This window comes from Acinetobacter sp. YH12219 (assembly GCF_013417875.1).
Classification (GTDB): Bacteria; Pseudomonadota; Gammaproteobacteria; order Pseudomonadales; family Moraxellaceae; genus Acinetobacter; species Acinetobacter amyesii.
The window spans coordinates 115,343-173,013 of sequence record NZ_VPDC01000002.1; the positions used below are offsets into that span (position 1 = coordinate 115,343).

A 57,671-nucleotide genomic window follows, 5' to 3' on the forward strand; every position below is an offset into this window, starting at 1 on the left:
CATTCAGACGTATTTGTGGCGCGTGTTTTTTTAGATATTGGCTGATTTTGGGTAATAAAACCAAATGCGAAACATCGGTCATAGCCAAAGTAAATTGTTGATCTGAAATAGCTTGATCAAAATTAATCGTAAAATTATTAATGGCTTCGACTTTACTCAAGGCTTCGCTGACTAAAGGAAATAATTGACGCGATAACTCCGTAGGCACCATTTCATTACCGATACGTAAAAATAAGGGGTCGTTATAATGCTGTCGTATTTTATTTAAAATATTACTGACTGTAGGCTGACTCATCTGCAAGTGTTCAGCAGCTTGTGACACATTTTTGTACTTATAAACATGAAAAAAAATGCTAAGAAGTTTACAGTCCAATTCAAACACGAAAGATTTAATCCCTAATTAAATATTGCAAGTTATGCTGTGCATCATCTGCTGAATTATACAAAAAGCCAATAACGAAATATTACTTTTATTGCAGATGAAACGCCAGTTTAGCCTGCTCAGTTGCATTTGGCTTTTCAACACTCCAATCAGTCCGCATAATAGACCCAGCACGAATTTGGATATCAACATGCTTCAAGGAAAAAAACTGGTTTGTTTTGATTTAGATGGCACACTTATCGACTCTGTTGGCGTGTGGAATCAGGTCGACGCAGATTTGATTCAACAGTTAACTGGACAAACCATCCAACTGGGTTTAATTCAACGTGAACGTGACATTCAGCTGCAATTATTTAAAAATACACCAGACCCTTACTTAATGTACTGTAACCATCTAAAAGATACTTATAAGATTGAACAACACACAGCAGATCAAATCAAACAGCAACGATATGCCATTTCACAGCATTTTTTAGAACATATCATCTTGCTTAAACCACATGCAGCATTATTTGTTCAACAGCTCATTCAGCAAGGCATTCAGGTGGCAATTACCACCACGACCAGCCTGCAAAATATTTATCGATATCAAAAAAATATTAACATCTATCCAATGCTGCATTTTGAAAATAGCTTTGATCTGATCCTCACCCGTGAAAGTGTCAAAAATATTAAGCCGCATCCTGAAGTCTATTTACAGGCGATTGAACATTTTGCAGTTCGACCTGAAGAATGTTTAATTTTTGAAGATTCACTCATTGGTGTAGAAGCTGCAAATGCAGCAGGCATTGAAGTGGTTGCCATGTATGATGCATATTCAGAGCACGAAATTGAGCAAATCAAAAATAAAGCGGATTATTTTATCCATGATTTCTCTTCGGTTCTGAACTAAGTTAAAGTAAATAAGCGTTCGCTTAAAAGTTAAAAAGCAGCCCAACTTAGAGGCTGCTTTTGATATTTTTGCATCTATAGATAATTGATCTATTTTACTTTTTTATAAATGGATCCAGACCCAACTAAATTTCCAGTTTTTTCGTCAATCGCAAATTCAACAGCACCTGTCCCAGAGTTTACAGCCAGTAAACCAGATTCAGCGACAGATGCAGGTACAGGATTTTTCTTTTCAGATTTACCACTTTGTTTATCTTTTAAAGTATTGGTAATGAAATAGTTTTCACCATTTTTACTAATAATCAGCGCATTTTCAAGTTGCGGATCTACTGCGGTATTTTGCCATGTTCCAGCATAATCAGGCGCTGGACTTTGTTTACATGCAGTGAGGAGAACTGCGAACAACATCGCAGAAAATAATTGAATCTTTTTCAAAATACTGACCTTCTTTGTCAATGAGTTTTGCATTATAGAAAGCCTTGAAGAGAACTTAAGACCGTTCATGTTGTGCAAAAGTTGCAAACCAAGTCCTACTGTTTTTCTTTTGTCATGTTTTGAAACATTTGTAGTCTTTCATAATAAATAAGCCCACTTGATCGTGGGCTTATTTAAATATTATCAATCTTTAGATTTATACGATTTGACGCATTGAACCGGTTTCTTCAAAAGTGGCATGCCAAGACAAAGCCTCTTTTAAAATATGCGGCGTTTGACCACCACGCTCACATGCGCGTTCAAAGTAGCTCAACAATGCTGCGCGATAATCTGGATGTGCACAGATTTCAATGACTTTACGTGCACGCTCACGTGGTGAAAGACCACGTAAATCTGCCAAGCCCTGCTCTGTAACCACGATGTCAACGTCGTGGTCAGTATGGTCGGTATGACTCACCATTGGCACGACAGATGAAATCGCACCACCTTTTGCAATCGACTTGGTTACGAAAATGGCAATGTGCGCATGACGAGTAAAGTCTCCTGAACCGCCAATACCGTTCATCATTTTCGTACCCGTCACATGGGTCGAATTTACGTTTCCGTAAATGTCAAACTCAAGCGCCGTATTAATCGCAATAATGCCTAAACGTCGAATGATTTCAGGGTTATTGGATAGCTCTTGTGGACGTAACACAATTTTGTCTTTGTACTGATCAAAATTGTTCATCACGTGCTGTGCACAAGGCTCAGATAACGTCATTGAACAGCCTGAGGCAAATTTCATTTTTCCAGAATCAATTAGCTGGAAAGTACAGTCTTGTAGTACTTCTGAATACATTTCCAAATCATGAAAATTCGAATGCTCAAAACCGGCAAATACAGCGTTGGCAATCGAACCCACACCTGACTGTAGCGGGCCTAAATTTTCAGGCAAACGCCCTGCTGCGACTTCACCTTCAAAGAAATCAATCAGATGCTGAGCAATCGCTAGGGTTTCAGCATCAGGTTCATCCATTTTAAACTGGGTATCTGGCAGATCATTCAACACAATAGCTGAAATCTTATCGGGGCTGACATTGATCCCAATCGTACCGATACGTTCACCGACCTGAGTCAGTGGAATTGGCCCACGGTTTGGTCGCACTTTCGGCACATAAATATCATGTACACCTTCTAGCACTGGGTTAATCGTATTATCAATTTCAATAATCACATGATCTGCCATTTCAATGAAATTGGCTGAGTTACCACATGAACCTGTCGGAATAACTTGACCATCTTCTGTAATTGCAGTCGCTGCAATAACGGCCACATTAATGCGCGGTAAATTATGATGACGAATATTATCGGCCATTTCAGACAAGTGTTGGTCAATATACATGACCTCGCCAGCGTTAATGGCTTTACGTAAACCAGGATCTGCCTGATACGGATAACGACGTTCTATCGCATGCGCCGCATTGAGGCGACCATCGATACTATTTCCTAAACTAGCACCCGTTGCCAACGTGATACGAAGAGGATGTGAAACTGCATGATCTGCAAGTGCCAACGGAACCGTCTTTGCCTCACCTGCACCACCAAAACCACTTAAACCAACCACTGAACCATCTTGAATTAACTCAATCGCTTTTTCAGCAGACATTACTTTGTCGCGAAGGGAGAGTAAGCGAATGCGATCTAAACCATTCATAATTAAATCTCAAAAAATAAATATCTCAAAATAAACATCTTTTTTCGCCATCCCAGCGAACTGAGATAGCGTTTGTTATTGCTTATCTAAAAACGTACTTATCTAAAAGCTTACTTATATAAATTGAGGCAAATTAAATCAGTTCAACCGCAATTGCAGTTGCTTCACCGCCACCAATACACAGTGCTGCGACACCTTTTTTACCACCAGTGCGTTTTAAGGCATGAATCAGCGTCACAATAATACGTGAACCTGATGAACCTAGTGGGTGACCAAGTGAGCAAGCACCACCATGAATGTTCACTTTTGCTTCATCTAAGTTAAATCCATCAATCGCCAGCATTGTAACCATAGCAAATGCTTCATTGACTTCCCACAGGTCAACCTCTTGTGCATCCCAACCCGCTTGTGCAAGCACTTTCTCAATAGCACCGACTGGAGCAATCGTGAACTCTGACGGATGCTGTGAATTTGTGGCATAAGCAACGACTTTTGCTAGTGGTTTTAAACCACGTGCTTGAGCCGTTTCTTCTGATGTAACCACCAAAGCAGATGCACCGTCAGAAATTGAGCTGGCATTGGCAGCTGTGATCGTGCCGTCTTTTTTGAATGCAGGACGCAGTGTTGGGATTTTTTCAGGCTTAGCACTTAATGGCTGTTCATCTGTGTCAACAACGACGTCACCTTTACGGCTTTTAACAGTAACTGGCACGATTTCATTTTTGAAGAAACCGCCTTGAATCGCGGCAACGGCTTTATTGAGTGAGTTGATGGCAAAAGCATCTTGCTGTTCACGGGTATAGCCTTTTTTATCTGCCATATCTTGTGCCAGAATACCCATCGATAAACCTGTCTCAGCATCTTCTAAGCCTTCTTGGAACATGTGATCTGTGGTTTTACCATGACCCATACGATAGCCTGAACGCGCTTTTTCAAGTAAATATGGCGCATTTGACATCGACTCCATACCACCAGCAACCACAATATTAGCAGAACCGGCTTTAATCGCATCAGCTGCTTGCATCACCGCCTTCATGCCTGAACCACAAATTTTATTAATCGTGGTGGCACCCGTTGTATCTGGTAAGCCTGCTTGACGCATCGCTTGGCGTGCAGGACCTTGTTTAAGACCAGCCGGTAATACACAGCCAAAAATAACTTCGTCAATATCTGTAGGTTCTAAACCTGCACGTGCAACAACAGCCTGAATCGCTGCAGCACCTAAGTCTGGGGCTGTACAAGATGAAAGTGAACCCTGAAAACCACCCATCGCTGTACGTACGCCATCTACAATTACAATCATTTCTTATTTCATCCTGTTTTAAATCTTTTAACCCCAAGGAACCATGACTGGTTCCTCAGATTTTCCATCTTAATGTTTTTCACAGTGGTTTCGATGAAACCTTAAGATTGAGCGGTGAAGTATTCTTCAGATAGCTGCATGATAAGTTCAGAACCTGCTTTAATGCGTTGAGCACGGGCAGCAAGGTCAGGTAGAACTTTCTCAACATAGAAATCTGCGAGTACCAGTTTGTTTTGGAAGAAGCTCTCTGGTTTTGCAGCAGCAGCTTTGCTAATACGCGCAAACATATACACAAAGCTGAGTAAACCAACAGCGTGCAGGTAATCGACTGCCACCGAACTGCTAAAGTCTGGGGTGGTCTTAGATTGTTCAATAATGAATTGCGTTAATGCTTCAACTTCGTCAGAAACTTGCAATGCTGCAGATTTAACTTTTGAATCAGCCATGGTTGCAGCAAAGTCACGAATTTCAGCAATGTATTCGGCAATAAATGCACCATTACATTTCGTGGTTTTGCGTCCAATTAAATCAATCGCTTGTACGCCATTTGTGCCTTCGTAAATCTGTGAAATACGTAAGTCACGAATGCATTGCTCCATACCCCATTCACGGATATAGCCATGACCACCAAAGCACATTTGCGCTTCTAAAGTAGCTTGTAGGGCTGTATCTGTTAGGTAGGCTTTTGCAATAGGTGTCAATAAAGCCACGCGGTCATTGGCTTTTTTCACAGCAGCTTCATCAGTTGAATATTTTGTAATATCCAGTTGCTGACCAACATACACAGCAAATGCACGAGATGCTTCGTTGTTGGCGCGTACATTCAACAACATACGACGTACATCACCATGTACCAAAATAGAGTCTGCTGGTTTTTCAGGAGATTTCACACCTGTCGCAGAACGACCTTGTAGACGATCAGTCGCATACTGTGCAGCATTTTGGTAAGCAAATTCTGCAGCACCAATCCCTTGGATACCCATCGATAAACGTTCATAGTTCATCATGACAAACATCGCCGCAAGACCTTCGTTTTCTTTACCAACGATATAACCTTTGGCGCCATCAAAGTTCATGACACACGTTGCAGAACCTTTAATACCCATCTTGTGTTCAATTGAACCCGCTGAAACAGCATTGCGTTCACCGACTGAGCCATCGGCATTGACATGGAATTTTGGAACGATAAACAATGAAATACCACGTGAACCCGCAGGTGCATTTGGCGTTTTTGCTAACACAAGATGGATGATGTTTTCACACAGATCATGTTCACCACTGGTGATGAAAATTTTCGTGCCTGTAATGTTAAATGAACCATCTTCATTCGGCTCTGCTTTGGTTTTAATGATCCCCAAATCAGTCCCTGAATGTGGTTCAGTTAAACACATAGTGCCTGACCATTCACCCGTATAAAATTTTGGAAGATAGGTTTCTTTTTGCTCTTGCGAAGCACGGTCATTAATCGCCATACCTGCACCCACAGTCAGTAGTGGATACAACATAAATGATGGATTGGTACTCCAAATCATTTCGTCAGCAAGTACCGTCAACATTTTCGGCATGTTTTGGCCGCCCCATTCTTCAGAAGCGCCTAAACCAACCCAACCACCTTCGGCGAATTGTTTAAAAGCGTCTTTAAACCCTGTAGGCGTAGTAACAACACCATTACTAAACTGCGCACCACCTTCTTCATCGGCTGTACGGTTCAAGTCTAGAATAACGTTTTTAGAAAACTTAGCCATTTCTTCTAAAATAGCATTTGCAGTCGCCATATCAATATGAGCTAAGTTTTCATTTGACTGCCAGAACTCATCTGCATTGAATACATCATTTAAGATGAAGTCCATGTCCTTTAACGGCGCATTGTATATTGGCATTGTACTTTCCTTTTCTACAGGCTTTGTCAGCGTCTTTGACAAAGTACTTTTTTAAAGTTGCACGCTCCCGCACAAAATCATCAAATCAATTTTGTGTGGATTTTTTTAAAGATCTGTTTTTTCAGATAGATATCTAAAAAGAATATAGATAATGTGTTTTTACCGACAAGTGAAAAATAACCACCTGATATTTTGAGCAGCATTATTTTATTACACTTAAATAAATTTATTGAGTTGACTAAATTTATAATTGGTAATTGATTAAAACCAAACATAATAGTACCCATAATCATGTTTAATTTAGGTTGTATTAATAACATAACAACCAAGACCGTTTTGTTAAATGCTGCTTTTGTTGTAAAAGCGAAAAGACAATAAATTAAAAAAAATAAAAATGGAATTTTATTTCAAAAAAATGACCTCAAGGGTTCAGTTTTATTGACATTAATTTTATGCTATGAATTCTATATGCTTTACGCACTCTACTAATGTGTTTATTTTTAAACCAATTTATGTAATATTTGAGACCATAGTGGAATGTAAGATTCACAAGATTTAGCTTAAGCTAGGCTTGTTCACCCTCAAGCTGTTTATGGAACAGGTATCATGAGTTCAGTACGCCAACAAAATTTTATCCTTCGCAAGGAAAAAATTTTAGCCATGGCAGAAACCCTGCTATTAGATAATAATCAAGACATCACCTTAAGTGAGTTAGCTTGTGAACTAGATATTGCCAAAGGCACGATTTATAAACATTTTAAAAGTAAAAACCAATTATATTTAGAACTGATTATCTTAAATGAAAAACGATTATTAGAAATTTCAAAAAAATATAATCATGATATTAAAACTTATGTTTCACAATATATGCTTTATAATATGTTGAATTCTAATCGAACTATATTATTACATGTCATTGAAGAACGTCTAACCAATAATGAACGTAAATTAAAAGAGTTATTTGAAGAGCTCTATCGTGTCCGTGAAGAACGTATTATTGAAATTAAGGACATGACCAGTGATTATTTAAAATCACTTGAAAGCGCAATGTCGATACGTGATTATTTATCCTATATTTGGACGGTCACTTATGGTGCATCCCTACTCCTTAATTCGACGCATTATCAAAAATCAATCGGTTCACGTGAACGTTTAATCAAGCTATATATTAATCAGGCGCTGATGACGCCAGATAAAATTTCAGCCGTATAAAATTGATTGAGAAATAAAAAAGCCGAACAACTTTTCGGCTTTTTTATATATTGCACAATATCTAAGTTATGCAATCACAGGTGGGAAACCATCTTCGGTTAAAGCGCTAATCAATTGCTCTGCACTAGCACTGGATTCAACCTCAACTAATTTAGTGGCTACATCAATAGTGACCGTTGCATTTTCATCTAAGTCTTTAATCGTTGCTGTCACGCTACGTGCGCAACCACCACATGTCATATTATCAATACGAAATTTCATGCTGTTCATCCTTCTTTTCTAATAACAACACTATAAACCTTGCCACGATTGTAAGGTCAAGCGGGTTTAAATCTTTGCTGTATGGCAGCACTCAGCCATGCCCGTTTCGATTTGATTTAAAATCGTACAATCGGCTTGATCATTACCGGCACAGCCATCGACGGACTGTTGCAAGATCTCAACCATGGCCTGTAAGTCTGCGATTTTTTGATTTAAGGTCTGGATGTGTTTTAACGCCAATGCTTTAACTTCTACACTTTGCCGACTTTGATTTTTCCAAAGCCCAAGTAAATCTTTCATTTGTTCAGAAGAAAAACCTAAATCACGCGCATGTCTTAAGAAACTCAAGGTTTTAATATCGGCTTCCGAGTAAATTCGATAGCCTGCATCAGTGCGCTGCGCATTATTTAACAGCCCAATCGATTCATAATAGCGGATCATTTTTGCAGAAATGCCCGATGCTTTCGCTGCTTGTCCAATATTCATCTCAAGACTCCTGAAAAACTGGCCCTTTAAATGCTTTTAAACGCAAGGCATTCGACACAACAAACACCGATGAAAGTGCCATTGCACCTGCTGCGAACATAGGTGAAAGCAGTATGCCAAAGAATGGATATAACACACCTGCAGCGACAGGAATCAATGCTGCATTGTAAATAAATGCCCAAAATAGGTTTTGGCGAATATTATTCATCGTCGCTGTGCTCAGTGCGATTGCTGTCGGTACCATTTGTAAATTACCCGACATGAGCACCACGTCCGCAGCCTCTATCGCCACATCTGTCCCTGTACCAATCGCCATGCCCACATCTGCTTGCGCAAGTGCAGGCGCATCATTAATACCATCGCCCACAAAACAAACAACACCATGTTCTTTTTGCAATTGTTGTACAGATTGCACTTTTTGGTCTGGCATTACTTCAGCGATCACATGATCAATCTTCAACTGTCGTGCTATCGCAGTGGCAGTATGTCGGTTATCGCCTGTAATCATGGCCACTTTCAGCCCTAAATCATGCAAAGCTTGAATGGCTGTAAAGGTTGTAGCTTTGATCGGGTCGGCAACAGCAACAATGGCAGCAAGCTGTTGATCGATCGATACATAGAGCGGGGTTTTCCCTTCATTGCCCATGCGTTCCGCCAGTGATGAAAAGATTTGTGTATCTAAACCAAGTTTATGCATCAAATGATCTGCACCGATATAAATGCTTTGTCCTTCAACAACGGCCTGAATCCCAGCACCAGTCACGGAATCAAACTGTTCAACCTCTAAAAGTTGCACTTGCATCTCTTTCGCAGCTTGTACGATGGCATAGGCAATTGGATGTTCAGATTTCTGCTCTACGGAGGCCAATAACTGAAATACACGATCTTTATCAAATGCTTCAGTGACTTCAAAATCTGTCAGTTTCGGTTTACCTTCCGTCAATGTCCCAGTTTTATCGACCGCAACCACTTGCGTATTTTTGAGTTGTTGTAAGGCTTCACCTTTACGGAACAATACTCCAAGCTCTGCACCTCGCCCTGTACCGACCATAATAGACGTTGGCGTTGCCAAACCCATTGCACATGGACATGCGATGATCAGAACTGCTACAGCATTGACTAATGCATAGGTTAAACTCGGTTCAGGTCCTACAACATACCAAACTAAAAAGGTGATCAACGCCAACGCCATCACCACCGGTACAAACCATAAAGTGACTTTATCCACCAAAGCTTGAATTGGTAATTTTGAACCCTGAGCCTGTTCGACCATATGGATAATTTGTGCCAAAACAGAATCTTGACCCACCGCAGTGGCTTGTATTTTCAATGCCCCATTTTGGTTAATCGTTCCACCGACAACTTGATCACCGGCTTTTTTCTCGACCGGAATCGGCTCTCCACTGATCATGGATTCATCAATATAACTATTCCCAGACACCACTGAACCATCGACTGGGCAACGTTCACCAGGCCGTATTTCAATCAACATACCTGTTTCAACATCACTAATCGGTAAATCTATATAGCTACCAGATTGCTCTACACGTGCTGTTTTGGGTTGCATGCCAACTAAGTATTGAATAGCTTGCGATGTTTTACCTTTGGCCTTCGCCTCCATAAAACGACCCAACAGAATCAACGCCACAATCACTGCAGCTGCTTCAAAGTACACATGAACCGTACCTTGTGGTAATAATTGCGGAGCAAATGTTGCAACGCAAGAAAAACTATAAGCAGATAAAGTCCCGACTGCGACCAAGGAATTCATATCCGGGGCAAGTCGAGCAAGTGCAGGTATGCCGTGCTGGTAAAAGCGTCTTCCGGGTAGGATTAAGACCAAAGTGGTTAATATAAACTGAATATACCAACTATTTTGTGTGCCTAAATTATGCGCAATAAAATGATGAAAAGCTGGAATCATGTGTGATCCCATCTCCAAGATAAAAACAGGAACAGCAAGTACCAATGCGATGATTAAATCACGCTTGAGTAACCGAGCTTCGTCGGCTTTTTTTTCTGCCATTGTCGGTTGTTGCTGCGTAGCAATGCTAGCACTGTATCCCGCTTTTTTAACTGCCGCGATCAATTCTTGTGTTTTTGAAGCGGGAGCCTGAACAAAGGCTTTTTCACTGGCTAAATTTACCGTTGCTTTATTGACACCGTCTACAGCGTTTAAGGCTTTTTCAACCCGTGCCACACATGAAGCACAGGTCATTCCATCAATATTTAATTCAATATTGGGCTGTGCAATATGAAAACCTGCTTTTTCTACAGACTTCGCCAATGCAGAATTTTCAACAGATGCCAATGCCGTAATCGTGGCTTTTTCAGTTGCTAAATTCACTTTTGCATCGATGACTTCTGGAACTACCTTTAAGGCTTTTTCAACACGTGCAACACACGATGCGCAAGTCATTCCTTCAATTTCAAGTTCAATCTGCTTTTGTGCAACGCCAAAACCTGCCTTTTCAACGGCCTGAATTACAGCAGGATAATCCACATTTTTATCACTCTGAACATGTGCTGTTTCAGTGGCTAAATTCACTTGAGCCTCGGTGATGCCATCGACTTTTTTTAAGGCTTTTTCCACCCGTGCCACACAAGAAGCACAGGTCATCCCTTCAATAGCAAGTGTGCCGTCAAAAAGTTTGCGTTCTGTCGAATCTGTCATGGCAACATCCCAATCATATGTGCTTGTTTTAGGCTATAGCTTAAACTTTACCACAATGGGAAGGTCAAGTTTTTCTGACTCACAGCAAGGCTTTTCTTTAAGGTATAAAATTGCGAAGATTTAAAAACATAATCAATAATATTGAATAATGATTATTCAATTAGTTTATTTTTCTGATATTAAAACTACACCTTTCCTCATTATTCAGTAAGATAGAGATTCGTGACCACCAAACGAATTACTCTCTTTCGCATGTACAAACTGTCGAACATTTGCTTTAACTGCGCATATTTGTGTGCTTTTTTATTTTTAATTTTAAGTTGGAGTCTAGATCATATTGATGTTTGGCTCACTCAAGTGGTTATCCCTGCTGTCACGATATGCATACTCTTAGGCTTCCTGTTTAAATATATCGCTCGAAAGTTAGGATATGAACCGCCTAAACGAAAAATAAAACAACAAAATGCCAAAAACGATGATCAAGACGCGGCTTAAGATACTTATAAATAACGAAATCATCAATAAAAAAGCCCATTCAATTGAACGGGCTTTTTTTCATGTCAGAATTATTAGTCAGCACTAATATCTTCAAATAAAACTGAAGAAAGGTAACGTTCACCACCATCCGGTAAAATGACCACAATGGTTTTGCCTGCATTCTCAGGACGTGCAGCAAGTTTTGCCGCAGCTGCCATTGCCGCGCCACTAGAGATACCCACTAAAATACCGTCATGAGTAGCCGTTTTACGCGCCCACTCAATTGCTTCAGCACTTTCAATACCGATCACTTCATCAACAAGGTTTAGATCTAAGTTACCCGGAATAAAGTTAGCGCCAATCCCCTGAATTTTATGTGGCCCAGGAGTCAGTGTTTCGCCTTTTTTCGCTTGGGCGATAATCGGAGATTCAGCCGGTTCTACCGCAACAGAATAAAGCGGCTGATTTTTCACTTTTTCAAAATAGCTTGAAATGCCTGAAATCGTACCGCCTGTACCTACACCCGATACTAAAATATCCACTTTACCACCAGTTGCTTCCCAAATTTCTGGGCCAGTGGTCAATTCATGAATTTTAGGGTTTGCAGGGTTTTCAAACTGTTGTGGTAAATAATACGTTTCAGGATGTTCGGCAACGAGGCGCTGTGCTTCTTCGACTGCACCTTTCATGCCTTTAGCAGGTTCAGTCAATACGAGATTTGCACCAAAAGATTTCAACACCTTACGGCGTTCGATACTCATACTTGCTGGCATGGTTAAAGTAATCTCATAACCTTTCGCTGCTGCAACAAATGCCAAAGCAATGCCTGTATTGCCACTTGTAGGTTCTACAATATGCATACCCGGTTTTAATAAACTTTTTTCTTCTGCATCTGCAATGAGAGCTGCACCTACACGACATTTCACTGAAAATGCTGGGTTACGGCTTTCAACTTTAGCCAAGACCGTTGCATCTGACTGAATCGCACGATTAATACGAACTAAAGGTGTATTACCAATCGCTTCAGCGTTATTACTATATACCGCGATACCTAAATTACTCGTTGCTGGAAAAGCTGAATCTGTTGTCATGACTATTTATCCCTTATGTATTTATTGAATACGATCTTTAGATGATACAATTATTTTCAAAGTGTGCATGATTTTTTAAGCTAATGTCTTATATTTATGTGCATTTTGTGAAAGCTTGCACTAAAATCAAGCAATAAATTTAACTGATTAACTAAATTTAAACTTATAAAAATTAATGATATTTGATTTCATAAAAAACCATAGAAATTGTCTTATTTATTCAATGTATTAAGCCGTGATATCCGTATACTTGAGCTGTTGTTAATCGTATGGACATATCCAATGAATACCGATCTGGAAATCACTACTATGCGTGATTCTGCCGAATTAGTCGTGGGCGTTTTAAAGTCGCTGGCAAATACGGATCGTCTACTAATTTTATGTCATCTAGCACAGCAAGAATTGAATGTGTCTCAGATTGAAGAAATCACTGATATTAAACAGCCAACCCTCTCACAACAACTGATGATGTTACGCAAAAGTGATGTTGTGACCACGCGTCGTGATGGAAAGCAAATTTATTATTCAATTAAAGATGCAAATTTAGTTCAAGTTCTCAATACTCTTTACCAATTGTATTGCAACCAATCTTATAAATAACACTCAGTTATTTTAAAATTTCAAGCCAGACATGCTGTTCTTGCACCACTATAGATGAATTATCGCAATGGACAGCAATTCAATATCTCAATTTACCCTCCAAACTTCTTCAAAATATCTATATTTATATCGAATATCCAAAGCTTTAAATCAGCTCATACTTTTCATTAATTCATTTAAAATGATGGTTTCTTACATATCCCGTAAATAAGCAGCGATATTGTACGGTCAAAATTTATTGCACAAGACTTCTTAGCATTTTTTATGCATAATATATATGAAATTGTGATTTAGATAAGTTTATGTCAGATTTAAAACCCCATTTCTTACAGAAATTTCCTGCTTGGCAGTGGTTACAGCACTACAGCCCAGTGAAATTTAAATCTGATGTACTTGCTTCGCTGATCGTGATTGCCATGTTAGTCCCTCAAGGTATGGCCTATTCCATGCTGGCAGGTTTACCTCCAATCATGGGTTTATATGCCAGTATTTTACCGATGATTGTCTACGCCCTCATTGGTGGAAGCTCAACCTTATCGATAGGCCCTGTGGCAATCATTTCGATGATGACTTTCGCCACGCTCAATCCGCTATTTGAAGTTGGTTCGCCTGTTTATATTGAAGCCGCTACACTTTTGGCCTTAATGGTCGGCCTGATTTCTCTGCTGCTAGGTGTACTACGTTTTGGTTTTTTAATTCAGCTGATCAGTCATCCTGTCATTAAAAGCTTCATTATTGCTTCGGCTCTGCTCATTGCACTGGGTCAGTTTAAGTTTCTCGTCGATGTCCCGCTAAAAGCCAACAACATCCCTGAGTTTGTTTTAAGTTTGTGGGAATATCTGAGTTTGACTCACTTTGCTTCACTCATCTTTGGTGTGCTGGCCATACTGTTTTTAATCTATGTACCAAAAATGTTGGCCACTCAATCAATTCAATCTCGATTCGGCTCTACGGCCTTTCTAAGTAAAGCACTGCCATTGATACTAGTGGTGATCTCAATTGCATCGGTGATGTTATTTGACCTGCAAAATGTCGGCATTAAAACCGTCGGTGAAATTCCTTCAGGATTTCCACCCTTAAGCTTTCCACATTGGAACTGGGAACTGGTACAAACCTTACTGCCCGGTGCAACAATGATTGCCATGATCAGTTTTGTTGAGTCACTGTCTATTGCCCAAGCCACTGCCTTACAACAACGAAGCCAACTCAACAGTAACCAAGAGTTGGTCGCTCTAGGTTTAGCCAATCTAAGCGCTGGGGTTAGCTCTGCCTTTCCAGTGACGGGTAGCTTATCTCGTACAGTGGTTAATGCAGATGCAGGTGCAAAAACCCCGATTGCAGGTGTGTTGTCGTCATTGCTGATTATCGTTGTCAGTCTCTACTTCACTGGTTTTTTCCAAGACTTACCTTTAGTGATCTTGGCGGCCACAATTATTGTTTCCATTTGGAAATTAGTCGACTTTAAACCTTTTGTGGATACATGGCGTTATTCAAAAGCTGACGGGATTGCGATGTGGGTGACCTTTTTCGGTGTGGTGTGTATCGATATTTCTACAGGTCTCATTATTGGCATCATTTCTACCTTTATTCTGTTGTTATGGCGCATCAGTCGTCCACATATTGCGGTGATCGGTTTAGTCGAGGGCACACAGCACTTCCGCAATGTACAGCGCCATCATGTCTATACCGCACCACATATTCTCTCGCTCCGTATAGATGAAAATATCTCGTTTTTAAATGCCAATACGCTTAAAGGTTTCCTGATCAATGAAGTCAGTGAAAATATTGATCTAGAGCATGTTGTTATCAACTGCTCAAGCGTCAGTTCAATTGACCTCAGTGCCTTAGAAATGTTGGAAGATTTAAATGCTGAATTATCAAAATTAGATATTCGACTGCATTTTTCCGAGGTCAAAGGCCCTGTCATGGACAAATTGCAGCACTCAAAATTACTCACGCATTTGAGTGGTCAAATTTTTCTCACCCACTATCAAGCCGTTACAGAGCTTGCGACAGCCAGTTCTGAGTACCAAATTTAAAGGCCTATTAGCTCACTGTTTAATCAATGCGAATTTTATAAACAGTGAGTTTTGAAGGGTTTACATTTTAATACACAAAAATAGATTATAAAAAACAAAGGTTTATTTTTAAATTAAATTATTTTTTAAGCATTCCATATTTTCGTATAAAATACAGCACTAATTTTCATCATTTTGTCATTGTAATTCTGACAAGGCTCTCCTATGTTTTCAGCATTTACACGCTTGAGTTTAGTAACCCGAATTATTATCGCCATTATTTTAGGTGTATTGGTTGCTGTTGTGGCTCCGGGCGTTGCACCCTATTTAAGTTTGCTTGGTGATTTATTCATTAAGGCATTGAAATCCGTAGCACCGATACTGGTCTTTGTACTTGTACTGTCATCCATTGCAAATTTCAAAGTGGGTAGCAGTAATTCTTACATTAAACCGATTATGTTGATGTACGCTATTGGTATGTTCCTTGCTGCTTTAAGTTCAGTAGTAGCAAGCCTTTTATTCCCTAGTACATTAATTCTTGATGTTGCTGCAGAAAACCTTGTGCCGCCAGGCAGTCTTGCTGAAATATTGAAAAACTTATTATTAAGTTTTGTCGCAAACCCTGTTACAGCAATTTCTGAAGCAAATTTCATTGGTATTTTGGCTTGGGCTGTTGCCTTAGGTATTGCATTTCGTCATGCATCAGAGAACACCAAAGTCTTTTTATCTGACGCTGCTGATGCGGTGAATAAAGTAATCCGTTTAGTGATTAACTTTGCACCTGTAGGTATCTTTGGTTTGGTTGCTGTTACATTTGCCGATTCAGGTTTGAAAACACTGATTAGCTATGCACACTTACTTGCGGTCTTAATTGGTACCATGTTGTTTGTTGCCTTGGCCATCAATCCACTAATGGTGGCATTTATTACCCGCTCAAATCCGTTCCCATTGGTTTTCCAATGTTTACGTGAAAGTGGTATCACTGCATTCTTTACACGTAGTTCAGCTGCAAACATTCCTGTAAACCTTGACCTTGCAAAGCGTCTTGGTGTCCCCGAATCAACTGCAAGTGTAGCAATTCCTTTAGGTGCAACTGTCAATATGGCAGGTGCATCAGTCACAATTACAGTCCTCACTCTAGCAGCAGTTCATACTTTGGGCATTTCTGTTGATTTCAGCACCATGTTGATTTTATCAGTCGTTGCTACCGTTTCTGCATGTGGTGCTTCAGGTGTTGCTGGTGGTTCATTGCTGCTTATTCCAGTGGCTTGTGGCCTGTTTGGTATTTCAAGCGATATCGCGATGCAAGTTGTTGCCATTGGTATGGTCATTAGTGTACTTCAAGATTCAACTGAAACAGCTTTAAACTCTTCGACTGACGTATTATTTACAGCTGCAGTAGACCGTGGTTTAAGATAATATCCTGATATTGGATACTTTTTAAGGCGAGGCCATGCCTTTTCAGACTTTACCGCTTTGGATACAACTGGGTGCTTTTTTCCTCGCAGTGAATGCAGGAATGATTAATGTACTTGGACTGGTGACCATCTTGCACCAGTCGGTATCTCACATGACGGGTAATGTCAGTATGTTAGCCATGGCCTTCATTGCATGGCAGCCAGCTACGATTATTTATTTGATTTTAGTCTTGCTCTGTTATGTGATTGGCTCATTTTATAGTGGGCTTATTCTTGGAAATAGTCACTTTAGCTTAACGCGACGTTATGGCGTCCCATTAAGCTTGGTGGCTTTTTTTATTGTCCTATGTTGGCTACTATTGCCCTATTTTCCACGTTACGCTTTGCTTTGGGCATGTGTGGCTATGGGTGTACAAAATGCAATGGTTAGCCACTATAAAGGTACCATTATTCGTACCACACACCTTTCTGGTGTTTTGACGGACTTAGGTTTGGCTTTGGGTTATAAAGCCCGTGGACTTCCGGTTGAGTCGAAACGTGTGGTCTTACATGTATTAATTTTGGCGGGATTTATCGTTGGTGGCATACTTGCCAGTTGGCTTTATCCTTATTTAAAATTAAACGCATTCTTGATTCCTGCCGTACTCAGTTTAATCATGAGCGCGGTATATTGGATCATCTATTTTCATTATCGACATATACACGATTAGTTGGAACGTACTATGGTTAAAAATGCATTACAGGCGCAACTGCTTAAAGCAGGTCTGGTCGATAATAAAAAGGCAAAAAAATTGTCTAAACAAGCCGTACATGAAAAACGTACTGGTGAAAGTAAAGATGCTGAAATCAAGGTGAAAATTGAGCAAGATCAGCAGCAGAAAATGGCCAAAGATCATGCTTTAGAGCAAGATCGTAAAGCAGTTTTGCAAGAAAAAGAATTAAAAGCTGCCATCATGCAAATGATTAATCAGCATAAAATTCGTGATACCGATGGCGAATCGACCTATCAATTTATCGATGATGCCAAGATCAAAAAGCTTTATATCAATCAGCAAATTTATAATGCCCTTGTTGCGGGTAGTCTTGTTATTGCACGGGAAAATAGCAACTATGCTTTTTTACCAAAAGAATTAGCCGACCGTATTAATGCGAAAATGGAAGGCTTTATTATTGTGAATAATTCTGAAGTGAATGAACAAACCACGGATGAAGAAGATCCGTATGCAGCTTATGTAATTCCTGATGATTTAATGTGGTAAGCACTTCAAATCGCCAATGAAGCTCCCGATTCGGGGGCTTTTTTTTATCAACATTAATCTTTTTCAGTCCATAAATATCGGTTATACCTTCAAAAAATCATTCCTTAGCACCCAATAAGTAACATTATGGACTATACATGTCGTAACTCCGTAAATTTTACGAGTATAAAATTGCTTATATAATCACCACAATTACAATAGTTTGATCATTAACCCTTTCATTTACTTCAATAAGAGTAGGATAATTTTGGAAAAATTTCAGTTCATTAAAAATATTCAAGATTGGTCAGATCAATACCCTTGGTTAGAAATGCTGACATCGCTCAGTTTCATTATTATTTTTGCCATCATTGCAAATTTTATCGCCAAGCAAATTGTGGTACGTGGTATTCGTAAGCTCGTGTCTAAAATGGCCTTTAGCCACAGTCAAATTTTGTCAGAACATAGTGTGATTAAACGCTTTGCCAACATTGTTCCAGCAATTGTAATCTTAAATGGCATAACCACAGTCCCACATTTATCTGTGAAGTTCATCTCAATCGTGCAAATGGCTTGTCAGGCTTTTATCTTCTTGACCATTGCTTTGGCAATTTCTGAATTACTGAATATTTTTAATCTGATTTACCAACGTAATCCAAAATCTAGAAACAAACCGATTAAAGGCTATTTGCAGTTGGTCAAATTGATTATTTTTTTGGTGTGTGGCCTGATGATTTTAGGTACTTTCTTGAAAAAAGATGTATTTACATTACTCGCAGGCTTTGGTGCTATGGCGGCCGTGCTCATGTTGGTTTTTCAGAACACCATTTTGTCACTGGTGGCTTCGGTACAAATTTCTTCTTATGATATGGTGCGAATTGGTGACTGGATTGAAATGCCCTCGCTCAATGCGGATGGCGATGTCATTGATATGTCATTACATACCATTACCGTGCAGAACTTTGATAAGACCTTTACCACGATTCCAACCAATAAACTGGTGACTGACACCTTTAAAAACTGGCGTGGTATGGCACAGTCTGGTGTGCGCCGTATCAAACGCTCGCTTTATATCGATCAAAGCTCTATTCATTTCATGACTCAGGATGAGCAAAATAAACTCAAAGAATTTTTATTATTAGATCAATATCTTGATCATAAGCATGAAGAGCTTGCTCAGTTTAATCAGCAACTTTCCAATCAGTCGCAATATAATCAGCGCCGTTTAACCAATCTTGGGACCTTTCGTGCCTATGTAGAATTTTATTTACAACAGCATTCAGGCATTGCCCAACACCAAACGATTTTGGTGCGTCAGTTACAACCCACGAGTGAAGGCATTCCTTTAGAGATTTATGCTTTTAGTAAAACTATTGCATGGAAAGATTATGAAGCGATTCAATCGGATATCTTTGACCATCTGATCGCAATCACACCTGAGTTTGGACTTAAAATCTATCAAGCCCCTTCTAGTGCCGATTTTAAAGCCCTCGTTCAACCAAATGTCGATAAAAGCTAAGACTTAATTGCGCATCTCCCCATGTATATTTGAAGAAGAAATTCTTTAGGTTAAAGAATTCACAATGTCGATTGAATATATATTGGGGGCGTTTTCTTTAAAAGCTATTCGACATCTGCTAGTGCTTTTTTATCGCGCAATGCAAGGATTTAGAGCAGGCTAGATAAATGCGCTGATCGTATAATTTCCTAAAAATATAATGCATCTGAAACAACTAAAAATAATTAACTGATGTTACGCACATAACAGTAATTTCACATTTTAAAAATGATTTTTAATTCTATTCGACGGAGTCTTACATCTAGGGGGTGAATAAAGGGATTAGCCTTCGGCTGGAGGTACTTTTGTTTTGGCAAAAGCACCCAAAACCATTGTCATCCGCAAAACTCGTTCACTAGCGTCAAATTATTCAAAGTATCGCAAAAACATTTTTGATTAGAAGAAGTGCTGTCTCAAACACTTGCGGATGACGTTACCGCGTATCATACTTTTATTTAAATCAAATTACGCTTCTGGTGTTACTGCGTAACATCAGTAATTAAAAAAACCCAAACAAATACTATACAAATGTAGACAATTTTAGATACTATTTGTTAACAGTTGCATAAAAACGCTTCTAAAATAGGAGCTTGGTCATGGAAGGCCCCAAGAAACCTTCTCAGAAATCAGTTAAAAACGAATCACAATTACTCATAGAATCGATGAATCGCACTTCTGCCAAACATACGCTCATACAGGCAGAAGCATGTGATTTAGAGAATCGTGTCCGTATTGAGCGTGCTTTATCCGACCCGATTGCACGTATTCCGGCACAGTTTAAAAATGCTTATTACAAATTTTTGTACTACAACCAGAAAGACTATTTAAAGCAGGTCAACTATTTCGCTCAATTGGCATTTTTAATCTATTTTTGGGCAGATCGCTATGTGCTGCCAGACGTAGAAATGCTTTCAGGTGTGATTCGTATTATTGCCATTATAGGTGCATTTAGCCTGAACTATGTTCTGTTTAAATATATCAAACAGATTAAATTGCTCGATTTGATTTTGCCACTCGCCACTTGCCTTTCAGCGATTCTCTGGTTTGAGATATTACTTCAGTCGCAAAATGAACTGGTGCATAGCTATCAATATGCCGCCATTATTTTGATTGTATTGGGTAATTTAAGTATTCATGTGCATTTTCGCCCTTCGATCATGACCTCTGCCATGATCTCGGCAGCGATACTTTTTGGCGCATGGCGCACTAATGATTTTGGTGATTTTACGATTTTTTTATTGGTGTATATTCCTGTGCTGCTATTCAGTATGTATATCTGCTGGAACTCAACGCTGAACTCTCGTAAAACCTTTCTAAGAGCGCTGCTAGATGACTGGAACTTTCATACCCTTCGCAAAATTGCCCATACGGATGAATTAACCCAGTTAAGTAATCGTCGCCAATTTGTACATGCCGCCAATAAAAAAATCCAAGAAACCCCGATGACGGTCTGCACCAGTCTATTGATTTTTGATGTCGATCATTTTAAAGCGATTAATGATCAATACGGACATGATGTCGGCGATCAAGTGCTATGCCAAATTGCTGAAATTGCACGTAAAGAAATGCGGTTTTACGATATGTTGGCACGTTTTGGAGGTGAAGAATTTATTGTACTTTTGCCTTATACCGTCCCAGAAGATGCATTAAAAATTGCTGAACGGTTAAGACATAAAATGGAACAATACCAGTTTTATATAGATGGTCAATTGGTGAAATTTTCGATCTCCATTGGTGTTTCCAAAATTGACCCTAACCACGCCAAACTTGATCAGTTAATTAAACAAGCCGATATTGCTCTATACGAAGCAAAACGCCAAGGTCGTAATCGGGTTGTACATTTTAATTCTATGAACTTTTGCAGCCAAGCTTTTAAGTAAATAAACAAATCAAAATGGAGAAAAACCAGCGAATCCATTACACTCAGAGCTGAAGAAAGAAAGATTAATTACAGCAAAATTCTCAGGTTATCTGCATGCTTAAATGGTTTGAAAATTTAGTTGACGCTTATCCTGAACAGGACTTGAATAAACCATTGCCGACAAAATTTTTCCCCTTTGTATGGCAAGCTGCGACGGGTGTAAAAAAATACCTATTGTTATTGGTACTCTGTACAGCAGGTGTAGCGAGTTTTGAAGCACTGCTTTATTCCAAAATTGGCGAATTAGTCAATTGGATCAGTAAGTCTCAACCTGAAACCTTTTTACAGCAGCACCAGACGAATCTGACCATTTTAAGCTTTATTTTATTGGCAAATATCTTCTTTTCTTGCCTTCAAACCATTATTAAACATCAGATTCTATATAGCACCTTTCCAATGCGCCTACGTTGGAGATTTCATAACTTATTACTGAAACAAAGTTTAGATTTCTTCCACAACGACTTTGCAGGTCGTTTATCTGCCAAAGTCATGCAAACTTCACTGGCTGTACGTGAGTTTTGGATTATTCTTGGTGACATGTTGGCCTATGTCTTCATTTACCTGATTTCGATCACCGTGATTTTAGGTGCTATATCGCCACTGTTGATTGTTCCATTATTACTTTGGCTGGCTTTATTTATTGGTTCTGCATGCTATTTCATCCCAAAATTAAGCAAAATTTCAAATGAACAAGCCAATGCACGCGCAGTAATGACTGGTCGTGTCACCGATGCCTACACCAATATTCAAACAGTGAAATTATTTGCCCATGCGGGCCGTGAAAGCCAATATGCCAAAGCCTCAATGAAAGAATTTATGGTGACGGTGTATAAGCAAATGCGACTTGCTGCAAAATACAACATCGCGACGAATTTGCTGATCATTGTTTTATATGGTGGCGTACTTGGAACAGCCGTTTGGCTCTGGATGGATGGTCAAGCTGAGCTTGGGGTCATTGCAGCAGCGACCGCCATGATTTTAAAACTCAGTAGTATTTCCGAGTTTATGATGTGGCAAACATCTGCCCTATTTGAAAATGTCGGGACCATTCAAGATGGGATGAAAACCATGGGCCGCCCAATTCATATTCAAGATAAAGCTGATGCAACCGACTTAAAAGTACAGCAAGGCGAAATTAAATTTGAAGATGTCAGTTTTGCTTATAATGATAAAAAGGTCATCAATCAATTTAATTTAACCATTCGACCAGGTGAAAAAATCGGTATAGTCGGGCGTTCAGGTGCCGGAAAATCGACATTAATTCAACTTTTACTCCACTTTTATGATATCAATCATGGTCGTATTTCGATTGATGGCCAAAATATAGAAGATATTACTCAAGATAGCTTGAGAAAAAATATTGCTTTGGTGACCCAAGACACCTCGTTATTGCATCGCACGGTTGAAGAAAATATTAAATATGGCCGTCCGAATGCGACTGATGAAGAAATGTATGATGCAGTACGCAAAGCGAAAGCTGATGAATTCATTCCTCAATTGATCGATTTACGTGGTCAACGTGGCTATGACGCATTTGTTGGTGAACGTGGTGTTAAATTATCTGGCGGTCAGCGTCAACGTATTGCAATTGCTCGAGTATTTTTAAAAGACGCACCAATTTTAATTTTAGATGAAGCCACAAGTGCGCTCGATTCAGAAGTCGAAGCTGCGATTCAATCGAGTTTAGATGATTTGATGCAAGGCAAAACTGTGATTGCCATTGCGCATCGACTGTCAACAATTGCGCAAATGGATCGATTGATTGTCTTGGATCAAGGACGTATTGCTGAGCAAGGCACCCATGAAGAGCTTGTCGCTTTGAATGGTATTTATGCACACTTGTGGCAGCGTCAAACCGGTGGATTTTTAATAGAACAACATAAAGTAGAATCAAAGGAAGATGAAAATGCTGTATCTGGAAGACCTTAAAGTTGGTGATCACTTTAGCAGTCGTGAATATGAAATGACTGTTGAAGAAATCAAGCAATTTGCCAACGCTTTTGATCCTCAGGAATTTCATACAGATGAAGTCAAAGCCCAACAGCACCCGATCTTTCAAGGGCTAGCGGCAAGTGGTTGGCATACTGCTGCTGTAACAATGCGCTTATGGACTGAATGTTTCCTTGTGGCTTATGGCTTAATTGGCTCTGAATCAAGTCTGCGTTGGCCGCGCCCAACACGTCCGGGGGATAAAATTCGTGTAGAAGTTGAAATATCTGCAATTACTCCGTCGAAAAGTAAGACAGACCGCGGCATTGTGACCTATGTTACGCAAGCGCTCAATCAGCACAATGACGTTCTTTATATGTCTACGACCAAAATTGTGGTCTTTTCCAAAGATTTTAAACCGAATTAATCCTTAACGGCCTACTTTACAACGCTAAGGTAGGCCGCTATAAATAGTTGAGCCTAGTCAGTTTGTCCAACAATTTTTGTGGGATACAACACGGAATCATGCCAATATAACCTTGAACAGAAGAAAAACCCGCATTGCAACGGAACGCTATGAAAACAATTAATTCCCGTCAGGATCAGGGTATTCCCGGAGTGTATGGATTGCTCCTTTTAGATGTGGTCTCTCGATGGGGCTACACTGCAGAAACATTATTTAGTCCATTCGGATTAAACAGCGAACAATTGGCTGAACCAGATTTCCGTATTCCAACACCCATCGCCAATCAATTGGTAGAGCACGCACTACGATTAACTGGTGAGCCAACTCTAGGTTTTCATTTGGGCAACCAAATGCGCATCTCAATTCATGGTTTTATTGGCTATGCCATCATGACGGCGAAGGACATAACTGATGCCTTAGTCTTGGCAAACCGTTTTATTCAGTTACGCATGCCCTTTTTACAGCTTTTTTTCTCAACTTTTGGAACCAAAGCTACTGTTCAACTACAAACCGACGTTACGATTGAGCCTTTACGTACTGAGATTTCTATTGCCTTAATTTTTGGCATGATCAGCATGGGCAAAGCAATTACTGGTGTGGATTATTCTGCGGGAGAAATTGATTTTGATTTCCCTCAACCTGAAGGTTTTGAGCGGTTTATTGCCAAATATCCACGACACCAATTTAGATTTGATCAGCCACATCTCCTACTTAGTTTTGATAAGCAATATTTAACCAATAAATTGGTCCATGCAGACCCGATTGCCAGTCAAATCGCCATTAATCAATGTGAAGCTGAACTTTCTGCTTTGGGCGAACGCCACCGTATTGCCATGCGCGTTCGTGACATTTTAACCAACTCTGAGCAGCACTATTTAAGTATTGAAAGTGTTGCTGAATGGCTACACATGTCCGATCGAACCCTTAAACGCCAACTTGCTGCCGAAGGGACTTCATTTTCAACATTGGTTGACGAAGTTCGCTACCGTCATGCTACTTCGCTTCTATCACGGACTGATTTTACCTTAGAGCAAATTGCTGATGAATTGGGCTATAGCGATGTCGCCAATTTTAGCCGTGCTTTTAAGCGTTGGAGTGGTCGTAGCCCAAGCAATTGGCGTAAAGATCCGTACTTATAAGTCTTTTGTTTTACCTAAAAAGCATGTATAACTCATGCCAAAAATGAATTTAATGGATTTAAGGAGTTATCAATGAATCATCCTTCAGATTTAAAGTACGCAAGTACACATGAATGGGTGCGAATTGAAGGTGACCTTGTTGTTACAGGCATTTCTGATCATGCACAAGACGCATTGGGTGATTTAGTTTATGTTGAAGCACCAGATGTGGGTCAATATATCACTGCTGGTGAACAAGCGGGTGTGGTCGAGTCGGTAAAAACCGCTTCTGATATTCATGCACCGATTTCTGGTGTGGTTGTTGAAGTCAATCCAGACCTTGAAGATGATCCTGATTTTGTAAACGATGCACCTTATAGCAAAGGTTGGATTTATAAAATTAAACCAGACAATATGGCTGATGTAGATGCTTTATTGACCAGCGAACAATACGAAGCTGATCTGTAAATATTTCTAATATCTAAAAAATCAGCCCTCAGGCTGATTTTTTTATTTCAATTTGATAGCTAAATTGGCTTATATACCATTTGCATGAATATGCAGCTTATATTTCTTCCGAAGCTTCGGTGCTTTCAGGTTCTTCTTTCTTTTCTTCAACCATACTAAACGATTGCGCAGCCGCTGAAGTACCATTTGCACGTGAACTTTTTAGTTTAATTTGCAAACGTAATTCATTGGTTGAATCGGCATTTCTTAAAGCTTCTTCATAAGAAATTGCGCCATCATTATATAAATCAAATAAAGCTTGGTCGAAAGTTTGCATCCCAATTTCACGAGATTTTGCCATGATCGCTTTTAGTTCATGAAACTCACCTTTCAAAATCAAATCTGAAATGAGCGGCGTATTTAACATGATTTCAACGGCTGCACGGCGTCCTTTACCATCTTCAGTCCGGATTAAACGCTGCGAAACAATCGCTTTCATATTGCTCGATAAATCCATAAGCAATTGATTTCTTCGCTCTTCTGGGAAGAAGTTAATGATTCGATCTAGGGTTTGATTGGCGTTATTTGAATGTAGCGTACCTAAACATAAATGTCCTGTTTCAGCAAAGGCAATTGCATGTTCCATAGTCTCGGTGTCACGAATTTCACCAATTAAAATCACGTCTGGTGCTTGTCGCAAGGTATTTTTTAAAGCGTTATGCCACGAATGACTGTCTACACCGACTTCACGATGCGTAATCATTGATTTTTTATGCTTATGCACATATTCCACTGGGTCTTCAACAGTGATGATATGCCCTGCACTATTTTCATTTCGATAATCAATCAGCGCCGCTAAAGAGGTTGATTTTCCTGAACCTGTACCTCCAACCACTAAAACTAAACCACGTTTTTCCATAATCACGTGCTTAAGCGAAGCCGGTAATTTAAGCTTTTCAAAATTTGGAATTTCTGCCGTAATGGTACGAATGACCATACCCACATGTAACTGTTGCTGAAATACATTGACACGAAAACGCGAAACGTTTGGCACACTAATCGCAAAGTTACATTCTAGTTCTGTTTCAAACTCTTTGCGCTGCTTCTCATTCATCAAACTATAGGCGAAAAGCTTTGTTTTCTCAGCATCAAGTTCTTGCTGCCCAAAGGGTTTCATCATGCCTTGATGTTTAATACTTGGTGGAAAATCTGCCGTAATAAATAAATCAGAACCCCCATATTCAACCACTTTGGTTAACATGTGGAACATAAAACGGCGTGCTTCTTCCAGCAATTCAGCAGTGTACATCAACTTCCCCAATATAAAATTTCAAACACCCAAGCACAGATTGTCATTATTTCTGGCGCTGTATTGAGCTTAGACATTATTGTGCATAAAAAATTTGATTCACTCAAACATAAAACACTGAATTATCAGTATATATTTTAAAATATAGGCCATATTTCAATTTTTATATTGAAGTAAGCAACAAAGGATTTTTCAAAATAAAAGCCTTAGAACAATCAATGTTCTAAGGCTTTGGGGTAAATCAATTCAGACTGAGTATGCTCTGGATTGTTAAGCACTACGTTTAATTTGTGATGCATGAAGTTCATTCGTAACCTGTTGAATCAAAGCAATGGTCTTATCCCAACCTAAGCATCCATCTGTTATAGATTGACCATAAGTCATGTCACAACTAATTTTTTGATTACCATCCACTAAATGACTTTCCAACATCACGCCACGCACTTGGGTATGCTCACGCTCCGCTACAATAGTGCGTAATACTTCAGGTTGCTTCATTGGGTCTTTATGGCTATTACCATGACTACAATCGATCACTAAAGCCGGTAAATCGCCTTTTACTTTACTACGAATTTTGTCTATTTCAGCCAAACTATAATTTGGACCTGTATTGGAGCCACGTAAAATCAAATGTGCTTGTGGGTTGCCAACAGATTCTAAAATACACGGTAAGCCGGCTTGACTCATACCTAAGAACTGGTGTGGATGGGACGCAGATTGAATGGCATCTAGAGCAATTTGGATTGAGCCATCTGTTCCGTTTTTGAAACCAATACTGTATGGCATATGACTCGAGATTTCACGATGAATTTGTGATTCGCTGGTACGCGCACCGATTGCACCCCAAGCCAAAAGGTCATCAAAATAACCCGTCGCCATTGGGCTTAAAATTTCAGAGGCAATTGGCAAACCCATTTCAATAATTTGTAAGTACAGCTCACGTGATTTTTCTAAGCCCAACTGCATATTAGATGAACCATCTAAACTTGGGTCATACATATAGCCTTTCCAGCCCACTGTAGTACGTGGTTTCTCAATGTATGCGCGCATCACAAGAAAAATTTGATCTGAAACCTGTGCCTGTAATTGTTTTAATTTTTCAGCATATTCCAACGCAGCAATTGGATCATGGATTGAACATGGGCCGCTAATAATCATTAGACGCGGGTCTTGACCCGTCAAAATATTTTGAATCGTTGCACGATGTGCAGCAATTTGCTCTGCAGCATGAACTGATAAAGGTAATTGTTGTTTCAATTGATGTGGCAAGCTCAAAAGTGTTTCTTTTGGCTGTGTAGATTTCTGAATTTCTGAATTTTGAGTTTGTTGTAAAGCTGTATTTAGCGCATTCATTGGTTCTATTCCTTTGGACTGTATACATTAACAGTCCGATCTTTTATCTGAGCGTTATGGGACTTTGGGACTTCAGGGCTTTAGACATAGACCGACTAAAGTAAAACCAATAACCGTTGCTAAAATATGAATTATTTACTGTAAACATGAGATTTCTCCAAAAATATTATAAAAATCAAGACATAAAAAAACCTGATCAGGGTTGCCGATCAGGTATAAACTTGGTGGGCAACCTTTTTCATGCCCGAACGCGTTCAGGCAATTATCTAAACTGCCAAAAGTAATAATATGCGTTTAAGATTAAAGGTTGCTTTAACATCTTGATTTCATCAAAAAGTATCTGTCTGAAAATTAAAATACGCTGTATTCATCGGTTTGACAATAGTTTTTTGCTATTTTGTTGTATTAAATAACTCTACTGTCAATTACTGCGACCTATTTTTAAAATTTGATGTATTGATTAATAAATAAACATTTATTAGACTGCACAACATTAGGCTGTTTAAAGCTTTTTTCCACTTATTTTTAATTCGAGTATTTGCCAATGAAGTAAGCCCTGTTTTTTTCATCATCAAATCCATTTTTTTGATGTGCAAACACATGGCTAATGACTTCGACTGCATTTTCTCAAATATTGTCTTTTTTATAGAATAAAATTAGTTATTTGTATTGCGCATCTTTGCTATCGCAAGGTGCATCTATGACTCAAACAACTTGTACAATTTCCAAACTAAGCTTGGAATTTCCTTCTAAAACACTTTTTAAAAACCTGAAATTTAACCTCAATCAACAACAGCTTTCGGCATGTATTGGTCGCAATGGTTTAGGAAAGTCCTGCATCCTTAAAATTTTACATCAGCAAAATCTGAAAGATCTCCCATACGAAGGGGAAATTTCATGGAATGTACCACATGCCTATTTATCACAATTTACTCGACTAGAAGCTGACACGATTGCTTCTGCACTCGGTGTGGAAAATTTATATGACGCATTTCAACGTATCGAAATAGGCAATGCCAGTTTTGAAGACTTTGAGCTGACTGAAAACCAGTGGCACCTTCCTACACTTTGGCAGCAACAACTTAAGCAGGCGTCACTTCCAACAGATTTAAATTTTCCAGTCGCTCAGCTGAGTGAAGGTCAAAAAACCAAATTGGCTTTGTGTGCATTATTTTTAAAAACTGACCATTATTTACTTTTGGATGAACCTAGTAACCATTTAGATGTATCTTCACGTTTATGGCTCATCGATCGTTTAAAAAACCATCCTGCGGGTGCATTCGTCGTCAGTCATGATCGAGAGTTGCTGCAACATGTAGAGCATATCTACGCTTTAAATGAGTTTGGAGTCACGCATGTTACTTGTAACTATGAAGAATACATTCAAAAAAATGATCTGCAAAATAAAGCCTTACAGCGTAATGCTATGCAGCATCAGCGTGAGTTAAAACAACTCAAATTACAACAACACGAAACACAAATGAAAGCACAAAAACGAGAACAACAAGGTCATGCACTACGCAAGTCAGACTCCCAAGCTAAAGTTTTACTCGATTTTAAAAAAGAGCAAGCCGGTCAAAGCCTCGCGACAGTTCAAACGCAACAGCAGAAGCAATTGGAAGAAAAGAGAACCCAACTGCTTCAATCACAGCAACAACTTGAGCATATCAAAGAGCAGCAATTTGTTTTTCAACATCGCACTGAAAAAACAGGAGAAATCTTAAGAGTTAAAGATTTTCATAGCAAAACATCTCAGCACCTACCTTTCGACTTGGCCTTACAAGCAGGTGACAAAATTCATTTAAAAGGAAAAAATGGTATTGGTAAATCTACATTTCTAAAGTATCTGAGTCAGACCACATCACAGTCTAGCCATGAAATATTTTTGTCTGTGAATACCCTGTATTTAGACCAAAACTTGAGTGATTTATCACCTGAACTGAGTGTTTTGGACAATCTAGCAAAGTTTAATCGTGATGTTTCCTCAACGGAATGGCGTAATCAACTTGGTCAACTTAGAATCCGTGGTCAAAAAGCGGAACTGCCATTTCACTGTTTAAGTGGTGGTGAACGTTTAAAAGTGACCTTGTTAGGCTTAAATTATTTAACGCCAAATATAGAGCTTTTATTGTTAGATGAACCTGAAAATCACTTAGATATAGAATCTAGAGCGTTATTGGCTCAAGCCATTCAGCATTATACAGGTGCGGTGATCCTCGTTTCACATGATGCTTATTTTGTAGAATCTTGTGGCATTCAGAGTAGCGTCCAATTAGTTGAATAGCTCTTACTCTTTAGAAAGACCTAAAAAAGCCAAAGTAGATGAACGCTACTTTGGCGAATTTACTGCTTTAGAAATCGTTCTTATTTAACTGATATTACGCACGTAAAAGTAATTTCGCATTTTTAAAATGCTTTTTCAGTCTATTCGACGGAGTCTTACATCTAGGGTTTAGATAAAGAGATTAGCCTTCGGCTGGAGGTACTCTTACGAAACGATGTTTCTCATTAGGCAAAATGAGAAGCAAAGCTTCGCAAGGAAACCATCTTGCGGTGCAATGCACCTCACCGACTAAACTCGTTCACTAGCGTCAAATTATTCAAAGTATCGCAAAAACATTTTTGATGAGAAGTAGTCCTGTCTCAAACAGTTGCGGATGACATTACCGTGTATCGTTCTTTTATTTGAATCAAATTACGTTTCTGATGTTAATACGTAGCTTCAGCTTCTAATTTAAGATCTCTTAGGACAATATTGCTAAACAATACTGTGTTTTAACGCCCGATTTTCTTCATGATTTTTTGTTTAACATGCTGTTGAAGTGATGCTGAACGTTCCTTGATTTCGGCTCTCCAGTCATTCGGCACTGAGCATTTCGCGAGGCGAACCCAAACGCTTGCAAATTGTTTGATAAAACTGGCTTCGTTATAGTGAATACCATATTCGTCACAAAGTGCTTTAATTTTAGGTGCGGCTTCTGCATAGCGATTCGCAGGCATATCTGGAAATAAATGGTGTTCAATTTGGTGACTCAAATTACCACTGAGTATATGCAACCATTGTGTTCCACTAAAATTACTTGAGCCACGAATTTGACGGAGATACCACTCTGCTCGAGTTTCGTTTTCGGTATTATCCATCTCAAAGTTTTCCGCATCTTCTGTAAAATGGCCATTAAAGATGACAGCGGAAGCCCATAAGCTACGAATCACGTTGGCTACAGCATTTCCTGCAAATACCGGAATCGCATTGGGACCTGCAATAAGCGGGAAAAACACATAATCTTTAATCACTTGGCGCTTAATTTTCTGACGTACATCGGCCGCTTCATGCCATACATCTTTCCAAGTTTTGGTTTTATACGCAATAACATCTTCTAAATGTAAACGTTGAATGCCGACATACCACTCAAAGAAAACCATGAGTTGGGCAGCCAGTGGAATATTAAAAAGGAAACGTGGCTCCCACTTTTGCGATTCACTCACACGAATTAAACCATAGCCGACATCATGGTCCATCCCCACAATATTGGTATAGGTATGATGCACATAGTTATGGGTATATTTCCAGTCTTGGCCCGTGGCAATGGTATCCCAATCATAATTAGCACCATTTAAACTCGGGTCATTTAACCAATCAAACTGACCATGCATCAGATTATGACCGAGTTCCATGTTCTCTACGATTTTAGAAATACCCAATAAACCAGTACCCAGTAACCACACCGGTGGAATCCAGCCTGCAAACATCAACATGCCACGAGATGCGATCTCGCTATAACGGACAAAATTGCGAATTTTGTAAATGTACGCTGCATCTTTTTCACCCACACTCTGCATGATTTCACGACGAATTTGCTCAACTTTTTCGCCAAATTCAGCAGTTTGTTCGGGTGATAAATAACGTGACTTACTATTCGGACTAATATATATCGATTGATTCATGATGATGCCCCTGATTTGTTTTTATGCGGCTTGGATTAGAGTTGAATACGTACAGGTGAAATTGCCTGAGAGACACATAATTTGATTTGTGTGTTATTCACATGATCAATTTCGCCAGTGAGTAGGTTTTTCACTGAACCCTGTAATTTGGTACACGAACAGGTATTACAAATACCCATCCGACAGCCATGCGCAGGTTTTAAACCAGCTTTTTCAGCACTTTCCAGTAAATTACCCTCTGCCAAAAAATCTTGCTGGGCTAAACTAAAAGTGACAGGTTGAGCAGGCACTGAATCATCAGCAATCATCTGAAAATATTCAGTATTTAAATATTCTGAAAGCTTAAACTCACGATACAGTTGCTCAATGCTTTGCATCATTGGCGCTGCACCACAGGCATAGCAATCTCGCTGCTTAAAATCGGGGACCATGTGGTTTAGCACCTCTGGTGAGATATGTAATTTAGTTTTCAGCGTATTAATCGCATGTAAATGTGCATGGTTTGATTGCTTCGCCAGTTGAATCAATTCATCCAAATACGCATCATCTCGATTGAAATAAATCAGGTCAACCGTACGCCCAAGCTTAATCGCTTGTTTAAACAAAGTCATGATTGAGGTAATGCCACTACCAGAAGCAAGCAGTAAAATTGGTCGATCCGAATTTAGCTTTAGGCCAAACTCACCTTGCGGTTGCGATAATTCAACAACATCACCTGTTTTTAATTGCGTCAGGCAATTGGACACTTTGCCTTGCTGTTTAACTGCAATCACCACATGACCAGATGTATTAATTTCGACGACGCTATAGCTACGTTGATGACGTACACCATCTTTGACAACTGTCACCAGAACACATTGGCCTGGTCGATAATTTACAACTTTAAAATTGTGATTCGCTAAAAAACTCAGTTCATAAAACCCGATCCCCACACAACGTGATTTGACCAATTGTGCTTTTATACGTTTGTAGGCCCAAATTGCATCAAATTTTTCTGAAATAAAATCAATAAAATCTTCCCGAATCCACTCAGGCTTGTAACTTGTAGTTGTCATTTTTTGCCTCGGATAATGCATTAATATACATTTGTTTTTAAATTATGCTTACCTTATGTTTAGTGCTAATTTCCCACCATGTGAATTCGGGACAAAATTTATCATTTGGCATTTTTTATCATTTTATGTCTAACAATCTGTCACTTTTTGCAAATCCTAATTTGAAGTTTTGATTTGTTATAACGACACAAATAAAAAAAACTAGGCCAAAGCCTAGTTTTTAAAAAAGTGAAAATTAACGCATTAATATTTAAATGATTAGTCGTTTAATCAAAAATATTTAAATCAATGTTTAATCTTCAAAATGTACAACAGAGCGAATTGATTGACCTTCATGCATTAAATCAAAGGCTTCATTGATTTTATCCAGCCCCATGGTATGGGTCACGAATGGTTCAAGTTTGATCTCGCCTGACATGGCTTCTTCTACCATACCCGGTAATTGTGAACGACCTTTAACACCACCAAAAGCAGTGCCTTTCCAAGTACGACCAGTAACCAATTGGAATGGACGGGTTGAAATTTCTTGACCTGCACCTGCCACACCAATAATCACAGATTGACCCCAACCACGGTGAGCACATTCCAAAGCAGAGCGCATCACATTGGTATTGCCAATACATTCAAATGAATGGTCGACACCCCAGCCGGTCATTTCTACAATCACTTCCTGTACAGGACGATCATAATCTTTTGGATTAACAAAATCCGTCGCGCCAAATTCTTCAGCCAGTTTGAATTTGTCAGGATTGGTATCTACCGCAATGATACGACCTGCTTTGGCTTTTTTAGCACCTTGTACCACAGCCAAACCAATACCACCTAAACCAAAGACTGCAACTGAGTCACCTTCCTGAACTTTAGCGGTATTTTTGACTGCACCAAGGCCTGTTGTTACGCCGCAACCCAACAAACACACATGTTCATGATTCGCTTCAGGGTTAATTTTTGCCAAAGACACTTCTGCTACCACTGTATATTCAGAGAATGTTGAACAGCCCATATAGTGATAAATCGGCTGACCATTATAAGAAAAACGTGTTGTGCCATCCGGCATTAAACCTTTCCCTTGTGTTGCTCGTACCGATACACAAAGATTTGTTTTACCCGATTTACAGAATAAACATTCACCACATTCTGCAGTATAAAGTGGAATTACATGATCACCCGGTTGCACTGAAGTCACACCTTCACCGACTTCAACCACAACACCTGCACCTTCATGCCCTAAAATTGCTGGAAATACGCCTTCAGGATCATCACCCGACAATGTAAATGCATCTGTATGACACACACCTGTATGGCTAATTTTGACTAAAACCTCACCTGCTTTAGGTGGTGCCACATCAATTTCAACAATTTCTAAAGGCTGACCCGGTCCAAAAGCAACGGCTGCACGTGATTTCATGTCTAAAAACATCCTGTATGGCTTATATTAACAGATGAGTTACAGTAACCTCTTTTTAAGCCTAGATACAACCTTAAAACATGATGTTATGATGAATTTTTCAAGGAATGATTAATGCTATTCGAATGATACAATTACGTGAAATAAGTTGTACTGTCGGTTTAACTGTTTCGATCAACCTATTAACTGGATGCAGCTTACCTAGCAATCAGTCAAAAAAAGATGTCCCTATACAATCACATGCAGAAAAATGGATTACGTCTGCTACGGATTTAGAAAAATTACAACAAAAACAAACGGCTTATTTAGCCTTAGATGATGCCTTCTTAAGTATTGCATCTCGCCTGCATTTGATTCGAAACGCAAAATACACCATCGATTTGCAATATTATATTTGGGAAAATGATGCTATTGGGCATCTGATGTTTCAAGAATTACTGCATGCCGCTGACCGTGGGGTAAAAGTAAGGCTACTAATTGATGATCAAAACGGGACGAAACTCGATCCGACCTTACAATCCCTTTCAGCTCATCCCAACATTTCAATCAAACTGTTTAATCCCTATAAATTCAGAAAATTACGTGTCATTGATTATGCATTTCGCTTAAAGCATATTAACCATCGTATGCATAATAAATTAATTGTTGCCGATGGTTTTATAGGCGTAACTGGTGGTCGTAACATCAGTAATGAATATTTTGATGCCAGTGAAAGTTTTCAATTTACAGATTTGGATATCCTTTTCTATGGGGAAGCCATTCAACAAGCCAATCAAGTGTTTTTGAACTTTTGGAATGATGATTTAAGTTATTCTGTTCAGCAATGGATTAGTGCAGGTACAAAAGAAGACTTAAATCAATTAAGACAAACGTACCAAGAAAACTCTACAACGTTGACTAAAGATCAACAGCGCATTAACTATGCACAGCAACAACTGGCGGCTCAGCTTAAACTTAGACCGGTGAACTGGGCCGAAGCACATTTCATTGCGGATAGTCCGAATAAAATTCGTGGTGAGGCTAAAGAGCAAGAATTAATTTATAACCAATTTTCGACCTTAATGGGACAGCCCAAGGAACGCATGGAATTGGTTTCAGCTTATTTTGTTCCCACGCAACAAGGAACTGACTTTCTAACGGGTCTTGCAGGTAAAAATGTAGAAGTCCGTGTGTTAACCAATTCATTTTTAGCCAATGACGTCGCTGTCGTTCATGCGTTTTATCAAAAATATCGCAAAGACTTACTCAAAAATGGCGTGAAACTTTATGAATTTAAACCTTATATAGAGCGTTCAAAACGCACATGGTATGAGGTCATGACCGGAAATATCATCCCTGCGAAAGGCAAAAATGCCTCTAGTTTGCATGCAAAATTTTTCGATATTGACGGTATGGTGTTTATTGGATCGTTTAACTTTGATCCACGTTCCGCAAATTTAAATTCGGAAGTTGGCCTTGTCGTTAAATCTGATCGATTACAAAACGATATTTCGGCGGCATTAAACCAGTATTTACCGCAAATTGCATATGAATTAAAACTAGATGAAAAAGGCGAAATCATTTGGTTAGAGCAACAAAAAAATGGAAAAATCAAAACCTATACTCATGAACCTGAAACAACTCGATTCCAACGATTTAGTATAAAAGCAGTGTCATATCTTCCTATTGAATGGATGATGTAATGACAATGTACTGCTAATTGGTTAAGTTTTTCTCATCGATAAGATCTAATAGGAACGATTTAAGCAGTTTCAAGCAACTCAATAATGCTCTTGTTCAATCTCGTTCATATGAGTGCTGGCTTTTGAAAAGAACCAAACCATTGACTTCACCCAGACATTCCACTTGGCCATAATTGGCTGCTTTCAGCGCATCTAAATGCTCCTTAACAGACATATACAACTCATGATTTTGCTGAGCATTTGGTGCATATAGATGATCACACACAATATACACGCCTTGTGTATTTAACAACGTTTTTACAGTCCGATGAAACTCTGCTGCATACGCCTTATGCCTCAACTCATGTAAAGCTTGATGAATAACAATCACATCAAAGGTGCTTTTCTCATTGAAATGAAGAGGTTCTTCCCAATTAGATTGTTTGAAATCCCCTGTTGTAAAATTACATTTTAAGCGTTGCGATGCACTTAGTTTTCCTTTTGCCAAGTCATGCATAGCTTCGGAAAAATCAAATGCTGTGTAATCTATATTTGGACAATGATTGATTAAAAACTCAGCCAAATAGCCTGGGCCTGAACCGAGTTCAAGCACGTGCGCATTCGTGTTGAAAGCCAAAATAGAGTCGACATACATTTGAAAGATGTCATAACGCCACGGACGTTTAAGATTGACTTCAGCAGCCCATTGTTTAGCTTGGATTGGATCTTTTAAGTCTATGGGGCTTGGTACATCGTTTGTGTGTATATTATTTTCGCAATTCATTTTTCTTAGACTTAATTTAGATAGATTGAATGCTATTTATACATAAAATATCTCAATAAAAGCAAAGGTTTTACTCAAACTTGATGATGCTTTAACATCCACCTCTTATTTTGTTTTATCTCCTCCTAAAGTTTTCTAATGCAATTTTTTGATTTAAGCCGCCAATTTAATTTAAGTGATATTTTAACGCCTTTTACGACACTTCCTGAACTTGGTCATCAAGAATGGTTTTTGTCGAAAGTTCGGGTTGAGCATGACTGCTTATCTGACAATGACATGATTGAAGGCCAAGCTGTGCTTAAATCTAATCACAATATCTAAATTGAGTTGGAATGGTTAATCCAAGATACAGGTCATGAATTACAGCTTTTATTTAAAGGCATTGAAACTGCAGCTAGCGAAGAAACTTTGGTGATCGTGAAAGGCGCACAAATTTTAAATGATGCAAACAAAAAAGTTTCATCTCAGACACTGAGTTTATGGATCGATGGTACTTTACTACCTATGCTGCCGAATATTCGCAAAGAAATTAAAGCGCGTTTAAACCTTTGGGATTATGTTGAATATGATGGCTAATGCCTCGCCTGAAAAACTGTTTGGCCTTAAAAAAGGTAATCAATCACAGACCTGAAATCTGCATCATTTTTTAGTTAAGCTGTATCTTGCAATTTCAGCTCATTCAGACACTGCTGCAAAACATCAAATACTTTTTTGTCGATGCACTGCGCGACATTAAAACGCATGTATTGCCCTGCGTTCTGTGCTGAGCTGAATGAATTGCCTGGTGCAAGAATGATACCTTGCGTCAAACAGCTTTTTGATAGCTGTGCTGCATCAATATTTGCAGGTAATTGACACCATAAAAAAATGCCAGCTTTGGGCATAACGACTGGATGAATGTCTAGATCTGCAAGTTTCTTTATGGTATCCATCATGTGTTTTTGTAGCTGTTTTTTGACCCATTCAATATGCCTTATATAACTACTGTCCATAAGGGCTTGATAAATAATCTCTGCATTTAAATGACTGGTATTAAAATGGGTTGCAATATTCAAATCAATCAGCTGATCAATTATTGATTCGTGAGCAATGATATAACCACAGCGCACAGCAGCAGAAAGCGTTTTGGTAAAACTGCCAATTTGAATTACTTGCTTTAAACCCAGTAAAGTTAAATAACGTGGCGCATATAGATACTCAAATTCGGCAAAAATATCATCTTCAACGATTATTAATCCACTTTGCTCTGCCAATTTAGCAATTTCAAATGCCGTTTGCATAGAAAGTGCTGCACCAGTTGGGTTGTGTATGCCTGAGTTGGTTAAATAGATTTTGGGCTGAAACTGCAGCACTTGCTTAAATACTTCTACATCTGGACCATTTTTGCCATACGGTACTGTAATGTAATTCAGCCCATGTGCCTTAATCAGTGCACTAAAATTAAAGTAACATGGATCATCGATCAGAACCGTATCACCAGTTTTAAGTAAATGCCGAAAAATCAGATCAATAGAATGTGTTGCAGAATCACTAATGAAAATCTGCTTCAAATTAAGCATTACATCATAAACCTCACCTTTACGAGCAATATAGCGGCGTAAATTTGTATGACCGTGTGGCGCCGAATAATCTATTAAGAAACTGCTATCAGATTTAGCAGCCGTTTTTAAGGCTTTACGTAAAGTCTGCTCTGGCATCCATTCTTTTGGCAGCCAGCCGCAACCGGGAATCAGCATACCTTCATGAGCATCTAGCGATTGGCGTGAAATCCACAACGGATCGACCTCTCGGTTATATTCAATAGCATGCTCACTTAATAAAACATTTGCAGTAGAACGTTTGCAGACATAATATCCAGCTCCAATTCTTGACTCCAATACACCACTACTGACCAACCGTGCATAGGCTTCTACAACAGTTGAAACCGAACAGCCCAACTGTTGGGAAAATTGACGTACCGAAGGAATGCGGCAGCCTTCAGAAAGCTGTTTCTGATCGATCAGTGTTTGGACTTCCTGCATGACCCATTCGATTTTTGTCATCTTTTCATTTCCTTATTCATGCAGCTTTAGTGAAATATTACGACACACTTTGAACTTATTAATTGACAGTTCAGTCTATTAATCGTTCTAAATCTTGGCTTTACAGCTTATTCAAAGATGGCTATAGATGCAAATTGTATGGGTATTTTATCCATAACAGTTCTTTTTAATTGTATTTGACTGTATCTATTTCAGTCATACAGTACGGTATAAATTTTATTACATATCTTTAGACCAAAAATATGGAATGAACATGCAATTTGACCTCAAAGAAGTTCATCAGGGCTGGCTCAACGGTTTTATTGGCGTTGTTATTTTTGCAGGTTCTATGCCTGCAACCCGTGTTGCCGTTCAAGGCTTTAGCCCCGAATTTCTGACAGGCGCTCGCGCCTGTATTGCAGCTATTTTAGCATTGATACTTTTATTCGTTTTAAAGCAGCCTAAGCCATCTATGCTGCAAATTAAATCCTTATGTATTGTTTCAACAGGTGTTGTCATTGGTTTTCCATTATTTACGGCACTGACTTTACAAACAGAAACTGCGGCTCACTCTTTAATTTTTGTAGCTTTACTACCATTGGTCACGGCTTTTTTTGCAGTGCTACGTGCCAAAGAAATGCCTAAAAATGCCTTTTGGCTGTTTGCAGGTGCAGGCAGTGCTTTAGTCATCTTTTTCATGCTACATCAATCTGGTGTTAAAGGAATTTCTCTCGGTGACATCTATATGATTATTGCTGTTCTGCTCTGCGGATTGGGCTATGCCGAAGGTGGCGTACTGTCTAGAGCTTTAGGTGGATGGCAGGTCATTTGCTGGGCTTTAATCATTGCTTTGCCACTGATGCTGCCACTCTGCTGGCTCTATTTCCCAAACGATTTTCAACATATTCCTCTCAGCGCATATATTGGCTTAGCGTATGTGTCATTGTTCAGCATGTTAATCGGCTTCTTTTTTTGGTACAAAGGCTTAGCTTTGGGTGGAATTGCCAAAGTCGGTCAAATCCAGCTAGTACAGCCCTTTATTGGCCTTATGCTGTGCGCCGTATTATTAAATGAACAGATTAGCCTACTGATGATTGCGGTATCTTTAGCTGTAGTGAGCTGTGTTGTTCTAGCTAAAAAGTACGCTTAAATATTTTTTAAATTGCCTAATTTTAAAGCAAATACAGTGGCATGAATGACCAGTTCATTGCCATTGTTTAGCACAAAAATAGTGAAAAACTCTGATAGAGTGATATGCATAGACAATAATAAAAAAGGCAAAATCATGAATCATCAGAATTGGACTCAAATTCGTAAAGTCGTTGCAAATGCCCAACGTGCGTCTATGCATTGCTCGATTGCTACGGTTGATCAAAATTACCAACCAACAATCACCCCAATTGGCACTTTATTTTTACATGAATCAACCTTTTCAGGTTTCTTCTTTGATACTTATTCAGCGTCACTGCGGGATAATTTAACAATGAATCCAAAAGCCTGCATACAAGCGATAAATAGCAGCAAAGTCTTTTGGCTAAAATCATTAATCAATGGTCAATTTCAAGAATATCCAGGGATACGCCTATATGCTGAAATTGGTGAGTTACGGCCAGCAAGTGAAACAGAATTCGCTTTGGTTCAACAAAGAATTAAGGCATTAAAATGGACTAAAGGTAGCCGCCTAATTTGGAATAATTTTCATCAAGTGCGTGATTTTTCTGTACATGACTTCAAATGGGTACAATATCCTGCAATGATGCCTAAATCATCTTTCTAAGGAAAGCAACCATTGATAAAAGATTACACCAAAGCTTTCTTATAGTAAGTCAATTTCTTTAAATAATTTACTATACGCTTCTGCTTTTTTTTCCAGTGCTAGTGGATAAGCTCTAGATGATGATGGCATACGGTATAAAGTCAAATCTCTGCCTGCAAATTCGGTATGAACAGCATGCCCAATGTGTGGTTTTTCCGTATTTTCTGGCATAGAGAGCATTAAAGTATCAGTCGCTTTGTCTCCCGTCGTCATAATACTGTGACAATTCGGCATTTTTTGAAGTAGCTTCGTAATATCGGTTAGCTGATGGAGCTGTAAAAACTTGTCTGATGCATTGCCTTTCAAACGAATCACTTTATAGGCCGTATCAAAAATGCCTATACCTTTTTCATTTAAAAAATCTCGAATGAGCTGTTCTTTAAAAGTCTTGCTATCAAGATTGAGAAAATGATTTTTATCCTGAAAAAAACATAAGCCAAAGATTTTCCACATGTCATTTTGGAAATTTGGATAGTAAAAATCCATCTTCCAGCGTGTTTTGGGTGGAGGAAAACTCCCTAGCATCAAGAGTTTCCCATTTGATGGCAAAAATGGCGCTAAAGGATGCGTTTCGATTTGCGGATTCACGTCTGAAATATCTTTACTCATATAGATGTAACTTCACCAAGTGATTGAATCATATATTATCTATGAAAATTGTTCAGTGATATGTTTCGCTATTTTTTCAGCCCATAACTGATAAATTTCTTTACTCGGGTGAAAGCCGTCTTTTGCCATTTGTAAATTTTTTTCACGATATTCTTGTAAATCGTATTCAATTAGCCTCGTATTAGGCTTTGTTTTAATAAAATTTTTTAACAGCGCATTCATCTTCTGAGAATATTGTCCAAACAGCCATGACAATGGAAACGGTAAAGCTGGAAACTCATCCATTGGTGGCACACCTGAAATGATCAATAGCTGTGGTTGAAACTTTTCCTCGACAGCTTGATATAAGCGCTGCTGGAGCTTCAACCACTGGTCTGGTTGTTTTAATGCTGTGACATCATTGACACCAACAGAGCTGATCACGACATCAAAGTTCTGCGTTGTGACATTGTCCAAAGCATTGATGATTTGCTGGCTGTTACGCCCCGTTGTGGCTTCAAGGCAAAAGTGAACTTGATAATCAGGCGATAAAATTTTAAGCAATTGTCCCAATAACGCATCCGACTGATGCTCGACGCCGACACCTGCTGCCGCTGAGTCACCAAGGATCAATACCGATAATGGCCGATTACCCTGACCAATCATTCCACAGCGCTCTCCCACCGGTTCTGCTAAACGTGGGGTATTTTTTTTCACACGGTAACCTTGGATCAATAATGCAGGTAACAGCAGCAGTGTTGATACTTTGAGTAGCATAATATTTAGCAATGATTGAGAGCTTGTCGACTGCATTATTTTAATTATTTTAAAAAACAAAGCATTGACTCTATTGTTATTTTTCTACATTTTCTTTTTTTAAAAGCACCATTCTGCGGCATATTGCTAGTTTTTTATATTAATAATGATTATCATTTATCTGATTTCATTCTACCTATTTTATTATTTCAATGAAAAAACTTTCCCTACTTTTTTTGGCTTGTTCTATGAGCTTTGCTGTTTCTTCTGCTTTTGCCCAAACTCAAAACTTACCCGCTTTAACCGATACAACAGAAAAAAAACATTTCCCTTATGCTGCTGCATGTGAAGATGTCAAAGCGCAAAGCCAAATATTATTAAACCTACAACATCAGTTAAATCAAAATCCAAAACAACATGCTCAAATTCTTGAAGATTTTTGGAAGCGTGTAGAGCTTATAGGTACACCAATCATTGAAAACTATGATGAACAACATAGCCGCATAGTTTTCTTATGGAAAGGTGCGCAGCATAATGTTCGCCTTATTGGTGGCCCAAGTAATGACCATGAATGGTTAACACGCCTACCAAATACCGATATTTGGTTTAAAGAATCGATTATTGATCATCGTTATATTGGCAGTTATAGCTTTGCTGTCGACTTACCGAACTTAGAAGGCTATCTGTCAAATTATTGTCCGCATCTGAATCCTAAACTTAAAGAATCAAGAACGCAGCGTCGTGCTGTGATACAAGTACAACGCATCGATCCTTTCAACAAAAACACTTATCTCGCAAGTGATGACACATCAGGCTTACGTAATGAAAATTTTGTGGCGCTTAAAGATGCCCCGCCATTTATTGATCCAAAACAATATCCAAATGTAAAACAACCCCAATTACAAGAGTTTGTTCTACACAGCAAAATTTTGAATAACTCACGTAAAATCCAAATTTACCAATCTAAAGCCAAGAAAAAACAAAGCTATATTACTGCTATATTTTTTGATGGTCAGCAATATAACGAATTGCTGAATGTTCCAAAAGCATTAGACATTTTAGTTGAACAAGGTCAGTTACCGCCAATTCAAGCCATATTTGTTTCTCCACCGAACGATCAGGAACGACCTAAAGAATTAACACCAAATGCAAAATTTTCAGCATTTTTTAGTGATGAACTGATGCCTTGGATTCAAAAAAATGCACCTGCAAAAGTCGATTCGAAGAAAACGGTACTACTTGGGTCAAGTCTTGGCGGTTTAAGTTCAGCTTATTTAGCCTTAGAAAATCCAAATCAAATTAGTCATGTCGTACCGTTATCTGGATCATTTTGGTGGCAAAATGAAGCGACAGACCTCCCAAATGGCATGAGTAAAATCATTCGTGATAAAACCTCGCAACCTAAACAGCATTGGTTTATTACTGCTAATAGTTATGAAAGCTCACGCAATAATAATGAACTGAGTATTTTAGAGACTTCGCCTATTGTTGCAGCCGACTTAAAAAATAAAGGTCATGATGTACATTACAAATCGTATATAGGCGGACATTCCTACGCGGTATGGCAAGTTGCCTTGCAAGATGCACTCAAACATTTTTTTGCGCAAAAGTAGTTTATAAACGTTTAGATCATAAAAAAGCCCTCAATTGAGGGCTTTTTTTGAAGCTAGTACTGATTTAATTCCAGCGATTTATGCGTTTAAAGGTTCCAAAATCATTGAAACGTACACCAACCTCACGCATGACTTGGTGTGCAGTTTTTGCGGTTAGATGACGAATATAAAACGGCTCTTTGACCACAAAATGGTGGATGGCATGGGTCGAACCAAAGTTAAAGCAAAATAATTGCATTGGGAACAACCACCACGGATTTAACACCTGAGTTTGTTTAATGACATCGCGTGGGTCAATATCACCATAATAATGCATATTTGAGCTGATAAATTGTAAGCAGAAAGAGCGTATAAAGTTCGGAATAATCCAAACCACAGCTAGAAAATTAATCGTTGGAATTAACTTCACTAAATTGACTGACCAACTAATACTTTGTCCTAACATTGGAGCAATACCATTCACCAAATGATAAATGACAAATACATACCAGATGCCGTAATAAACAAAACTTAAAGGGAAAAATCCAGTCAGTTGAGAGAACAATGCAGTTTTACGTTCTTTTTCAGGTTGTTTTTCAATGAATTTCCCAATCATTTTAAACATTTGAAATGGGCGCAAATACACCGTCATCAATTGATCGCTCATGACCAATATACGGCGTAATCCCCAAGGCATGCCATTACTGATGCCCCGTTCTTCCAAGTCATATTCTGAACCTGAATACTTGTGATGATTGAGGTGCAAACGACGACGTGCCCAAGGACTGATGGTATTGGGACGTGCTAACCAAACCAAAGCCAACATGAGATGGTGAGCCCATGGCATCTTTTTAAAATACATATAATGAATCAGGTCATGTTCTAATTCATGTGTCAGTGAAGCAAACATCGCCACCAAAATCACACAAGCCCATGCCGGTAAAATGCCAACAACAAACGCCCAAGCTGAACCCAACATTCCCATTAGCGCAAAAATAAGGATGGCTGCGCCTATAAAGTTTTGATGCTTTAAAATGGGATATTGCTGACGTAAGTCTTCACCAGCTTTCGTTACGACAGTTCTGACTTTGTTAATTCGCTGTTGATCTGTCATATCGGAAGACATAGACATAGTACAAACCTAAAAATTAATGAACAGTTGTACATTAAAGCAAATTAAAAAAAAGGAAATCGCTATTTTGAGAACAAATCATCGTCTGTTCAAATATTCAACATTTTATTTATTTTCAATATCTTATTTATAAATAATCTGAGTAATTACTCCAATTTTTCTTTGCAAAATCGGCTGCTTTTAATGTCTTTTGATCACAGGTTTTATGTATTCCTTTTTAACCTACAGAGGAAGGTGAAGATCATTTGAGAATAAAAAAGCCCCAAAATTGGAGCTTTATTATTGAATAAAGGTTTAACCCAATTTATTCACAATTTTCAACGGCAATACTTTCATTGCAAGACCTAAAGGCAACCAGGGCCATTGTGGTACATAAGCTTTAACCGGTGCTTTCTCAATGGCTTTTGCTAAAAGATGTGAACCAGTTTTTTCATCGACTTCAAATGGCAGTTTTTTCGCACCTTCATTGATCTCTGTACGAATATAACCAGGGAAAATAGTCGTCACTTTAATTGGGGTATCAATCAGTTCTGCACGAATACCTTCAGCTAGAGCAGCAACACCTGCTTTACTTGCACCATAAGCCGTTAAATGTTTAGGCATACCACGCATAGCACTCATCGACGAAATCACCACCAAATGCCCTGCATTTTGGCTACGGAAAATTTCAACCGCAGCTTCGCATTGCGCCAAAGCAGAGATAAAGTTAGTTTCAACTGTGGCGCGGTTAATTTCAAAATTACCTTTACCAATACGACGACCTTCACCGACACCTGCGTTGACAATAACACGGTCAATACTGCCAAAATCTGCTTTAAAGGCACGGAACACTTCAAACACTTGATCGTAATTTGTGACATCGAGGGTTTTCGCAATCACTTTGATGCCATATTGGCTTTCCAGTTCATTTTTTAGCGTTTCTAGACGCTCTAAACGACGTGCGCAAATGGCTAAGTTGTAGCCTTTTTGTGCAAACTCGCGTGCCATTCCTGCACCAATCCCTGAGCTTGCACCTGTAATTAAAATTGTTTTAGCCATGATAATTCCTTTGTTTATCTTAGATCCAAGTTAATAAATTTGGATCAACTGCTTTTATAAAATGATGTTCATTTAAACTGAGTAATTGCGGTTCATTTCCGACTAAACGCAGTGTTGTCATACTGGTATTGGCAATGGCCCAATTGAGTGCAAATGTTTTTTCTGGACTCAGCCCTAAAATTTTGCCCGCTGCAACAGAGATAACACCACCTGAACTAAACACAACAGCATAGCGCGGTTTGGTTTCAGCCAGTTGATTGCATAACTTTTCTAGAGCAGTTTCGACTCGACTTTTAAAATGTGGCCAAGATTCATCATATTCATGATGAAATTCTCCACCTGTCCAACGCTCAATGGCGCCTTCAAAAATTTTCGATAAATAAGCACGTGGGTTTTCATGCTTAGATACATCTTCTTTTAATAAATGCGGTTGGTTAAATCGAGGTTCATATTGAGCAAAAACTTGCTGATGATTAAATTCATTCCACGCGTTATCTGTATCAACTTGTGCTTCTGGAAAGCATTCAGCCAATGCAAGATTGGCTGTTTGTTGATGACGTTGCATGGAGCCTGCAACCACATAAGGACTTTCTTTTAAAATACGGTCGAAATACTGTCCCAGCACCTTAGCCTGTAGCTCACCATTGGGAGAAAGCTTGTCATAGCTTTCTGCACCAAAAGAAGCCTGACCGTGCCGAATTAAATATATCGTGGTCATTTCCCTAAAATATCCTTCATTTTTTCAATATATTTTTGTGCCACGTCATTGGCTTCAAGTTTTTGCAAACCGATGAGTTTCAAGGCACGAATATGTAAAGCATGGATCACAATCCAAAAATCTTTGAATGCCGGATTATTGGTTTGCTTGTGGTAAAAGCGGTAATAAATTTGCTGTGCAATTACAGCTAAACGGAAAATGCCGAACACTTCATAAAAGGTCCAATTGTCCGTTTGAAGACCAGTTTTATCCAAATAATATTCAACGACTTCTTTACGGCTAAACATGCCTTTTAGGTTGGTCGGCTGACGGCGTGTCGCTTTAAAAATTGCGTTATCGCCACTTTCAACCCAATACGCCAAAGCAGAACCTAAGTCCATCAATGGATCACCCAGTGTTGCCATTTCCCAATCCAATACGCCAATCACTTGGGTTGGGTCATTTGGATCTAATATCACGTTATCAAAACGCCAATCGTTATGAATTACACAGGTTTTAGAGTCAGCAGGAATATTGTCTTTGAGCCAATTACGGACATATTTAAACGAAGGAACATTTAAGGTTTTGGCTTTTTCATAGCGTGCGTCCCAACCTTCCACTTGACGACGACAGTACCCGTCGCCCTTGCCTATTTTTTCTAAAGCTGTGCCTTCATAAGGCACTTGATGCAGTTCAATTAACTTATCGATGACGTTGGTACACAACGCTCGAACTTGAGTTTCATCAAAATTGATTTCTTTGGGTAAGTTTGCACGTGGAATGATACCTTCTACGCGCTTCATCACGTAGAAATCACAGCCAATCACTGATTCATCCTGACATAGCGCCACCATTTCAGGGAGCACAGGATAAAATTCAGATAATGCCTTCTGTACATTATATTCACGTGCCATATCATGTGCAGACTTGGCTTTGGTGCCTTTCGGTGGACGACGTAAAATTAAATCAGCATTGTCGTATTTTAAGCGATAAGTCCAATTTGATGCACCGCCTGAATATTGAGTGACTTCTACAGGCCCTTCTATTTCAACGCCATGTTCAATCAACCAATTTCCTACAGCACGTACATCCAGTTCTTCACCCTCACGAACTGAACCGCCTACATCGATCACTGACATGCTTTTCTTCCTAAATTTGAATCTATCATGATGATAAAAATATAATTTTCTATAGTTTTATAGCATGGACAACTCGGGGTTGCCATGCCAAATATGTGACTACAACTTGTTTATTTTTTACGACGCCTGCTATAACCGCGCTTCGCCAATTCTAATTTTGCAATCATGCCTTTATGCACTTCATCAGGGCCATCAGCTAGACGCAGTGAACGTGCTTGCGCAAAGAAACCTGTGAGCGGTGTATCTCTAGAAACCCCAGCACCGCCGTGGATTTGAATCGCCATATCGACAACTTTTTCTAAGACACTTGGCGCAACCACTTTAATTGCCGAAATCTCGGTTAATGCAGCCATATTCCCTAGAGTATCCATTTTATATGCTGCATATAGGGTCAGTAAACGTGCTTGATCGATCGCAACACGTGCTTCTGCTACGCGTTCTAAATTGCCACCGAGTTTTAAAATTTCTTTACCAAACGCAGTTCGGCTCATACCGCGGTCAATCATCAGTTCTAGTGATTTCTCAGCAGCACCAATACAACGCATACAGTGATGAATACGGCCTGGGCCTAAACGACCTTGTGCAATTTCAAAACCTTGACCTGCTCCGCCAATGAAATTTGCAACAGGAACACGAACATTTGTGAAGCTAATTTCACCATGTCCATGTGGTGCATCGTAGTCACCAAATACTGGAAGCATACGTTCGATTTTTACACCCGCCGTATCGACAGGAACTAAAACCATTGAATGCTGATGGTGACGGTCTTTGCTTTCATCAGGTGTATGCGCCATAAAGATAATGATTTTGGCATTTGGATCACCTAAACCTGAAGACCACCATTTACGGCCATTCAACACAATTTCGTCGCCTTCAACGACAGCCGTAGCTTCCATATTGGTGGCATCACTTGAAGCAACTGCAGGTTCCGTCATACAAAACACCGAACGGATTTTTCCGTCTAGTAATGGTGTTAACCACTGCTGCTTTTGTTGTTCCGTGCCATAGCGCCAAATCACTTCCATATTGCCGCTGTCAGGTGCATTGCAATTGAATACCGTAGGTGCAAGTAAGCTACGGCCTGAAAGTTCTGCGATGTGTGCATATTCTTGTACAGATAAGCCTTGCCCAAGTTCAGGACAAGGTAAAAACATATTCCATAAGCCCTCAGCTTTGGCTTTATCCTTTAAAACCTCTAACTGTGCCGGCCATTGCCATTTGGTCCAATCACCACCTTGGTTCAACTCATGAACTTCTGCCCAAAACTCAGTTTCTACAGGCTCAATTTCATCTTTAATAAATTTTTTTGTTCTTTCAATATAATCTTGTGCACGTGCTGAAAGTTCAAACATGACAACATCCTTTAAATATTATGTTCTTTACGCTTTACAACACCATAACCTGAAATCTAATATGAACAAAATGATTTAATTCAATAGATGAACATGAATAGTATTCATAAAAATACCGTCATCGATATGGGTGTGTTTCACCGTATGGATATCAATTTATATCCACTGTATATCGCAATTTATGAACAAAAAAGCATTTCAAAAGCTGCGCAAATTTTGTGTATCACTCAGTCTGCAGCGAGTCATGCACTTCAACGTTTAAGACAACATTTACAAGATGACTTATTTGTACGTGCTGGGGCAAAAATGCTCCCGACTCCATTTGCTGAACAGATTTATCCCGTAATTAAAAATGCGCTTATTGCGATTCAAAGTATTTCTATCCAAAAACAACAATTTACTCCTTCAATGGTACAGAGCTTAAAAATTGCGGTACATGATGAAATTGAACCGATTATTTTTCCCAAGTTAGTTGAACACTTTCAACAGCAACAGTTTCAAATCCAATTTTCCAGTATTAAATTAGACCGCAAAACCATTGTGGCTGACCTTGCTGCACAGCAAATTGATTTTGCGATTGACCTAGAGCAAAACTTTGGTGAAAAGATTAATTTTCAAACCTTGGTTGAAGACCAATTCGTGGTTTGTAGTCAACATCCTAAGATGGATGAGTCTATTTATCTTTCTGCACCACACATTGGGGTTTCTTCACGACGTGCAGGTGTATTAGTTGAAGATATTTATTTAAATCGTAAAAAACACTCTAGAGAGATTTTTTTACGCTGTCAGCATTACTCTACAGCGTTACAAATTTTGGCACAGCAACCTAAGGCAATATTGACGATTCCACAAAATATTTTGACGCACTTACAGGTTGCTCCCGAACTGAATATTTTTGATGTACCTGTAGACTTGCCGAAAATTAAATTAGGGATGTATTGGCATAATGATTTGGAATTAAATTCACGGCATGTTTTTTTGCGAAGCGAAATTTCTAAAATATTTGCTTAGGCTATTTTTAATGGGACACCACTTTACTTAGGCTATTTGCATGTATTTAGATAGAGTTTTGCGTGATGAAACTTGCTGTATATTTATAGATCAAATGCTGATTATTTAAGGTATTTTTAACTGACCGTCGGTTTATTCGACAGCTATATATCATGAGTTCTTATAAAATCTAAACTCCTGTTTTTATGCGATATGACCTCGTTCATATCATTGTGTATGCTTTCAAATCTCTCCGCGAATTGGCTCATGGCTTTAGGTGCAGTACTGTGCCTGATCACAGTCTATGTTCTTTATAAAGTCACCATTTTCTTAAAGGATTTTTTCCAACCTTTTAAGAAAGGAAAATCTTACCTCTGTCGTGTATCCGATATTAGTGATGGCGATACCCTCACCTGCTATCGGATGAATCTGAGACGTTCTAAAACCAAACTTCGCTTTGCTTATGTGGATGCGCCAGAATCGACACAAGCCTACGGTAAAGAGTCAGCCCGCCTGATCAAATCCATGGTTTACAAGAAATTTGTCCGTGTAAAAATCACTGATGTAGACCGTTATGGCCGCTGCGTTGGGGTCATTTATCGCTATCGTAAATGCATGAATGAAGAGATGGTAAAACGTGGGGCTGCATGGGTGTACGAAGAATACATCCGTGACCAAAAGCATTTGAACTATATGATGAATTTACAAAGCAAAGCACGTAAACAAAAGAAAGGTTTGTGGAAAGCCAGTCGTCCAATGCGCCCTAAAGAGTATCGTAAATTACATAAATAACAGACCACAGTGCAGCATGGCTAAGGAATATTTGATGACTTAGCCATGTCTAATATTTGACCTTTTTTTACTTCGCTATACAATAATGCTGCCCTTTTGGGCATAGAAAATAAATTAGATAATTAAAATTGGAATAATAATGACTGAACTTACTTCAAGCGAATTGAATCCGTTTCAACAAGATCAAAATATTCAGCCTCAAATTCAAAAAGCCGATCATCCCCTGTCTCCTGAAGGACGTTTTGGCCGCCTGTCTTATTTAGCGTGGTTATTTATCATTAGTATGATTTATACCTGCCTATTAGGCATCAGCGTCGCGCTGGGACTTTTTGCATTTTTCAATTCAGCAGAACGTAGTATTGAAGCACTTTTTAATTCATTCTTAGGAGTCAGTGCGATCGCTCTGATTGTCGTTTCCATCGTTGCAATGTTTGTCGCAATGATCTGCATTACGATTCGTCGTTTACATGATCTAAATAAAAGTGGTTGGCTCTGTTTAATTTTTCTCATCCCACTGGTCGGTACCATCTTTAGCATTTATGTGATGGCTGCAAAAGGCACCGAAGGTGAAAATAAATTTGGTATTAAGCGTCCAACGGAACAAACAGAGAAAGTTATTGGGTCATTGTATCTAATCCTGATGATTGTTTATTTATTGGTCATGATCCCATTGATGTTCAATATGCAAAGTATGATGAGCAATTTAGAACAAGCGCAATTACAAGAACAAGCAATGATGTCTGAAGGTGAACCTGAAGAATTAACAGATGAACAACTTGCGGCTTATTTAGAGCAAGCTGAATCAGAAGGTGAAGAACTTGCTTATGCAGATGGTGAAAGTGTAGAAATTTCAGAAAATGCAGACAGTTCAGCGGAAGATGCTGCAATTGCAGCTGCAGAAGCTTCTGTAGAATAAACACGTATTGTTTAAGGTATCAATTCAATGATATACATTGAACGATAAGCTTTAAATGAAATGCTATGCAAGAAAACCTGTGTGCGCACAGGTTTTTTTATACCTGTTTTTTATGCTTTGAGTTGTTCACTTGAATTCAAAATAAATTAGGCGTACAGTTGCGATAATTTAGTTACCCTAGTTAACTATCATGAATACCTCATTAGGTTTCCGCTCTTCACTTCTGCGCTGTGCGCGTCTCATAAGTGATGAAATCAACACGATTTTATTGCCCTATCAATTGAACTATTCGCTTTGGCAAGTCATGTTTGTCATCCGTGAAAAAACCGCTTGTACATCTATTGAAATGGCTGAATATTTAAACGTATCCAAGCCATCCATCACTAAGCGTGTCAAAATTCTTGCGCAGATGGATATTTTGAGTCATGTACAAACTAACGATAAACGTCAAAAGAAAATGATGCTCAGCGAGACTGGACGTGAGTTATTTCAGCAATGTGCAAAAGACATAGATGCCTTTGAGCAGCGCCTGATCGCGCCATTAGCAAGCCAAGATATCCAACACTCCATTCAAATTTTACACCGTGTCATGCAAGAACTTGAACAAAACACTGTAGGTGATGATCATGCAAGATAACGCACCACTTTGGACTCGAAATTTTATTTTAGTCAGCGCCATTAACTTCCAATTGGTTTTAACCTTTTATCTCTTGGTTGTGGTGATCGTGGGCTATGCGGTGGCTGAATTGGGTGCGACTACAGCCCAAGCAGGTTTAGTTTCAGGCTTGTTCATTGTCGGCACATTGGTCGGGCGTTTATTGGTAGGCAATTTCCTAGAACGCTTTGGACGTAAAACGACACTGATCGTTGGTTTAATTGGCTTTTTAATTTTTTCTGGTTTTTACTTCATTCAGTCTGGCGTCGGCATGTTGCTCTTCATACGCTTTATGCATGGCTTTATGATGGGTATTGCATCAACAGTGCTGGGTACCTTAATTGCCCAAATCTTACCAGCGACACGTCGCGGTGAAGGCATTGGCTACTACAGCATGAGTAGTACTTTAGGTACAGCTATTGGGCCATTTCTTGCCATTTGGATGATGTTACACATTGGTTATCACGCGATTTTTATCGTTTCTACGATTATCGCATTGAGCTGCCTATTGGTTGCCTTGCTGATTCAAGTGCCCGATTTACCCAAAATCAATAAACCCCTCGATACTGTTGAAGCTGTCAAAAAACCGAGTTGGATTGCTCAATTTGTAGAACCTAAAGCATTACCGATATCATTCATCATGCTTTTCGCTTCAATCTGCTACTCAGGTGTTTTATCTTTCATTAACTTCTATGCCAAAGAAATCAATTTGGTTGAAACAGCCTCGTTTTTCTTTTTGATGTATGCCATTGCGATTTTAATTTCTCGCCCATTTACTGGCCCTTTGATGGATCGTAAAGGTGAAAATATTGTGATCTACCCTGCTTTTGTGATTATGGGCGTAGCATTGGTACTGCTCAGCATCACTCAGAGTTCATGGATGCTTTTACTTTGTGCCGGCTTACTTGGACTCGGTTATGGCAATATTCAGTCGGTCTGCCAAACAGTTGCCGTGAAAAGTGCACCGCTTGAACGTATGGGCTTTGCCACTTCGACTTTCTTTATCTTTTTGGATGCAGGCTTAGGCTTTGGACCATACTTTATCGGTAAATTGCTCGACCATATTGGTTACTCACAATTGTATTTGTATAGCGCATTTGCTGCCTTTGCATGTATGGGTGCCTACTACATTTTACATGGTCGTTATACCGTTCGAACCGCTTAAACTATAACTAAACATCAAATCGTCGGCTGAAACGTCGACGATATTCTAAGGGGCTCAGCCCCGTTTTTTTTTGAAATAACCGTCGAAATGAGCTTGGGTCACTATAGCCAACATCTCGTATAATCAGATCTAAAGCATGTCCCGTTTCTTCTAAACGCTTTCGTGCAGCTTCAATCCGTATCGATTGTAAGTATTGATTCGGTGGAATATCCAAAGCCGCTTTAAAATGTCGAATCAATGTCCTCGTTGTCACATTAAACTGCGCTGCAAGTTCATCTAAGACAATATTTTCATGATAATGCTGTTCTAACCAATCTTGAACTTTTTGCACCAAACCATCCTGATGCGGTTTAGATATTTTCAATAATGAATAGGACAACTGACTATCACGACGATAATCCAATACAAATGATTTTGCCGTATGGATTGCCGTTTCAAAACCATAAAAACGTTCTATTAGGTGTAGTCCCAAATCAAACCATGCTAAGCCGCCGCCTGCACAATAGATATTTTGATCATGGCTAATCAGCTGATCTGCATTCAGTTTCACCAAAGGATAGCGTTCACGAAACATTTGCTGAAAGCCCCAATGCGTCGTTGCCTGCTTACCATCTAAAAGCCCTGCTTCTGCCAGAAAAAAATTACCCGTACAATTTCCTGCGATCAGTCCGCTCTGCAATTGCCGAGTTTTTAATAACTCGATTAGTGCTGAATTTTGCGCTAAAACATCTAAAATCGCCGCGCCTATCGTTGGAACAATAATGATATCTGCATCTGTTATTTCAGAAAATGCTAAATCTGCATAAAGCTTGATGCCATTGATACATTGCACAGCTTGACCATGTTGTGAGGCAATTTTGACCTGAAATAGCCGCTGCACATTTTGTTTTTGGATCCGGTTCCAACTGACACCCGCCATTGCAAATAAATCAATGACCCCAGTAATCGCGGAAGCCAAAGCACCATCAAATGCTAAAATTATGATTTTCTTCATTTAAAGTTCAAATTATCAAAATGTCATTTTTAACTTATTAAGTGTCATTATTGACAATTCTATATCTAAAAATCAACTGCTAGTCTTGATGCATAAAATTAGACCCGATTAGAGATTGAGCAATGGCGCAGTTAATCAATGACAAAGATTTAAATTTTTTGCTATTTGACGTGTTTAAAGCGCAAGACTTAACGCATTACCCACGTTTTGCTGAGCATGATGCTGAAACCTTCAAAAGCATCCTAGAAACTGCACAAGGTATTGCTCAAGACTTTTTTGCACCCCATAACGCAACAGCCGATCAAAACGAACCAACCTTTGATGGTCAACAGGTTAAAACCATTGCAGAAGTCAAAATGGCATGGAAGCAATTTGCAGATGCAGGCCTGCTTTGTGCGCAGCATGATTATGATGCAGGCGGTATGCAACTTCCGACTTTGATCAACATGGCTGCAAATGCTTATTTCATGTCAGCAAATCCTTCATCAGTGGCTTATTCATTTCTAACCGCTGCGGCTGCAAATGTGATTCAGGCTTTTGGTACGACTGAACAAAAAGCTATGTTTGTACCGCATATGTTTAGTGGTCGTTTTGCAGGAACGATGGCCATGACTGAACCCGATGTGGGTTCATCTTTAGGTGATTTGACCACAAAAGCTATACCGCAAGCCGATGGTACCTACCTCATCAAAGGCCAAAAGATGTTTATTTCAGGGGGTGACCAAGACATCACAGAAAATATCGTGCATTTGGTCCTTGCCCGCATCCAAGATGCACCTCAGGGCGTGAAAGGTATATCGCTATTTATTGTTCCGAAGTTTAAAATCCTGAGCGATGGTTCACTTGCAGATGCCAATGACGTACAACTGGCTGGCTTATTGCATAAAATGGGCTACCGAGGTACAACATCGACAGTACTGAGCTTTGGTGAAAAAGACCAATGTACTGGCTATCTGATTGGTGAAGCAGGTGCTGGTCTTAAATATATGTTTAAGATGATGAATGAAGCACGAGTCGGTGTCGGCTTAGGTGCAGCCATGATTGGATACCGTGGCTATTTAGAGTCACTCGAATATGCCAAGAATCGTCCACAAGGTCGCATAGTATCAGATAAAAATCCTACCGCTAAACCTGTCAATATCATTCAACATACAGATGTTAAACGGATGCTTTTGGCGCAAAAATCTTATGTGGAAGGCGCACTTGCGTTATGTTTATTTGCTGCACGATTAATTGATGAACATCAAGCCGCTAACAATGAAGACAGCGCGTTGTTATTAGATTTAATTATCCCTGTCGTCAAATCATTCCCTTCTGCCTATGGACCAAAAGCCAATGATTTAGCCATTCAAGTTTTAGGTGGTGCGGGCTATACCCGTGAATATCCGCTTGAACAATGTTATCGCGACAACCGCTTAAATCCGATCCATGAAGGTACATTTGGTATTCAATCTTTGGATTTGTTGGGTCGTAAGCTTTGGCAGCACAACAGCAAAGGTTTGATGCTGTTATTACAACGTATGCAAAATACGATTGATCAAGCTCAACATGCTAAAACTCAAGCGCTTGCAGCAATTTTTTCAGCGCATTTAAGCACGGTGAAGAAAACCACACAAAGTTTGGGACAAGTCCTCGCACAAGGTCGTGTCGATCAGGTATTGGGTAATTCTGCCTTGTATCTAGACATGATGGGCAAAGTCATCATTTCATGGCTATGGCTTGAAATGGCTAATCAAGCTCTTGTTAAATTTGAACATTCAGATTTAGCTGAAGATCAACAATTCTTAGCCGGTAAATTACAAGCCGCGCAATATTTTATCCGCTGGGAATTACCTGAAATAGAGCACCAAGCCAAGTTATTGCTAGAACTTGATGAAACTTGCCTCAACATGCAAGAAAGTTGGTTCTAGTCACCCGTTTAGCTCAGTCCTCAATGGGCTAATCTGGACAAGGTTTTCACGGATGAAAATCTTGTCCAACCCTATCTATCTCAATAAAACTGCAATAAAAAAAGGAACTTAGATTTCGTTCCTTATTTATCAAAATTGAGTGCTATACACCGCAATTATTGGAAGACTTTAAAACGAGCGGCATCATCCATATAGCCTTTTTCTTTCGCTTCACCTTCCACTGAACCAAAAACCAATTGAGCACGAAGTTTCCAATGCGCAGGAATCTCCCATTCAGCATGCGCTTGTTCATCCACAATTGGGCTGTAATGCTGTAATGATGCGCCTAAACCTTCGGTGTGTAACGCAGTCCAAGTCGCAAATTGGGCAATGGCAGTTGAATGTTCTGCCCAAATTGGAAAGTTTTCTGCATAAGAAGGAAACTGTGCTTGTAGAGCACTGACCACATCTAAATCTTCAAAGAACAGAACCGTACCCAATCCTGCTGCAAAACTTGCCATTTTACCCGTCGTCTTCGCAGCACTTTCTTCATCTTTTGCATAAGATTTTAACTTGTCAGCGACTAAGCCCCCAAATTTTTCGCTTTCACCAGTAGAGTCTGTTGATATTTAATTATGCTCATCTAGAGATATTTATGCAGCTGATTTTAAATTAATTTCTGTATGAATAATCGTGCAGCCTTGCTGAGAATGAATTTTGAAATTCCCACCTATCCGTTCTACACGCATTTTCATACTTCGCATGCCGATACTCATGCCATGATTTGAAACACTCTCAACATCAAAACCTACGCCATCATCTTCAATGGTTAATAACAATGCGCCATTCTCGAACTGTGACAGCGTTACATTGACATGATTAGCTTGGCTATGTTTCACAATATTGGTCAGGCTTTCTTCAATTACTCGTATTAAAGTCAGGCACTGAATTGCTGTTGGTTTGATCGCCCACTGCGAAGGAATGCACCATTTGGCATTCATTTCAACTTCATCCATCAACTGACTAAAACGATGTCGAACTGGTGCAATCCATAGCAAGGGTGAATCTGGCACTTTGCTGTCCAAAGATGATCCACTATCAATAATTTGCCTTAAATCATCCC

The 57,671-nt window shown here is 39.2% G+C and carries 49 protein-coding genes and 3 pseudogenes (2 of these 52 running past the window's edge); 25 read left to right on the forward strand and 27 right to left on the reverse strand.

Translation table 11 applies throughout. The annotated features are described in order from the left end of the window. Nucleotides 1-382: the 5' portion of a LysR substrate-binding domain-containing protein gene (locus FTV04_RS01740; RefSeq protein WP_078190935.1), read on the reverse strand. Its footprint begins 512 nt before the window's first position; 382 of the gene's 894 nt are visible here — the first part of the coding sequence; the start codon lies at nucleotides 380-382; its stop codon lies off the left edge, out of view. 190 nt (nucleotides 383-572) lie between these two features. On the opposite strand from FTV04_RS01740, the gene FTV04_RS01745 reads away from it, so the two are divergent. Next, nucleotides 573-1,274 carry an HAD family phosphatase gene (locus FTV04_RS01745; protein WP_180088363.1) on the forward strand — a complete coding sequence of 234 codons (702 nt, stop codon included), beginning with the start codon at nucleotides 573-575 and terminating at the stop codon, nucleotides 1,272-1,274. Between the two features lie 89 nt (nucleotides 1,275-1,363). On the opposite strand, the gene FTV04_RS01750 is transcribed toward FTV04_RS01745, so the two are convergent. The 4 genes from FTV04_RS01750 to FTV04_RS01765 all read right to left on the reverse strand — a co-directional run bounded on the left by FTV04_RS01750 (nucleotide 1,364) and on the right by FTV04_RS01765 (nucleotide 6,587). After that, entirely contained in the window at nucleotides 1,364-1,681 is a 318-nt protein-coding gene (locus FTV04_RS01750) for a hypothetical protein (protein WP_111884393.1), read from the reverse strand. A gap of 223 nt (nucleotides 1,682-1,904) precedes the next feature. Then, a complete protein-coding gene (locus tag FTV04_RS01755) occupies nucleotides 1,905-3,404 on the reverse strand; it encodes a succinate CoA transferase (RefSeq protein ID WP_180041494.1) in 1,500 nt (499 codons plus the stop codon). A gap of 133 nt (nucleotides 3,405-3,537) precedes the next feature. Further along, on the reverse strand, nucleotides 3,538-4,707 hold the full coding sequence (locus tag FTV04_RS01760; protein ID WP_180008861.1) for a thiolase family protein: 1,170 nt from the start codon (nucleotides 4,705-4,707) through the stop codon (nucleotides 3,538-3,540). Between the two features lie 101 nt (nucleotides 4,708-4,808). Next, on the reverse strand, nucleotides 4,809-6,587 hold the full coding sequence (locus FTV04_RS01765) for an acyl-CoA dehydrogenase C-terminal domain-containing protein (protein WP_180011711.1): 1,779 nt from the start codon (nucleotides 6,585-6,587) through the stop codon (nucleotides 4,809-4,811). 606 nt (nucleotides 6,588-7,193) lie between these two features. On the opposite strand from FTV04_RS01765, the gene FTV04_RS01770 reads away from it, so the two are divergent. Beyond that, the gene (locus FTV04_RS01770; protein WP_078190941.1) at nucleotides 7,194-7,799 is read left to right on the forward strand and encodes a TetR/AcrR family transcriptional regulator; all 606 of its coding nucleotides are present in this window, start codon (nucleotides 7,194-7,196) and stop codon (nucleotides 7,797-7,799) included. A 66-nt stretch (nucleotides 7,800-7,865) separates the two neighbouring features. Here the strand turns inward: FTV04_RS01770 and FTV04_RS01775 are convergent, their stop codons facing one another. The 5 genes and pseudogenes from FTV04_RS01775 to cysK all read right to left on the reverse strand — a co-directional run bounded on the left by FTV04_RS01775 (nucleotide 7,866) and on the right by cysK (nucleotide 12,788). Continuing rightward, nucleotides 7,866-8,060, reverse strand: a complete 195-nt coding sequence (locus FTV04_RS01775) for a heavy-metal-associated domain-containing protein (protein ID WP_180003680.1) — start codon at nucleotides 8,058-8,060, stop codon at nucleotides 7,866-7,868. Between the two features lie 66 nt (nucleotides 8,061-8,126). Then, on the reverse strand, nucleotides 8,127-8,546 hold the full coding sequence (gene cueR, locus FTV04_RS01780) for a Cu(I)-responsive transcriptional regulator (RefSeq protein WP_180003682.1): 420 nt from the start codon (nucleotides 8,544-8,546) through the stop codon (nucleotides 8,127-8,129). A 1-nt stretch (nucleotide 8,547) separates the two neighbouring features. Then, nucleotides 8,548-10,986, reverse strand: a complete 2,439-nt coding sequence (locus FTV04_RS01785) for a copper-translocating P-type ATPase (RefSeq protein ID WP_373688110.1) — start codon at nucleotides 10,984-10,986, stop codon at nucleotides 8,548-8,550. A gap of 72 nt (nucleotides 10,987-11,058) precedes the next feature. After that, a pseudogene (locus FTV04_RS16980) lies at nucleotides 11,059-11,220 on the reverse strand (cation transporter); the annotation flags it as partial. 569 nt (nucleotides 11,221-11,789) lie between these two features. Continuing rightward, nucleotides 11,790-12,788, reverse strand: coding sequence for a cysteine synthase A (gene cysK, locus FTV04_RS01790; protein ID WP_180088367.1), 999 nt, complete (start codon nucleotides 12,786-12,788; stop codon nucleotides 11,790-11,792). A 282-nt stretch (nucleotides 12,789-13,070) separates the two neighbouring features. Between cysK and FTV04_RS01795 the strand changes: the two genes are divergently transcribed. The 11 genes from FTV04_RS01795 (at nucleotide 13,071) to gcvH (ending at nucleotide 25,522) form a co-directional block, all read left to right on the forward strand. Then, complete coding sequence (locus tag FTV04_RS01795; protein WP_078193801.1) at nucleotides 13,071-13,388, forward strand: helix-turn-helix transcriptional regulator; 318 nt, start codon at nucleotides 13,071-13,073, stop codon at nucleotides 13,386-13,388. A gap of 302 nt (nucleotides 13,389-13,690) precedes the next feature. Next, nucleotides 13,691-15,427 (forward strand): SulP family inorganic anion transporter, encoded by a 1,737-nt coding sequence (locus FTV04_RS01800; RefSeq protein WP_180088369.1) that lies wholly within the window; start codon nucleotides 13,691-13,693, stop codon nucleotides 15,425-15,427. Nucleotides 15,428-15,631: 204 nt separating this feature from the next. Next, on the forward strand, nucleotides 15,632-16,825 hold the full coding sequence (gene sstT, locus FTV04_RS01805; RefSeq protein WP_180088371.1) for a serine/threonine transporter SstT: 1,194 nt from the start codon (nucleotides 15,632-15,634) through the stop codon (nucleotides 16,823-16,825). Between the two features lie 34 nt (nucleotides 16,826-16,859). Beyond that, complete coding sequence (locus FTV04_RS01810; protein WP_180088374.1) at nucleotides 16,860-17,534, forward strand: YoaK family protein; 675 nt, start codon at nucleotides 16,860-16,862, stop codon at nucleotides 17,532-17,534. A 12-nt stretch (nucleotides 17,535-17,546) separates the two neighbouring features. Further along, entirely contained in the window at nucleotides 17,547-18,083 is a 537-nt protein-coding gene (locus FTV04_RS01815) for a DUF2058 domain-containing protein (RefSeq protein ID WP_180088376.1), read from the forward strand. A gap of 247 nt (nucleotides 18,084-18,330) precedes the next feature. Beyond that, a complete protein-coding gene (locus tag FTV04_RS01820; protein WP_180027121.1) occupies nucleotides 18,331-19,581 on the forward strand; it encodes a mechanosensitive ion channel family protein in 1,251 nt (416 codons plus the stop codon). Between the two features lie 635 nt (nucleotides 19,582-20,216). Continuing rightward, a complete protein-coding gene (locus FTV04_RS01825; RefSeq protein WP_257220935.1) occupies nucleotides 20,217-21,500 on the forward strand; it encodes a sensor domain-containing diguanylate cyclase in 1,284 nt (427 codons plus the stop codon). A 95-nt stretch (nucleotides 21,501-21,595) separates the two neighbouring features. After that, nucleotides 21,596-23,470, forward strand: coding sequence for an ABC transporter ATP-binding protein (locus FTV04_RS01830; RefSeq protein ID WP_078193808.1), 1,875 nt, complete (start codon nucleotides 21,596-21,598; stop codon nucleotides 23,468-23,470). Further along, nucleotides 23,448-23,897: a MaoC family dehydratase gene (locus tag FTV04_RS01835; RefSeq protein ID WP_180008877.1), complete on the forward strand. Its 450-nt coding sequence runs from the start codon at nucleotides 23,448-23,450 to the stop codon at nucleotides 23,895-23,897. Before FTV04_RS01830 ends, FTV04_RS01835 begins: the two co-directional genes overlap by 23 nt. A gap of 149 nt (nucleotides 23,898-24,046) precedes the next feature. Next, on the forward strand, nucleotides 24,047-25,075 hold the full coding sequence (locus tag FTV04_RS01840) for an AraC family transcriptional regulator (protein ID WP_180008879.1): 1,029 nt from the start codon (nucleotides 24,047-24,049) through the stop codon (nucleotides 25,073-25,075). Between the two features lie 72 nt (nucleotides 25,076-25,147). Then, entirely contained in the window at nucleotides 25,148-25,522 is a 375-nt protein-coding gene (gcvH, locus tag FTV04_RS01845; RefSeq protein WP_180088378.1) for a glycine cleavage system protein GcvH, read from the forward strand. Between the two features lie 97 nt (nucleotides 25,523-25,619). Here gcvH and FTV04_RS01850 read toward each other — a convergent pair whose 3' ends face one another. Together FTV04_RS01850 and FTV04_RS01855 are read right to left on the reverse strand one after the other, a co-directional pair. Then, nucleotides 25,620-26,810, reverse strand: coding sequence for a PilT/PilU family type 4a pilus ATPase (locus FTV04_RS01850; protein WP_168377534.1), 1,191 nt, complete (start codon nucleotides 26,808-26,810; stop codon nucleotides 25,620-25,622). Nucleotides 26,811-27,080: 270 nt separating this feature from the next. Next, entirely contained in the window at nucleotides 27,081-28,163 is a 1,083-nt protein-coding gene (locus FTV04_RS01855) for a 3-deoxy-7-phosphoheptulonate synthase (protein ID WP_180088380.1), read from the reverse strand. A gap of 700 nt (nucleotides 28,164-28,863) precedes the next feature. Here FTV04_RS01855 and FTV04_RS01860 point away from each other — a divergent pair. Then, nucleotides 28,864-30,447, forward strand: a complete 1,584-nt coding sequence (locus FTV04_RS01860; protein ID WP_180088382.1) for an ATP-binding cassette domain-containing protein — start codon at nucleotides 28,864-28,866, stop codon at nucleotides 30,445-30,447. A gap of 491 nt (nucleotides 30,448-30,938) precedes the next feature. On the opposite strand, the gene FTV04_RS01865 is transcribed toward FTV04_RS01860, so the two are convergent. The 3 genes from FTV04_RS01865 to FTV04_RS01875 all read right to left on the reverse strand — a co-directional run bounded on the left by FTV04_RS01865 (nucleotide 30,939) and on the right by FTV04_RS01875 (nucleotide 34,571). Beyond that, nucleotides 30,939-32,108 carry an acyl-CoA desaturase gene (locus FTV04_RS01865; RefSeq protein ID WP_180088383.1) on the reverse strand — a complete coding sequence of 390 codons (1,170 nt, stop codon included), beginning with the start codon at nucleotides 32,106-32,108 and terminating at the stop codon, nucleotides 30,939-30,941. Nucleotides 32,109-32,143: 35 nt separating this feature from the next. Further along, nucleotides 32,144-33,163 (reverse strand): flavin reductase family protein, encoded by a 1,020-nt coding sequence (locus FTV04_RS01870; RefSeq protein WP_180065090.1) that lies wholly within the window; start codon nucleotides 33,161-33,163, stop codon nucleotides 32,144-32,146. Nucleotides 33,164-33,455: 292 nt separating this feature from the next. Further along, entirely contained in the window at nucleotides 33,456-34,571 is a 1,116-nt protein-coding gene (locus FTV04_RS01875) for an S-(hydroxymethyl)glutathione dehydrogenase/class III alcohol dehydrogenase (RefSeq protein ID WP_180088385.1), read from the reverse strand. Nucleotides 34,572-34,696: 125 nt separating this feature from the next. On the opposite strand from FTV04_RS01875, the gene FTV04_RS01880 reads away from it, so the two are divergent. Then, nucleotides 34,697-36,253: a phospholipase D family protein gene (locus FTV04_RS01880; RefSeq protein WP_180088387.1), complete on the forward strand. Its 1,557-nt coding sequence runs from the start codon at nucleotides 34,697-34,699 to the stop codon at nucleotides 36,251-36,253. A 94-nt stretch (nucleotides 36,254-36,347) separates the two neighbouring features. Here the strand turns inward: FTV04_RS01880 and FTV04_RS01885 are convergent, their stop codons facing one another. Next, nucleotides 36,348-37,016 (reverse strand): class I SAM-dependent methyltransferase, encoded by a 669-nt coding sequence (locus FTV04_RS01885; protein WP_180088389.1) that lies wholly within the window; start codon nucleotides 37,014-37,016, stop codon nucleotides 36,348-36,350. Between the two features lie 138 nt (nucleotides 37,017-37,154). Between FTV04_RS01885 and FTV04_RS01890 the strand changes: the two are divergent. Beyond that, nucleotides 37,155-37,592 (forward strand): annotated as a pseudogene (locus FTV04_RS01890) (hypothetical protein). A 74-nt stretch (nucleotides 37,593-37,666) separates the two neighbouring features. Here FTV04_RS01890 and FTV04_RS01895 read toward each other — a convergent pair. Beyond that, complete coding sequence (locus FTV04_RS01895) at nucleotides 37,667-39,058, reverse strand: PLP-dependent aminotransferase family protein (RefSeq protein WP_180088391.1); 1,392 nt, start codon at nucleotides 39,056-39,058, stop codon at nucleotides 37,667-37,669. Between the two features lie 253 nt (nucleotides 39,059-39,311). On the opposite strand from FTV04_RS01895, the gene FTV04_RS01900 reads away from it, so the two are divergent. Together FTV04_RS01900 and FTV04_RS01905 are read left to right on the forward strand one after the other, a co-directional pair. Continuing rightward, nucleotides 39,312-40,187 (forward strand): DMT family transporter, encoded by an 876-nt coding sequence (locus tag FTV04_RS01900; RefSeq protein WP_180088393.1) that lies wholly within the window; start codon nucleotides 39,312-39,314, stop codon nucleotides 40,185-40,187. Between the two features lie 132 nt (nucleotides 40,188-40,319). Further along, nucleotides 40,320-40,814 carry a pyridoxamine 5'-phosphate oxidase family protein gene (locus FTV04_RS01905; RefSeq protein WP_180064222.1) on the forward strand — a complete coding sequence of 165 codons (495 nt, stop codon included), beginning with the start codon at nucleotides 40,320-40,322 and terminating at the stop codon, nucleotides 40,812-40,814. A gap of 39 nt (nucleotides 40,815-40,853) precedes the next feature. Here the strand turns inward: FTV04_RS01905 and FTV04_RS01910 are convergent, their stop codons facing one another. Together FTV04_RS01910 and FTV04_RS01915 are read right to left on the reverse strand one after the other, a co-directional pair. Further along, a complete protein-coding gene (locus FTV04_RS01910; protein WP_180088395.1) occupies nucleotides 40,854-41,462 on the reverse strand; it encodes a uracil-DNA glycosylase family protein in 609 nt (202 codons plus the stop codon). A gap of 39 nt (nucleotides 41,463-41,501) precedes the next feature. Then, nucleotides 41,502-42,218, reverse strand: a complete 717-nt coding sequence (locus FTV04_RS01915; protein ID WP_180088397.1) for an SGNH/GDSL hydrolase family protein — start codon at nucleotides 42,216-42,218, stop codon at nucleotides 41,502-41,504. Nucleotides 42,219-42,445: 227 nt separating this feature from the next. Here FTV04_RS01915 and FTV04_RS01920 point away from each other — a divergent pair, with 227 nt between their 5' ends. Continuing rightward, nucleotides 42,446-43,810, forward strand: a complete 1,365-nt coding sequence (locus tag FTV04_RS01920; RefSeq protein ID WP_180088399.1) for an alpha/beta hydrolase-fold protein — start codon at nucleotides 42,446-42,448, stop codon at nucleotides 43,808-43,810. A gap of 64 nt (nucleotides 43,811-43,874) precedes the next feature. Here the strand turns inward: FTV04_RS01920 and FTV04_RS01925 are convergent, their stop codons facing one another. The 5 genes from FTV04_RS01925 to FTV04_RS01945 form a co-directional block, all read right to left on the reverse strand. Beyond that, entirely contained in the window at nucleotides 43,875-44,921 is a 1,047-nt protein-coding gene (locus FTV04_RS01925; RefSeq protein ID WP_180088401.1) for a fatty acid desaturase, read from the reverse strand. Nucleotides 44,922-45,215: 294 nt separating this feature from the next. Beyond that, nucleotides 45,216-45,959, reverse strand: coding sequence for an SDR family oxidoreductase (locus FTV04_RS01930; protein WP_078193819.1), 744 nt, complete (start codon nucleotides 45,957-45,959; stop codon nucleotides 45,216-45,218). A gap of 19 nt (nucleotides 45,960-45,978) precedes the next feature. Then, on the reverse strand, nucleotides 45,979-46,677 hold the full coding sequence (locus FTV04_RS01935; protein ID WP_180073902.1) for a histidine phosphatase family protein: 699 nt from the start codon (nucleotides 46,675-46,677) through the stop codon (nucleotides 45,979-45,981). Then, on the reverse strand, nucleotides 46,674-47,795 hold the full coding sequence (locus tag FTV04_RS01940) for a phosphotransferase family protein (RefSeq protein ID WP_180073901.1): 1,122 nt from the start codon (nucleotides 47,793-47,795) through the stop codon (nucleotides 46,674-46,676). Before FTV04_RS01940 ends, FTV04_RS01935 begins: the two co-directional genes overlap by 4 nt. Before the next feature lie 110 nt (nucleotides 47,796-47,905). Then, complete coding sequence (locus FTV04_RS01945) at nucleotides 47,906-49,147, reverse strand: acyl-CoA dehydrogenase family protein (RefSeq protein ID WP_180073900.1); 1,242 nt, start codon at nucleotides 49,145-49,147, stop codon at nucleotides 47,906-47,908. Nucleotides 49,148-49,240: 93 nt separating this feature from the next. Here FTV04_RS01945 and FTV04_RS01950 point away from each other — a divergent pair, with 93 nt between their 5' ends. The 5 genes from FTV04_RS01950 (at nucleotide 49,241) to FTV04_RS01970 (ending at nucleotide 53,665) form a co-directional block, all read left to right on the forward strand. Continuing rightward, complete coding sequence (locus tag FTV04_RS01950) at nucleotides 49,241-50,158, forward strand: LysR family transcriptional regulator (RefSeq protein ID WP_180007789.1); 918 nt, start codon at nucleotides 49,241-49,243, stop codon at nucleotides 50,156-50,158. Between the two features lie 216 nt (nucleotides 50,159-50,374). Beyond that, on the forward strand, nucleotides 50,375-50,929 hold the full coding sequence (locus FTV04_RS01955; protein ID WP_078190973.1) for a thermonuclease family protein: 555 nt from the start codon (nucleotides 50,375-50,377) through the stop codon (nucleotides 50,927-50,929). A 139-nt stretch (nucleotides 50,930-51,068) separates the two neighbouring features. Further along, nucleotides 51,069-51,845, forward strand: coding sequence for a DUF805 domain-containing protein (locus tag FTV04_RS01960; protein WP_180088403.1), 777 nt, complete (start codon nucleotides 51,069-51,071; stop codon nucleotides 51,843-51,845). A 190-nt stretch (nucleotides 51,846-52,035) separates the two neighbouring features. After that, nucleotides 52,036-52,482, forward strand: coding sequence for a MarR family winged helix-turn-helix transcriptional regulator (locus tag FTV04_RS01965; protein WP_180088405.1), 447 nt, complete (start codon nucleotides 52,036-52,038; stop codon nucleotides 52,480-52,482). After that, the gene (locus FTV04_RS01970; protein ID WP_373684679.1) at nucleotides 52,466-53,665 is read left to right on the forward strand and encodes an MFS transporter; all 1,200 of its coding nucleotides are present in this window, start codon (nucleotides 52,466-52,468) and stop codon (nucleotides 53,663-53,665) included. Before FTV04_RS01965 ends, FTV04_RS01970 begins: the two co-directional genes overlap by 17 nt. A 7-nt stretch (nucleotides 53,666-53,672) precedes the next feature. Here the strand turns inward: FTV04_RS01970 and FTV04_RS01975 are convergent, their stop codons facing one another. Beyond that, complete coding sequence (locus tag FTV04_RS01975) at nucleotides 53,673-54,659, reverse strand: GlxA family transcriptional regulator (protein WP_180088409.1); 987 nt, start codon at nucleotides 54,657-54,659, stop codon at nucleotides 53,673-53,675. A gap of 122 nt (nucleotides 54,660-54,781) precedes the next feature. On the opposite strand from FTV04_RS01975, the gene FTV04_RS01980 reads away from it, so the two are divergent. After that, nucleotides 54,782-56,569, forward strand: coding sequence for an acyl-CoA dehydrogenase (locus FTV04_RS01980; protein ID WP_180088411.1), 1,788 nt, complete (start codon nucleotides 54,782-54,784; stop codon nucleotides 56,567-56,569). A gap of 155 nt (nucleotides 56,570-56,724) precedes the next feature. Here the strand turns inward: FTV04_RS01980 and FTV04_RS01985 are convergent. Beyond that, nucleotides 56,725-57,159, reverse strand: a pseudogene (locus FTV04_RS01985) (nitroreductase family protein); the annotation flags it as partial. A 42-nt stretch (nucleotides 57,160-57,201) separates the two neighbouring features. Beyond that, nucleotides 57,202-57,671, reverse strand: partial view of an ATP-binding protein gene (locus FTV04_RS01990; RefSeq protein ID WP_306669631.1) — the 3' end only. It continues 1,369 nt past the right edge of the window; only the last 470 of its 1,839 coding nucleotides appear in the window; its start codon lies beyond the right edge, outside the window; its stop codon occupies nucleotides 57,202-57,204.

What these genes read in the sequence shown, in the direction of transcription:
- FTV04_RS01745 (WP_180088363.1), top strand. Translation starts at nt 573, where the DNA reads ATGCTTCAAGGAAAAAAACTGGTTTGTTTTGATTTAGATGGCACACTT.
- FTV04_RS01750 (WP_111884393.1), bottom strand. Translation starts at nt 1,681, where the DNA reads ATGTTGTTCGCAGTTCTCCTCACTGCATGTAAACAAAGTCCAGCGCCT.
- FTV04_RS01755 (WP_180041494.1), bottom strand. Translation starts at nt 3,404, where the DNA reads ATGAATGGTTTAGATCGCATTCGCTTACTCTCCCTTCGCGACAAAGTA.
- FTV04_RS01760 (WP_180008861.1), bottom strand. Translation starts at nt 4,707, where the DNA reads ATGATTGTAATTGTAGATGGCGTACGTACAGCGATGGGTGGTTTTCAG.
- FTV04_RS01765 (WP_180011711.1), bottom strand. Translation starts at nt 6,587, where the DNA reads ATGCCAATATACAATGCGCCGTTAAAGGACATGGACTTCATCTTAAAT.
- FTV04_RS01770 (WP_078190941.1), top strand. Translation starts at nt 7,194, where the DNA reads ATGAGTTCAGTACGCCAACAAAATTTTATCCTTCGCAAGGAAAAAATT.
- FTV04_RS01775 (WP_180003680.1), bottom strand. Translation starts at nt 8,060, where the DNA reads ATGAAATTTCGTATTGATAATATGACATGTGGTGGTTGCGCACGTAGC.
- cueR (WP_180003682.1), bottom strand. Translation starts at nt 8,546, where the DNA reads ATGAATATTGGACAAGCAGCGAAAGCATCGGGCATTTCTGCAAAAATG.
- cysK (WP_180088367.1), bottom strand. Translation starts at nt 12,788, where the DNA reads ATGACAACAGATTCAGCTTTTCCAGCAACGAGTAATTTAGGTATCGCG.
- FTV04_RS01795 (WP_078193801.1), top strand. Translation starts at nt 13,071, where the DNA reads ATGAATACCGATCTGGAAATCACTACTATGCGTGATTCTGCCGAATTA.
- FTV04_RS01800 (WP_180088369.1), top strand. Translation starts at nt 13,691, where the DNA reads ATGTCAGATTTAAAACCCCATTTCTTACAGAAATTTCCTGCTTGGCAG.
- sstT (WP_180088371.1), top strand. Translation starts at nt 15,632, where the DNA reads ATGTTTTCAGCATTTACACGCTTGAGTTTAGTAACCCGAATTATTATC.
- FTV04_RS01810 (WP_180088374.1), top strand. Translation starts at nt 16,860, where the DNA reads ATGCCTTTTCAGACTTTACCGCTTTGGATACAACTGGGTGCTTTTTTC.
- FTV04_RS01815 (WP_180088376.1), top strand. Translation starts at nt 17,547, where the DNA reads ATGGTTAAAAATGCATTACAGGCGCAACTGCTTAAAGCAGGTCTGGTC.
- FTV04_RS01825 (WP_257220935.1), top strand. Translation starts at nt 20,217, where the DNA reads ATGGAAGGCCCCAAGAAACCTTCTCAGAAATCAGTTAAAAACGAATCA.
- FTV04_RS01830 (WP_078193808.1), top strand. Translation starts at nt 21,596, where the DNA reads ATGCTTAAATGGTTTGAAAATTTAGTTGACGCTTATCCTGAACAGGAC.
- FTV04_RS01835 (WP_180008877.1), top strand. Translation starts at nt 23,448, where the DNA reads ATGCTGTATCTGGAAGACCTTAAAGTTGGTGATCACTTTAGCAGTCGT.
- FTV04_RS01840 (WP_180008879.1), top strand. Translation starts at nt 24,047, where the DNA reads ATGAAAACAATTAATTCCCGTCAGGATCAGGGTATTCCCGGAGTGTAT.
- gcvH (WP_180088378.1), top strand. Translation starts at nt 25,148, where the DNA reads ATGAATCATCCTTCAGATTTAAAGTACGCAAGTACACATGAATGGGTG.
- FTV04_RS01850 (WP_168377534.1), bottom strand. Translation starts at nt 26,810, where the DNA reads ATGTACACTGCTGAATTGCTGGAAGAAGCACGCCGTTTTATGTTCCAC.
- FTV04_RS01855 (WP_180088380.1), bottom strand. Translation starts at nt 28,163, where the DNA reads ATGAATGCGCTAAATACAGCTTTACAACAAACTCAAAATTCAGAAATT.
- FTV04_RS01860 (WP_180088382.1), top strand. Translation starts at nt 28,864, where the DNA reads ATGACTCAAACAACTTGTACAATTTCCAAACTAAGCTTGGAATTTCCT.
- FTV04_RS01865 (WP_180088383.1), bottom strand. Translation starts at nt 32,108, where the DNA reads ATGAATCAATCGATATATATTAGTCCGAATAGTAAGTCACGTTATTTA.
- FTV04_RS01870 (WP_180065090.1), bottom strand. Translation starts at nt 33,163, where the DNA reads ATGACAACTACAAGTTACAAGCCTGAGTGGATTCGGGAAGATTTTATT.
- FTV04_RS01875 (WP_180088385.1), bottom strand. Translation starts at nt 34,571, where the DNA reads ATGAAATCACGTGCAGCCGTTGCTTTTGGACCGGGTCAGCCTTTAGAA.
- FTV04_RS01880 (WP_180088387.1), top strand. Translation starts at nt 34,697, where the DNA reads ATGATACAATTACGTGAAATAAGTTGTACTGTCGGTTTAACTGTTTCG.
- FTV04_RS01885 (WP_180088389.1), bottom strand. Translation starts at nt 37,016, where the DNA reads ATGAATTGCGAAAATAATATACACACAAACGATGTACCAAGCCCCATA.
- FTV04_RS01895 (WP_180088391.1), bottom strand. Translation starts at nt 39,058, where the DNA reads ATGACAAAAATCGAATGGGTCATGCAGGAAGTCCAAACACTGATCGAT.
- FTV04_RS01900 (WP_180088393.1), top strand. Translation starts at nt 39,312, where the DNA reads ATGCAATTTGACCTCAAAGAAGTTCATCAGGGCTGGCTCAACGGTTTT.
- FTV04_RS01910 (WP_180088395.1), bottom strand. Translation starts at nt 41,462, where the DNA reads ATGAGTAAAGATATTTCAGACGTGAATCCGCAAATCGAAACGCATCCT.
- FTV04_RS01915 (WP_180088397.1), bottom strand. Translation starts at nt 42,218, where the DNA reads ATGCTACTCAAAGTATCAACACTGCTGCTGTTACCTGCATTATTGATC.
- FTV04_RS01920 (WP_180088399.1), top strand. Translation starts at nt 42,446, where the DNA reads ATGAGCTTTGCTGTTTCTTCTGCTTTTGCCCAAACTCAAAACTTACCC.
- FTV04_RS01925 (WP_180088401.1), bottom strand. Translation starts at nt 44,921, where the DNA reads ATGTCTATGTCTTCCGATATGACAGATCAACAGCGAATTAACAAAGTC.
- FTV04_RS01930 (WP_078193819.1), bottom strand. Translation starts at nt 45,959, where the DNA reads ATGGCTAAAACAATTTTAATTACAGGTGCAAGCTCAGGGATTGGTGCA.
- FTV04_RS01935 (WP_180073902.1), bottom strand. Translation starts at nt 46,677, where the DNA reads ATGACCACGATATATTTAATTCGGCACGGTCAGGCTTCTTTTGGTGCA.
- FTV04_RS01940 (WP_180073901.1), bottom strand. Translation starts at nt 47,795, where the DNA reads ATGTCAGTGATCGATGTAGGCGGTTCAGTTCGTGAGGGTGAAGAACTG.
- FTV04_RS01945 (WP_180073900.1), bottom strand. Translation starts at nt 49,147, where the DNA reads ATGTTTGAACTTTCAGCACGTGCACAAGATTATATTGAAAGAACAAAA.
- FTV04_RS01950 (WP_180007789.1), top strand. Translation starts at nt 49,241, where the DNA reads ATGAATAGTATTCATAAAAATACCGTCATCGATATGGGTGTGTTTCAC.
- FTV04_RS01955 (WP_078190973.1), top strand. Translation starts at nt 50,375, where the DNA reads ATGCTTTCAAATCTCTCCGCGAATTGGCTCATGGCTTTAGGTGCAGTA.
- FTV04_RS01960 (WP_180088403.1), top strand. Translation starts at nt 51,069, where the DNA reads ATGACTGAACTTACTTCAAGCGAATTGAATCCGTTTCAACAAGATCAA.
- FTV04_RS01965 (WP_180088405.1), top strand. Translation starts at nt 52,036, where the DNA reads ATGAATACCTCATTAGGTTTCCGCTCTTCACTTCTGCGCTGTGCGCGT.
- FTV04_RS01970 (WP_373684679.1), top strand. Translation starts at nt 52,466, where the DNA reads ATGATCATGCAAGATAACGCACCACTTTGGACTCGAAATTTTATTTTA.
- FTV04_RS01975 (WP_180088409.1), bottom strand. Translation starts at nt 54,659, where the DNA reads ATGAAGAAAATCATAATTTTAGCATTTGATGGTGCTTTGGCTTCCGCG.
- FTV04_RS01980 (WP_180088411.1), top strand. Translation starts at nt 54,782, where the DNA reads ATGGCGCAGTTAATCAATGACAAAGATTTAAATTTTTTGCTATTTGAC.